This is a genomic window from Teichococcus globiformis (genome assembly GCF_042646265.1).
GTDB classification, from domain to species: domain Bacteria; phylum Pseudomonadota; class Alphaproteobacteria; order Acetobacterales; family Acetobacteraceae; genus Pseudoroseomonas; species Pseudoroseomonas globiformis.
On sequence record NZ_JBHRTN010000009.1, the window covers coordinates 114,093 to 169,749 of the forward strand.

Annotated in this window: 55 protein-coding genes (2 of these 55 only partly in view); 29 read left to right on the forward strand and 26 right to left on the reverse strand. The window is 61.9% G+C overall.

What is annotated here, in order from left to right; translation table 11 throughout:
• On the forward strand, nt 1-92 hold the final stretch of the coding sequence (locus ACFOD4_RS10545) for a Bug family tripartite tricarboxylate transporter substrate binding protein (protein ID WP_379596238.1). Its footprint begins 898 nt before the window's first position; 92 of the gene's 990 nt are visible here — the last part of the coding sequence; the start codon falls outside the window, past its left edge; it ends in the stop codon at nt 90-92.
• A 161-nt stretch (nt 93-253) separates the two neighbouring features.
• Here ACFOD4_RS10545 and ACFOD4_RS10550 read toward each other — a convergent pair whose 3' ends face one another.
• The 5 genes from ACFOD4_RS10550 to ACFOD4_RS10570 are packed head-to-tail and all read right to left on the reverse strand — an operon-like array spanning nt 254 to nt 4,583.
• The gene (locus tag ACFOD4_RS10550; RefSeq protein ID WP_379596240.1) at nt 254-1,255 is read right to left on the reverse strand and encodes a DUF6282 family protein; all 1,002 of its coding nucleotides are present in this window, start codon (nt 1,253-1,255) and stop codon (nt 254-256) included.
• The gene (locus ACFOD4_RS10555) at nt 1,248-2,045 is read right to left on the reverse strand and encodes an ABC transporter permease (RefSeq protein ID WP_379596241.1); all 798 of its coding nucleotides are present in this window, start codon (nt 2,043-2,045) and stop codon (nt 1,248-1,250) included. Before ACFOD4_RS10555 ends, ACFOD4_RS10550 begins: the two co-directional genes overlap by 8 nt.
• Nucleotides 2,042-2,854, reverse strand: a complete 813-nt coding sequence (locus ACFOD4_RS10560; RefSeq protein ID WP_379596243.1) for an ABC transporter ATP-binding protein — start codon at nt 2,852-2,854, stop codon at nt 2,042-2,044. The genes ACFOD4_RS10555 and ACFOD4_RS10560 overlap by 4 nt, the downstream gene beginning before the upstream one ends.
• Nucleotides 2,851-3,615, reverse strand: a complete 765-nt coding sequence (locus ACFOD4_RS10565; RefSeq protein WP_379596245.1) for an ABC transporter permease — start codon at nt 3,613-3,615, stop codon at nt 2,851-2,853. The genes ACFOD4_RS10560 and ACFOD4_RS10565 overlap by 4 nt, the downstream gene beginning before the upstream one ends.
• Nucleotides 3,615-4,583, reverse strand: a complete 969-nt coding sequence (locus ACFOD4_RS10570) for an ABC transporter substrate-binding protein (RefSeq protein ID WP_379596247.1) — start codon at nt 4,581-4,583, stop codon at nt 3,615-3,617. The genes ACFOD4_RS10565 and ACFOD4_RS10570 overlap by 1 nt, the downstream gene beginning before the upstream one ends.
• Nucleotides 4,584-4,899: 316 nt before the next feature.
• On the opposite strand from ACFOD4_RS10570, the gene ACFOD4_RS10575 reads away from it, so the two are divergent.
• Nucleotides 4,900-5,907 carry a LacI family DNA-binding transcriptional regulator gene (locus ACFOD4_RS10575; protein WP_379596248.1) on the forward strand — a complete coding sequence of 336 codons (1,008 nt, stop codon included), beginning with the start codon at nt 4,900-4,902 and terminating at the stop codon, nt 5,905-5,907.
• A gap of 684 nt (nt 5,908-6,591) precedes the next feature.
• Nucleotides 6,592-8,187 carry an ABC transporter substrate-binding protein gene (locus ACFOD4_RS10580; RefSeq protein ID WP_379596250.1) on the forward strand — a complete coding sequence of 532 codons (1,596 nt, stop codon included), beginning with the start codon at nt 6,592-6,594 and terminating at the stop codon, nt 8,185-8,187.
• 15 nt (nt 8,188-8,202) lie between these two features.
• Here the strand turns inward: ACFOD4_RS10580 and ACFOD4_RS10585 are convergent, their stop codons facing one another.
• Both ACFOD4_RS10585 and ACFOD4_RS10590 read right to left on the reverse strand, forming a co-directional pair.
• Nucleotides 8,203-8,433, reverse strand: a complete 231-nt coding sequence (locus tag ACFOD4_RS10585; protein WP_379596252.1) for a hypothetical protein — start codon at nt 8,431-8,433, stop codon at nt 8,203-8,205.
• Between the two features lie 434 nt (nt 8,434-8,867).
• A complete protein-coding gene (locus ACFOD4_RS10590) occupies nt 8,868-10,169 on the reverse strand; it encodes a cation:proton antiporter (RefSeq protein ID WP_379596254.1) in 1,302 nt (433 codons plus the stop codon).
• A gap of 166 nt (nt 10,170-10,335) precedes the next feature.
• Between ACFOD4_RS10590 and ACFOD4_RS10595 the strand changes: the two genes are divergently transcribed.
• A complete protein-coding gene (locus ACFOD4_RS10595; RefSeq protein WP_379596255.1) occupies nt 10,336-10,644 on the forward strand; it encodes a hypothetical protein in 309 nt (102 codons plus the stop codon).
• A 1,316-nt stretch (nt 10,645-11,960) separates the two neighbouring features.
• Here the strand turns inward: ACFOD4_RS10595 and ACFOD4_RS10600 are convergent.
• The 4 genes from ACFOD4_RS10600 to ACFOD4_RS10615 form a co-directional block, all read right to left on the reverse strand.
• Nucleotides 11,961-12,260 (reverse strand): hypothetical protein, encoded by a 300-nt coding sequence (locus ACFOD4_RS10600; RefSeq protein WP_379596256.1) that lies wholly within the window; start codon nt 12,258-12,260, stop codon nt 11,961-11,963.
• Nucleotides 12,253-12,864 carry a nucleotide-binding protein gene (locus ACFOD4_RS10605; RefSeq protein WP_379596258.1) on the reverse strand — a complete coding sequence of 204 codons (612 nt, stop codon included), beginning with the start codon at nt 12,862-12,864 and terminating at the stop codon, nt 12,253-12,255. Before ACFOD4_RS10605 ends, ACFOD4_RS10600 begins: the two co-directional genes overlap by 8 nt.
• A 1,527-nt stretch (nt 12,865-14,391) precedes the next feature.
• The gene (locus ACFOD4_RS10610; protein ID WP_379596360.1) at nt 14,392-15,312 is read right to left on the reverse strand and encodes a replication protein RepA; all 921 of its coding nucleotides are present in this window, start codon (nt 15,310-15,312) and stop codon (nt 14,392-14,394) included.
• 1,919 nt (nt 15,313-17,231) lie between these two features.
• Nucleotides 17,232-18,194 (reverse strand): NAD(P)/FAD-dependent oxidoreductase, encoded by a 963-nt coding sequence (locus tag ACFOD4_RS10615; protein WP_379596260.1) that lies wholly within the window; start codon nt 18,192-18,194, stop codon nt 17,232-17,234.
• Between the two features lie 918 nt (nt 18,195-19,112).
• Between ACFOD4_RS10615 and ACFOD4_RS10620 the strand changes: the two genes are divergently transcribed.
• Nucleotides 19,113-19,823: an NUDIX hydrolase gene (locus tag ACFOD4_RS10620; RefSeq protein WP_379596261.1), complete on the forward strand. Its 711-nt coding sequence runs from the start codon at nt 19,113-19,115 to the stop codon at nt 19,821-19,823.
• A 203-nt stretch (nt 19,824-20,026) separates the two neighbouring features.
• Here the strand turns inward: ACFOD4_RS10620 and ACFOD4_RS10625 are convergent, their stop codons facing one another.
• The 4 genes from ACFOD4_RS10625 to ACFOD4_RS10640 form a co-directional block, all read right to left on the reverse strand.
• Complete coding sequence (locus tag ACFOD4_RS10625; protein ID WP_379596263.1) at nt 20,027-21,571, reverse strand: putative bifunctional diguanylate cyclase/phosphodiesterase; 1,545 nt, start codon at nt 21,569-21,571, stop codon at nt 20,027-20,029.
• A complete protein-coding gene (locus tag ACFOD4_RS10630; RefSeq protein WP_379596265.1) occupies nt 21,568-22,128 on the reverse strand; it encodes a heme NO-binding domain-containing protein in 561 nt (186 codons plus the stop codon). The genes ACFOD4_RS10625 and ACFOD4_RS10630 overlap by 4 nt, the downstream gene beginning before the upstream one ends.
• Before the next feature lie 466 nt (nt 22,129-22,594).
• A complete protein-coding gene (locus tag ACFOD4_RS10635; RefSeq protein WP_379596266.1) occupies nt 22,595-22,921 on the reverse strand; it encodes an FCD domain-containing protein in 327 nt (108 codons plus the stop codon).
• The gene (locus tag ACFOD4_RS10640; protein WP_379596267.1) at nt 22,918-23,274 is read right to left on the reverse strand and encodes a GntR family transcriptional regulator; all 357 of its coding nucleotides are present in this window, start codon (nt 23,272-23,274) and stop codon (nt 22,918-22,920) included. The genes ACFOD4_RS10635 and ACFOD4_RS10640 overlap by 4 nt, the downstream gene beginning before the upstream one ends.
• A 51-nt stretch (nt 23,275-23,325) precedes the next feature.
• Between ACFOD4_RS10640 and ACFOD4_RS10645 the strand changes: the two genes are divergently transcribed.
• From ACFOD4_RS10645 to ACFOD4_RS10665, 5 genes are all read left to right on the forward strand, one after another.
• Nucleotides 23,326-24,252 (forward strand): fumarylacetoacetate hydrolase family protein, encoded by a 927-nt coding sequence (locus ACFOD4_RS10645; RefSeq protein ID WP_379596269.1) that lies wholly within the window; start codon nt 23,326-23,328, stop codon nt 24,250-24,252.
• 26 nt (nt 24,253-24,278) lie between these two features.
• Nucleotides 24,279-24,500 carry a polysaccharide deacetylase family protein gene (locus ACFOD4_RS10650; RefSeq protein WP_379596270.1) on the forward strand — a complete coding sequence of 74 codons (222 nt, stop codon included), beginning with the start codon at nt 24,279-24,281 and terminating at the stop codon, nt 24,498-24,500.
• Nucleotides 24,501-24,659: 159 nt separating this feature from the next.
• A complete protein-coding gene (locus tag ACFOD4_RS10655) occupies nt 24,660-24,977 on the forward strand; it encodes a hypothetical protein (protein ID WP_379596271.1) in 318 nt (105 codons plus the stop codon).
• Entirely contained in the window at nt 24,974-25,330 is a 357-nt protein-coding gene (locus ACFOD4_RS10660; protein WP_379596273.1) for a Bug family tripartite tricarboxylate transporter substrate binding protein, read from the forward strand. The genes ACFOD4_RS10655 and ACFOD4_RS10660 overlap by 4 nt, the downstream gene beginning before the upstream one ends.
• A 47-nt stretch (nt 25,331-25,377) precedes the next feature.
• Entirely contained in the window at nt 25,378-25,842 is a 465-nt protein-coding gene (locus tag ACFOD4_RS10665) for a tripartite tricarboxylate transporter substrate-binding protein (protein ID WP_379596275.1), read from the forward strand.
• 290 nt (nt 25,843-26,132) lie between these two features.
• On the opposite strand, the gene ACFOD4_RS10670 is transcribed toward ACFOD4_RS10665, so the two are convergent.
• Complete coding sequence (locus ACFOD4_RS10670) at nt 26,133-26,948, reverse strand: IclR family transcriptional regulator (protein WP_379596277.1); 816 nt, start codon at nt 26,946-26,948, stop codon at nt 26,133-26,135.
• Nucleotides 26,949-26,965: 17 nt separating this feature from the next.
• Between ACFOD4_RS10670 and ACFOD4_RS10675 the strand changes: the two genes are divergently transcribed.
• The 7 genes from ACFOD4_RS10675 to ACFOD4_RS10705 all read left to right on the forward strand — a co-directional run bounded on the left by ACFOD4_RS10675 (nt 26,966) and on the right by ACFOD4_RS10705 (nt 33,775).
• Nucleotides 26,966-27,421, forward strand: coding sequence for a hypothetical protein (locus tag ACFOD4_RS10675; protein ID WP_379596279.1), 456 nt, complete (start codon nt 26,966-26,968; stop codon nt 27,419-27,421).
• 11 nt (nt 27,422-27,432) lie between these two features.
• Nucleotides 27,433-29,082: an AMP-binding protein gene (locus tag ACFOD4_RS10680; RefSeq protein WP_379596281.1), complete on the forward strand. Its 1,650-nt coding sequence runs from the start codon at nt 27,433-27,435 to the stop codon at nt 29,080-29,082.
• A 98-nt stretch (nt 29,083-29,180) separates the two neighbouring features.
• Nucleotides 29,181-30,371: an acyl-CoA dehydrogenase family protein gene (locus tag ACFOD4_RS10685; protein WP_379596283.1), complete on the forward strand. Its 1,191-nt coding sequence runs from the start codon at nt 29,181-29,183 to the stop codon at nt 30,369-30,371.
• 12 nt (nt 30,372-30,383) lie between these two features.
• Nucleotides 30,384-31,538: an acyl-CoA dehydrogenase family protein gene (locus ACFOD4_RS10690; RefSeq protein WP_379596285.1), complete on the forward strand. Its 1,155-nt coding sequence runs from the start codon at nt 30,384-30,386 to the stop codon at nt 31,536-31,538.
• A gap of 45 nt (nt 31,539-31,583) precedes the next feature.
• Entirely contained in the window at nt 31,584-32,564 is a 981-nt protein-coding gene (locus tag ACFOD4_RS10695; protein WP_379596287.1) for a tripartite tricarboxylate transporter substrate binding protein, read from the forward strand.
• Between the two features lie 579 nt (nt 32,565-33,143).
• Complete coding sequence (locus ACFOD4_RS10700) at nt 33,144-33,386, forward strand: type II toxin-antitoxin system Phd/YefM family antitoxin (protein ID WP_379596289.1); 243 nt, start codon at nt 33,144-33,146, stop codon at nt 33,384-33,386.
• Nucleotides 33,386-33,775 carry a type II toxin-antitoxin system VapC family toxin gene (locus ACFOD4_RS10705; RefSeq protein ID WP_379596291.1) on the forward strand — a complete coding sequence of 130 codons (390 nt, stop codon included), beginning with the start codon at nt 33,386-33,388 and terminating at the stop codon, nt 33,773-33,775. Before ACFOD4_RS10700 ends, ACFOD4_RS10705 begins: the two co-directional genes overlap by 1 nt.
• Before the next feature lie 466 nt (nt 33,776-34,241).
• Here ACFOD4_RS10705 and ACFOD4_RS10710 read toward each other — a convergent pair whose 3' ends face one another.
• Together ACFOD4_RS10710 and ACFOD4_RS10715 are read right to left on the reverse strand one after the other, a co-directional pair.
• Nucleotides 34,242-34,922 carry an anti-sigma factor family protein gene (locus tag ACFOD4_RS10710; protein WP_379596293.1) on the reverse strand — a complete coding sequence of 227 codons (681 nt, stop codon included), beginning with the start codon at nt 34,920-34,922 and terminating at the stop codon, nt 34,242-34,244.
• The gene (locus ACFOD4_RS10715; protein WP_379596295.1) at nt 34,919-35,431 is read right to left on the reverse strand and encodes an RNA polymerase sigma factor; all 513 of its coding nucleotides are present in this window, start codon (nt 35,429-35,431) and stop codon (nt 34,919-34,921) included. The genes ACFOD4_RS10710 and ACFOD4_RS10715 overlap by 4 nt, the downstream gene beginning before the upstream one ends.
• A gap of 101 nt (nt 35,432-35,532) precedes the next feature.
• Between ACFOD4_RS10715 and ACFOD4_RS10720 the strand changes: the two genes are divergently transcribed.
• The 3 genes from ACFOD4_RS10720 (at nt 35,533) to ACFOD4_RS10730 (ending at nt 38,833) form a co-directional block, all read left to right on the forward strand.
• Entirely contained in the window at nt 35,533-36,834 is a 1,302-nt protein-coding gene (locus tag ACFOD4_RS10720) for a sulfite oxidase (protein ID WP_379596297.1), read from the forward strand.
• Between the two features lie 8 nt (nt 36,835-36,842).
• Nucleotides 36,843-37,319, forward strand: coding sequence for a hypothetical protein (locus ACFOD4_RS10725; protein ID WP_379596299.1), 477 nt, complete (start codon nt 36,843-36,845; stop codon nt 37,317-37,319).
• Nucleotides 37,320-37,726: 407 nt separating this feature from the next.
• The gene (locus tag ACFOD4_RS10730; RefSeq protein ID WP_379596301.1) at nt 37,727-38,833 is read left to right on the forward strand and encodes an alpha/beta hydrolase; all 1,107 of its coding nucleotides are present in this window, start codon (nt 37,727-37,729) and stop codon (nt 38,831-38,833) included.
• An 89-nt stretch (nt 38,834-38,922) separates the two neighbouring features.
• Here ACFOD4_RS10730 and asd read toward each other — a convergent pair whose 3' ends face one another.
• Complete coding sequence (gene asd, locus ACFOD4_RS10735) at nt 38,923-39,774, reverse strand: archaetidylserine decarboxylase (RefSeq protein ID WP_379596303.1); 852 nt, start codon at nt 39,772-39,774, stop codon at nt 38,923-38,925.
• Between the two features lie 562 nt (nt 39,775-40,336).
• On the opposite strand from asd, the gene ACFOD4_RS10740 reads away from it, so the two are divergent.
• Entirely contained in the window at nt 40,337-40,810 is a 474-nt protein-coding gene (locus ACFOD4_RS10740; RefSeq protein WP_379596305.1) for a hypothetical protein, read from the forward strand.
• Nucleotides 40,811-41,061: 251 nt separating this feature from the next.
• On the opposite strand, the gene ACFOD4_RS10745 is transcribed toward ACFOD4_RS10740, so the two are convergent.
• Both ACFOD4_RS10745 and ACFOD4_RS10750 read right to left on the reverse strand, forming a co-directional pair.
• The gene (locus tag ACFOD4_RS10745) at nt 41,062-42,813 is read right to left on the reverse strand and encodes a monovalent cation:proton antiporter-2 (CPA2) family protein (protein WP_379596307.1); all 1,752 of its coding nucleotides are present in this window, start codon (nt 42,811-42,813) and stop codon (nt 41,062-41,064) included.
• Between the two features lie 190 nt (nt 42,814-43,003).
• A complete protein-coding gene (locus ACFOD4_RS10750; RefSeq protein ID WP_379596309.1) occupies nt 43,004-43,897 on the reverse strand; it encodes a LysR family transcriptional regulator in 894 nt (297 codons plus the stop codon).
• Nucleotides 43,898-44,041: 144 nt separating this feature from the next.
• Here ACFOD4_RS10750 and ACFOD4_RS10755 point away from each other — a divergent pair, with 144 nt between their 5' ends.
• Nucleotides 44,042-44,689: a hydrolase gene (locus ACFOD4_RS10755; protein WP_379596311.1), complete on the forward strand. Its 648-nt coding sequence runs from the start codon at nt 44,042-44,044 to the stop codon at nt 44,687-44,689.
• Between the two features lie 242 nt (nt 44,690-44,931).
• Here the strand turns inward: ACFOD4_RS10755 and ACFOD4_RS10760 are convergent, their stop codons facing one another.
• Nucleotides 44,932-45,447: a hypothetical protein gene (locus ACFOD4_RS10760; RefSeq protein WP_379596313.1), complete on the reverse strand. Its 516-nt coding sequence runs from the start codon at nt 45,445-45,447 to the stop codon at nt 44,932-44,934.
• Here ACFOD4_RS10760 and ACFOD4_RS10765 point away from each other — a divergent pair.
• From ACFOD4_RS10765 to ACFOD4_RS10775, 3 genes are all read left to right on the forward strand, one after another.
• A complete protein-coding gene (locus tag ACFOD4_RS10765; protein ID WP_379596315.1) occupies nt 45,431-46,324 on the forward strand; it encodes a pirin family protein in 894 nt (297 codons plus the stop codon). The genes ACFOD4_RS10760 and ACFOD4_RS10765 overlap by 17 nt on opposite strands.
• Nucleotides 46,325-46,950: 626 nt before the next feature.
• Nucleotides 46,951-47,787 (forward strand): tripartite tricarboxylate transporter substrate binding protein, encoded by an 837-nt coding sequence (locus ACFOD4_RS10770; RefSeq protein ID WP_379596317.1) that lies wholly within the window; start codon nt 46,951-46,953, stop codon nt 47,785-47,787.
• Nucleotides 47,788-47,848: 61 nt separating this feature from the next.
• Nucleotides 47,849-48,688 (forward strand): isocitrate lyase/PEP mutase family protein, encoded by an 840-nt coding sequence (locus ACFOD4_RS10775; protein ID WP_379596361.1) that lies wholly within the window; start codon nt 47,849-47,851, stop codon nt 48,686-48,688.
• A 291-nt stretch (nt 48,689-48,979) separates the two neighbouring features.
• On the opposite strand, the gene ACFOD4_RS10780 is transcribed toward ACFOD4_RS10775, so the two are convergent.
• A complete protein-coding gene (locus tag ACFOD4_RS10780) occupies nt 48,980-49,207 on the reverse strand; it encodes a hypothetical protein (RefSeq protein WP_379596319.1) in 228 nt (75 codons plus the stop codon).
• A gap of 413 nt (nt 49,208-49,620) precedes the next feature.
• On the opposite strand from ACFOD4_RS10780, the gene ACFOD4_RS10785 reads away from it, so the two are divergent.
• The gene (locus tag ACFOD4_RS10785) at nt 49,621-49,773 is read left to right on the forward strand and encodes a hypothetical protein (RefSeq protein WP_379596321.1); all 153 of its coding nucleotides are present in this window, start codon (nt 49,621-49,623) and stop codon (nt 49,771-49,773) included.
• Nucleotides 49,774-49,958: 185 nt separating this feature from the next.
• Here ACFOD4_RS10785 and ACFOD4_RS10790 read toward each other — a convergent pair whose 3' ends face one another.
• A complete protein-coding gene (locus ACFOD4_RS10790; protein WP_379596323.1) occupies nt 49,959-52,148 on the reverse strand; it encodes a glycosyl hydrolase in 2,190 nt (729 codons plus the stop codon).
• Between the two features lie 1,046 nt (nt 52,149-53,194).
• Between ACFOD4_RS10790 and ACFOD4_RS10795 the strand changes: the two genes are divergently transcribed.
• The gene (locus tag ACFOD4_RS10795) at nt 53,195-53,698 is read left to right on the forward strand and encodes a YciE/YciF ferroxidase family protein (RefSeq protein WP_379596325.1); all 504 of its coding nucleotides are present in this window, start codon (nt 53,195-53,197) and stop codon (nt 53,696-53,698) included.
• 347 nt (nt 53,699-54,045) lie between these two features.
• On the opposite strand, the gene ACFOD4_RS10800 is transcribed toward ACFOD4_RS10795, so the two are convergent.
• Together ACFOD4_RS10800 and ACFOD4_RS10805 are read right to left on the reverse strand one after the other, a co-directional pair.
• Nucleotides 54,046-54,420: a LysR substrate-binding domain-containing protein gene (locus ACFOD4_RS10800; protein WP_379596327.1), complete on the reverse strand. Its 375-nt coding sequence runs from the start codon at nt 54,418-54,420 to the stop codon at nt 54,046-54,048.
• Between the two features lie 74 nt (nt 54,421-54,494).
• Nucleotides 54,495-54,767 (reverse strand): LysR family transcriptional regulator, encoded by a 273-nt coding sequence (locus ACFOD4_RS10805; protein ID WP_379596329.1) that lies wholly within the window; start codon nt 54,765-54,767, stop codon nt 54,495-54,497.
• On the opposite strand from ACFOD4_RS10805, the gene ACFOD4_RS10810 reads away from it, so the two are divergent.
• Both ACFOD4_RS10810 and ACFOD4_RS10815 read left to right on the forward strand, forming a co-directional pair.
• Nucleotides 54,738-54,914, forward strand: a complete 177-nt coding sequence (locus ACFOD4_RS10810) for a hypothetical protein (RefSeq protein WP_379596363.1) — start codon at nt 54,738-54,740, stop codon at nt 54,912-54,914. The genes ACFOD4_RS10805 and ACFOD4_RS10810 overlap by 30 nt on opposite strands.
• A 14-nt stretch (nt 54,915-54,928) precedes the next feature.
• Nucleotides 54,929-55,657, forward strand: partial view of a hydantoinase/carbamoylase family amidase gene (locus tag ACFOD4_RS10815; protein WP_379596331.1) — the 5' portion only. Its footprint extends 543 nt past the window's final position; the window shows 729 of its 1,272 coding nt (coding positions 1-729); it begins with the start codon at nt 54,929-54,931; the stop codon falls past the right edge of the window.

Below are 55,657 nucleotides of genomic sequence, written 5' to 3' on the forward strand. Positions count from 1 at the left end.
TAGGCCCGAGCGAGTTCGCCACCTTCTTGCAAGAAGATGACCAGCGCTGGGCCCAGGCCGCGAAGGAAGGCCTCGTCTCCGTTTCGAACTAACCCTTGGTCAGGGTCGTCGCGGGAGGCCGCAGGCGGCGGCCCTGAAGCAGCTCGGGCGTCAGCGCCCAATCACCGCGCGAGGCATGGCATGAACGCCTTGCAGATCAGCCGGCCGATTGCATGGCAGCGCTGATCTTCAGTGCAGCGTGTAATTCGTGATCTTACTTCTGGGACGGTTCCGCAAGCGCATCAGCATCTGCGAACCACTCCGGCAAGCCAAGGAGCCGACGCGGGTTGTCTCGCACCAGCCTGGCTGCATCCACATCCGAGAGACCATGATGCAGCATGCTGCCCAGGGTCATCCGCAGCAATTCGGGCGCCGGCGGCATCCACCCGAAAAAGCAATCCGTCGTCAGCACCACGCGCTCGGCGCCGATCTCGCGGATGATGTCGAGGCACTCCGGCATTGGCAGGCGCTGAAAAGCAGGAGTGAATCCGATGGCGCAGAACTCGATCGTGCCGCCGGCCTCGGCGATCTGGCGGATGTCATCCCGTGTGGCGCCGATGGAGCGGCTGTCAGGATGCTGGAACATCACCTCTCGCACTCCAAGGCGCTTCGCCTCGGTCACCACAGCCAGGCTTTCGTGTGGTGAGATATGGCCCGTGGCCACCATCATGTCGAATTCGGCGGCGATGGCCAGGCATTCGGTTACTTCCGGCCGAACCCGTCCGGAGGCGTCGGTGGCAGTCAGACCGCGCTCCGGGTCAAGGCCACGTGCCTGTTCCAGGAACTCGGTCAGGTGATGGCTGAAGCCGCCGCGTCGCTGGTCGGCGGCGGCACCCCAGGTCGGCATGAACAGCGCGCGTGCTCCCTGCCTCGCTGCTGCCTCGACGGCGATGGGCAGGAAGCCGCCAGCGCAGGGGTTCATCGTGATCGAAGCGAAGGCCTGCGCCCGCAGCCCGAGGCGGTTCAGCCGCCAGCACATCGCCGTGGTTGGAAAGAAATGTGACTTCATGACAATGCCGGCCATACCGGCGGCATCAGCCATGCGCAGTTCCTCTGCATCATCATGCCGCGTCGGATGCGCAAAGGTGAATTCCGGAAAGCCGTGATGGTGCAGATCGACAGCGCCCTGCAGCAGCTCATCCAGCCTTGGCAGAGACGGTCCCTCTATTGGCGATAGCGCGCGATACGGCGGAACGGGGTCGAGACAGTCAGTCATGGTGATTGTCCTGCTGCGGCCGCCAGCGCGACGCATGGCGCTCAAGGCGGCTGATAAGTGTGTCCAGCGTGCCGGCCATGACCAGAACCAGCATGATGCCGAAATAGACCTGCGGTGTCTGGAACATGGTCCGGTACTGGGTAATGAGGAAGCCGATGCCGTCGGTCGCCGCCAGCATCTCGGCCACTACGACGCCAACGGTGACCAGCGCGCCCCCGACCCGCAGACCGGAGACAACGGCCGGGAGGGCGGCCGGGATGATGACCTCGGTCATCATCGGCCAGAAGCGCGCCCCCTGGGCCCGGGCCATTGTGATCAACCTGCGGTCCACAAGCTGCACGCCGGCGGCAGTGGAGAGGATCACCGGGAAGATGCCGTACAGGCTGGCGAACCAGATTTTGCTGGCCGGACCAATGCCGAACCAGGCTGTCATCACCGGATAGATGACGATCAGCGGAAGTGCGTAGACGGAGGAGATCAGCGGCAGCGCGGCGCGTCGGCCGAAGGGCGACAAGCCGATGGCAAGCCCCGCCAATCCGCCGAGGCCATAGGCGAAGCCAAGTGCTACAAGGATCTCCAGCAGCGTGAATCCGAGCGCGCTGGCGAAGAACTCCCATTCCGCAACGCCCGCCGTCAGGGCTGCGCTGGGTGTCGCAAGGATAACCTGGGGCACCCAGCCGGCGCGCGGCGCCACTTCCCACAACGCCAGTAGAATGACGAGGCAGAGCCAGCGCAGCGCAACGGGTGAAAGACGCCACCCCGCACCCGGCGAAGCAGTGCTGGCGCTCACGACTGCCTCCGGATCAGGCTCCAGATCTGCTCACGCAGCCTGCCGAAATGCTCGGTCGCCATCATTTCCCAGGTGCGCGGGCGCGGCAGGTCGATCTCGATGCGGGCCAGCACCTCCCCTGGGCGGCCGCTCAGCACGATGACCTCGTCGCAAAGATACACCGCCTCGGTCAGCCCATGCGTGACGAACACCACTGTCTTACGGTGCTGCTCCCAGATGCGCAGCAGCTCGTCGCCGAGCGTCATGCGCGTCTGCTCGTCGAGGGCGGCGAAAGGCTCGTCCATCAGCAGCACCGGTGGATCCTGGCAGAAGCCACGCGCAATGGCCACGCGCTGCTTCATGCCGCCGGACAGCTCGTGCGGATGTCGTTTCTCGAACCCCTTGAGGCCTACGAGATGCAGCAGCTCCTCTGCCTTCGCCTCGCGTTCGGCGCGCTTCACGCCGCGTAGCTTCAGCGGAAAGGCAACATTCTCCTGCGCCGTTCGCCAAGGAAGCAGGCTTGCCTCCTGGAACACTACGCCGATACGGTCCGGTGCCGGCCCGTTGATCGGCGAACCGCGCACGGTGATGTTTCCTTCGCTCGGCTTGACGAGGCCCGCCATCATCATCAGCAGCGATGATTTGCCACAGCCAGAAGGCCCTACCAGCCCCACGAAGCGGCCAGGCGCGATCGAAAGGTTGATGTTGCGCAGTGCCAGCACCTCACCCCGACCGGTCTGGTAGCGGTGAGTAATGCCGCTCACCTCGATCTCGGATGGCTGCGAGGTCATGGCTTCGGCACGGCGCGGTGCGGCGAGGTCAAGGCTCATGAGCTCCTCCAGGCGCCGGCACGGCGTTCCAGCACGCGCAGCGTCTCGTTCACGATGATGCTGAGGCCGGCTGCGATCAGAACGCCAGCGAAAAGCTCGGGCATGCGAAAGCTTTCGCCCCAGGTGCTGAAGCGTTGGCCGAGGCCGGCGCGGGAGACATACATTTCGGCAAAGATCACGCCGGCGATGTTGAAGATCATGCCCAGCCTGAGGCCTTCGAGGATCAGCGGCAGCATGGCGTTCCAGTGGATCTCCAGCCATATCTGCCGCCGTGTCGCGCCATTGGCCCGCGCCAACCGCAGCAACTCCTCCGGCACAGCGGCTACGGCGGCGGAGGTTGCGATCACCAGGACGAACAGCGCCTGGAAAACGCCGAACGCCACCTTCTGCCCGAAGCCGATGCCGAACAGCAGAATGAAGACCGGAAGAAACACCGATTTCGGCACCGCTGCGACGAAATGAAAAAACGGCTTAAAGGCGCGGCCGAGATAAGCGCTCTCCGCCAGAACCAGCCCTATGCCGATCCCAAGCGGTGCCGCAATGATGCCGGCGAGCAACAATTCTTGGATGGTAACCCAGAGGTGGCGGCGGAACTCACCCTCCGAGAGCAGTTCCACCACCTTAGGGAGCACGATGCTGGGCGGCGGAAGCAGACGCGGATCGGCGAGGCCGCTGCGGCTGGCCACTTCCCAGATCAGGAAGAAGCCGAGCACTGCTGCCGCCTGCGCCAGCATGACTCCGCGGTCGGCACGCATACTCATCAGGCCGCGTCCGGCTTGATCGGCAGGAAGCGCGTTGAAACCAGGTCCTTGGCCGTAGGAAGGTCACGCAGCCCGGCCAGGCGAGCGAGCCCGAGAGAATTTTCTACCCAGCCCTCCTCTATGGCGCCGTCATCCGAGAGGTTCTTGATCGTGTTCTCGTATTCCAGCTTCGCCACAGCGGGCGGAAAGCGGCTGTGCTCCTCGATGAAGCGGGTCGTCCAGTCGGGATTCTGCTTCATATGGCGAATGGCAGAGTAGATGGCTACCAACGCCTTCTGGATGTCCTCGGCGCGCGATTGCAGCAGCTTGTCGGGCGCGACCCAGACATCGGGCAGATTCGGTTCCATCGCTGTACCGAGATCGACCACGACCTTGCCATCGCCCGAAGTTTCCAGCTGATAAGATAACGGCGGATAGGCGACGATGGCATCGACGTTGCCCGCCAGCAGGCCAGGGATCATACCGCCGCCGCCGAGCGGGATCCGTGACACCAGGCCGCCCGCCTGCTGCCCAGCCCAGAGAGCGAAGAAGTCGGTCGTCGAGCCATTGGAGCTGACGCCGATCTTCTTACGCGCCAGATCCTTGATGCTGGTCAGCGGGCTGTCCTTCTTCGCCATGATCTTCCAGCCCCGCGGCGTCAGCGTGCCGGCAGCGATGATGGTGGCGGCAACGCCGCGTTGCTTGGCAAGCGCCACACCGGGTGGAAAGTAGTTTACCAAGTCCGCTTCGCCGGCCGCGATGGCTTCCATAGCGGCCGAACCGCCCGCAAAACCGGTGAACTCCACGGTCAAGCCCTGCTTCTTGAACAGCCCGAGCGCATTGGCTGCATGGACCGGCAAGACGGGCCCGTAGTTCGGCGTACCGCCCACGCGCAACTTCGCGCCCTGAGCAAAGGCGGGGCGGGCCAAGCCGGTGGATGCAAGAAAACCAGCGCCGGCGCCAACAATGGCGGTGCGGCGCGTCAGCATAACGCGCATGAACGTCTCTCCCCGTTACCCGGTCGAATACCGCCGGCATTGGCACGGAAACTAGCGACTCCGATGCGGTAGTGTCTATCCAAATGTGCGCACGTGTGCGCAACATTTTAGATGGTCAGGAATCCAGTACGCTGTGATCAGTCCGGTCTGACATCACACAAGCAGAGGCAAAGAGGATCATCTTGGGCATTGTCGCGCATCCGTTTGCGCAGTCTTCTCAGGCCGTGGCCTCTTTCATAATGTTATGGCCATGCCACCATCTCACATGACGCCATCGCGCCCGTCAGACCCAGGATTGGTCGAGCGTGTGACGGTGGTTACCCTTGCCCGCCTGGCTGGCGTATCGCATTCGACCGTTTCGCGGGCGCTGAACGGCGATCCCAGGATTTCCTCTGCTACCAGGGAAAGGATCACTGCGATCGCCATTGACCAGGGCTACATGCCGGATGCCTTGGCACGAACCCTCTCAGGCGGCCGCAGTGGACTGATCGGGCTGGTGCTGGGGCCGGTCGAGAACCCCTTCTACATCTCCATGCTACAGGAGGTGGTGGCGCAGGCGGCGGTGCGTGGGTTGCGCCCCCTGATTCTGCATCTCGGCGCCGGCTCGGCCGAGGAGGATACATTACGGGCGCTGCACCAGTATCGCGTCGATGGCTGTCTCGTAACCTCGGCTCAACTGTCGTCGGACATTGCGGATCTATGCGGCCGTCGAGGCGTGCCTGTAGTGATGCTTAATCGTGTCACTCGGCTCCATGCCTCATCTGTGTCCAGCGACAACATCGCCGGTGCCGAACAGATGGCTCATTTCCTGCTATCAGAAGGTCACCGTAGTTTTGCTTTCGTTGGTACGGATACGGCCAGCTCGACTGCGCAGGAGCGTGAGGAAGGATTCTGCCGCGCTCTCTCCACCGCCGGCTTTGGCGTGACGCGGTTTAGCGGCCAAAGCTCAAGTTGGCTTGGCGGCTTTGCAGCGGGAGAGGAAATTGCTTCGCTGCCACAGGACGCACGTCCGCATGCCATCTTCGCTGTAAGCGACATCATGGCGCTCGGTGTCATAGATGCGCTGCGGCGCCACGGTCTCCGTGTTCCAGAGGATGTCTCCGTGGCAGGCTTCGATGACATTGCTGAAGCTTCACGACCAACCTACAATCTCTCAACCATCGCGCAACCCCTGGTTACCATGGTGCAGCGTGGGATGGATCTTCTGCTAGCGCGGATCCGGAACCCCGACTTGCCACACGAGACGGTGCTACTTCGTGGACGACTTGTCGCGCGCGGCACAACGCGACCCCGCATGATTCAGGACAAGCTCTAGAAGCAGCGGCCTAACAAGGCTGAAGGCGCTACGGCTTGCGTTCAGCCATGACTGGAGACGACATCTTTAGCCGTTCAAGGGTTATGCGACCGGGTCACTGACCAGGGTTCCGGACCTCCGCCACTCGCAGTCCCAAGGGTTCTGACCAAGCTCTTGTGGGGAGCGGCACCTTATCGCTGGTACGGCAAGGTCAGTGACGGACGGCAAAGACGGCGCAAGACTCCATAAGCCAAGACGCTGTAGCCCTGCCACGAGGCGGTACGGCTGGAGGCACAGCGTGGCTGGCGATGTGACCCGCGGCCGGTGGCTTTGGCCTTTCGCCTCAATCCCGGCCTTGGCGGGGATCTGGAGGCCGGATGTCTGGCCTTGCTTGGATGCAAGGTGGTGGCCGCCAGCTTCGGCCCTGTCAGCCGCTCTGCCGGACAGCGACTGCAGCCCGACCCGTAGATCTGCTGGAGTGCCAATACAGCGCCACAGCTGCGGGTCTGCTTCGCGGCCGGTCAGCCTAAATGCGGTGCTGCTGAGTGTCGTCCCCCAAGTTGGCTTCACCAGCTTGGCGGAGGCGCCATACACAAGCTCTGCGTCCTGTGGCAATCGGGGTCAAAGGCGCCGAAACACATGCCAGTGCAGCTTGTCACGCCACTGCAATCAACTACAGTTTCCTGCATTCGGGGGAATGGTTTGATGCCGCTGACACGTCGTACAATGCTGACACTCTGCGCCAGCCCATTGGCTTTACCCGGGGGTCGGCCAAGTTTGGCGCAGGCGCCGGCCGGCGTCCTGGTTGTCGCCAAGCAGATCAGCGATCTCACCAGCGTGGATCCTGGCGAGAGCTTCGAGTGGAGCGGCGCTGAGATCTGCGGCAATGTCTATCAGAAACTGGTGACTTCGCCGAACAATGATCCCGCCAAGCTGACCGGTGAACTGGCTGAACGCTGGGACATGTCGGCCGACGGGCGCACCGTGACTTTCCGCATCAAGGAAGGCCCCCGCTTTGCCTCCGGCCATCCGGTGACGGCGGAGGATGCCGCCTGGTCTCTATGCCGCGCCGTGATCCTCAACAAATCACCCGCCTTCATCATCAATCAATTTGGCTTCACCCGCGATAACGTGGCGGAACGCATCCGCGCCACTGATCCGCGGACACTGGTGATGCATCTGGCCGAGCCGACTGCCCCGAGCTTCCTTCTGTTCTGCCTTTCTGCCGTGGTGGGCAGCGTCGTTGAAAAGGCTACAGCCATGGCGAACGCACAGGGCGATGACCTGGGCAATGCGTGGCTGAAAGCCAACACCGCTGGCTCCGGTCCCTTCATGCTGCGTGCCTGGCGAGCCAATGAGAGCATCATGATGGATGCCAACCCGCACGCAGCCGAACCGCCCGCGATGCGCCGCATCGTCATCCGGCATGTGGCCGATCCCTCGGTTCAGCTTCTAGGATTGCGGCGCGGTGACGTAGACATCGCTCGAAACCTGGGTCCAGAGCAAATCCAGCAAGTTGCCGAGGATGTTCGGTTCAAGGTGCACGCGCAGCGGCGGGCCAGTGTGATGTACCTGTCGTTGAACCAGAAGCTGCCGCAACTGGCTTTGCCGGAGGTTCGCCAAGCGATCAAGCTTGCCGTGGACTACGAGGGTATCCAGCGGAACGTCGTTCCCACCACGTACGCCATCAACCAGAGCATCCTGCCGCAGGGACTTCCTGGCGCGCTGACCGATACGCCCTTCCGTCAAGATTTGGGGGCAGCAAAGGCATTGATGGCCAAGGCCGGACTGACTGAGGGTTTCGAGGCAAGCTTCGACTACACCGCAGAGGCGCCATTTGCCGACATTGCTCAGGCTGTTCAAGCGAATCTGGCGCAAATCGGGATCCGCCTGCGCATGAATCCCGGCGACAGCCGGCAGGTGGTCAGCCGCACACGCGGCCGTCAGCATGACATTGCGCTGATTCAGTGGGGCAGCGACTACTTCGACCCGAATACCAATGCTGAGGCCTTCCTGATCAACACTGACAACAGCGACAATGCACGCAACAAGACCTTGGCCTGGCGCGCCAACTGGTTGATCCCGGAACTCAGTGCTCGAACGCTCGCTGCACGGCAGGAGACCGATGCGGCTCGGCGTAGGGGGATATACGAGGAGCTGCAACGCGACGGACAGCGCGAGAGCCCGTTTGTCATGCTGTTCCAGCTGATTGAAAACTCGGTCACGCCAGCCACGGTGAGAGGTCTGGATACCGGACCGATGAGCGACCGTTATCGCTACCGCGACATCAGGAAGGGGTAAGCCAATGGGCAGCCCTTATCGTCTTGCCAGATGATGTGGTGCCGCCGGCCAGAACCTCGGGCAGGCCGAGGTGCCGGCGGTATCTGAGGGCATCGCCATGGCCTGGATGTCGTTCACCTCGGCGTCGCCGCATGTCAGCGCCACCGGCCTGGCATGACGGATCAGTGCCGCGATGCAAGCCTCAAGACCGAAGGTGGTGGTCAGCAACAAGGGCGATTTCAACTGCGCCGGTTTACCTGCACGCATCCGCCCCACGTTCCTGCCGAATCCTTCGAGCACCGGTGGCGGCTGCGACCTTCAGGTAAAACATCCCCTGCCATGTAGCAGAATAGCGGTAACGAAGATGCTCCGTGCCTTGCCGCGTCATCCAGGAACCTAGGACCTGACATGCTGGCCTCTTCGATACTTGGGCAAGCTGCCGAAAGTAGAGCATCTGCAACAGCTTAGTTACCCCACTCGCTCAGACCCTGGATGAGCGGCGAACTTGCATCGCGATCGATCTGCCTTCAATCAATAGCCAGACCTATCCATGTTCGAGCTGGGTGAAGGATGTTTGCCGCTGCAAAGTATCTGCATGGAAGGCGACGCTTGTCACAAGCTACGTTCTGCCCACGATCTTAGACGTGCAGTATCCAAGAGGCCGCACCGCTTCTCGGCCCGCCAAATACAGCGTTTGTCCTCTAAGCCGCTGGCCCCTTCAGGCCGGGCGGTGGGGTGGCATCATCGGCATCTGGGTCACGTCCAAGCCGCCGGTCAATGAAACGCATAATGGGAGTGACTGTCAGTCCGTGCAGAAGGATAGAGAATAGCACCACCAAGCCAACGAAACCCCAGAGACGTTGGGCCTCTGCCACTTCCATGCGATTCAGGCCATAAGCCAGGTAGTAGAGTGAGCCAACGCCCCGGATGCCGAAAAAAGCCAGTGTTAGTTTCTCACTAGGGTCAGCTTGAAGTCCGACCAAGCCCAGCCATCCCGTTACCGGACGAACCACCAGCAGGACCAGCAGTGCCACCACCACCTCGGCCAATGAGACTGAGGCAAGTAGACCGCTGACCAGCGCGCCGCCGAACAGCAGCAGCAGCACCATCATCGCCAGACGCTCGATCTGCTCGGTGACCTCGTGCATCTGCGTGTGGAAGTCATGTTCGCGGTGCGCCCGGCGAAAGCTCAGCGCGGTGACGAACACGGCCAGGAAACCGTAGCAGTGGATGATCTCTGTTAACCCGTACGAGACTAGCGTAGCGGCCAAGCCAATGAGCCCGTCCCGCGTCCGTGCCAGTCGCGTCTCGGCCGGCACATGAAAGGTGAGCCAGCCGAAGGCGCGGCCTATCAGCCAGCCGGCGCCGATCCCGGCGCCGATTTCCCACAGCACCCGATAGCCAAGCCACCCGGCGAGCCACGGCTCATTCGTGCTGGCCACAGCAGCCAGGGTGATGGCCAGATGCACAAACGGGAAAGCCAATCCGTCATTCAGCCCAGCCTCCGAGGTGAGGCCGAAGCGGACCTCATCCTCCTCACCAGTCTTCGGTGGCCCGACCTGGACGTCGGCAGCCAAGACCGGATCAGTCGGTGCGAGGCTGGCGCCGAGCAGCAGCGCAGAAGCGCAGGACAGTCCAAGCCCCCATGCGGTCAGCCCGGTTATGGCCAGTATGCCAAGCGGCATAGTGATTCCGAGCAGGCGCCACGTCACCACCCATCGCCGCCAGTCGAAGGCGCGGTCAAGCCGTAGCCCCGTGCCCATCAGGGCAATGATCACGACCAACTCGGTGAACCGTTCAGTGACCTTCGGAAAATCCATCGGCAAAGGTCGCAAGACGAGGCCGGGCAGTGAAAATAGGAGCGCGCCCAGCGCAATGCAGACGATCGGTAGGGACAGCGGAAGTCGCCGCAGCGCCAGCGGCAGCCAGGCTACCAGGGCGATCAGCACCCCACAGCCGGTGAGGACGAGGATATATGGGTCAGGCAGCCAGTTATCAGGCATTCCCTACATAACGGACCGGAAGCGCTAACGTTCATCACCGCGCAAAGACGGACGACGTTTGGCCTAAGTCAGGGCCGATGAATGGTGAGCATCCATACTTTCGTGCTGGCGATCGGGCATCCAATGCCACTCTCCTGCGCTAGGAGATGTGTCAAGGAGATCAAACATGCCCAACACCATCACAGGCTATTTCGAGACGCGCCGGAACGCCGAGATGGCGGTCGAACATCTGGTGCAGGATCATGGACTGGACCGCAAATGCGTACGGGCTGCGGCAGAGGGTGAGAACAACACGTCCGGCAGCGTGGTATCGGGTGCAGACGCCGCCGATGCTGCGGCCGGCGAAACGCCGGGGGGCGTCCGCGGCGGCCGGATCATGGTGACGGCCGAGGTCAGTGACAATCAGCTTGAGGCGGCGCTCGCCAGCTTTCACGAGTGCGGCGCAACGGACGTTGAAACAGCTCAGGCCACATAGAGCCTTTATCGTGCTGGTAGAGGGCCATGATCCATGACTCGCCTATGCCCCCGCTCCTGCAGAGGCACTGCAGGCAACGATCCGGCGGATTCTCAATCGTCCAACGAGTCGTGATGGCCCTCCCCGTGCTTCGACGATGATTAATGCCCGAAGTGTAATTTGATACGATAATCCCCCCTTATCGGATAACATGATCTGCGCGCCATCATGCCGGCTTCTTGTTCTCCCGCTACGATAGCGTTACGGCGGGACTGAATGCGAGGCAGGCTCAACCAGCCTCCGTCAGCAAGTTATTCGTTGGAACCTGTCTCTCGACCTCTATTCCAGAAGGGCTGCAGCCGCCGGTCGCTACCAGGCTGAATAGTACTTTGCGACGTCCTTTGGTCGTCATCGGTACAGGAACTTACGACCCTTGTGGCAGTAATGAGGTTCTGCAGGGCGTCCATCCGGCCCGCCCTAAGGATTTGGGAACCTCCTTCGGCTTAAATCCATGCGGTCGCTGTCTTGAGCGGCTTCCACCCGCTGCCAGAGAGACGCTGGAAGCGCGGAGTACCAGGACCTTCTTTGGGGACCATACGGCGATCCCGGAGCCCCCTCCCCTCTTCAGACCTGTGGAGCGTGTGTAGAAGACGGTGCTGTCGGACGTCCGGCTCCTTTAACTGTTCTCTTGGCCGAACCTAGGCAACGTGCCGGTCGCGAGGGTACGTCGTACTGCGGGATCAGGTGCGCCTGCATTGGCGCTCCGCGACTTGCTCAAGGCGGCCCGTCGAGCAGGACACGGAGGGCGAACACCACCTCCAGCCAGCCGGTAAGGCGGAGGAACCCAAAAGCATGTGCCGCACGCCCCGCCTGGATCGCCGTTCCCTTCAACTGGTTGGTCCAGGATCGTTGACGCTCCAGGTGTCTCTGGCATCGGGCCTACGGCTTTGAGCCGAGACGTCCATAGAGCGGCAGCTCGGCAACTACGTTGTGCTTCCGCTCCGGATCGACGCTACAGCTGTCGGTCCAATTTCATGCTCATGGAGCGACAACTCGGGTGATGTGGAGTCATGCAGGACAGTCCCGGCGCAGCCAAACGTTCGGCGGTTCCTAGACGGTGGTCGGCACCTTATCAGCGGTTCCTTCCGTGATGGAACAGCTAGTCTGGTGGCGTCGACCGCCGCACCACACTGGATGCCTTCTCAACGGTGGGGACGTGTGATCCCCATGCGGGCTATGATTATTGGTATGGGGAAGAGCTACTCGTCAAACTCAGAGTATATATATGTGTGTATATATCTATGGATATCCAAGTAGATAGGGAAGTTTGTGCGAGGCTATTTGATGAGGTGCGCGTTGCGCTCCAGCCACTGCATTAGCGCTTCCGCAACAATGTCCTGCTTCCGTCGGCCTGTCTTGAATTGGTGCTGATGCAGACCAGCGGCGGCTGTCGGCGATAGCTTGAAGTTCATGGCCGTCGGCAAGGTCAGCGGCGTCAGCACTGCAGGAGAGTTAGCTTCAGGCGCTGCTTTCGTAGGCGGGATGGCAGCCGTTTCCTTCTCTACCCGCTCCGGCACAGGGCCATCCTGTTCCTCAAGTGGTTTGGCAAAAATATCGGCAAACTTGCTTTTAGCCATTGACCAATTCCTTCCCCACAGCCTCGTAGGCACCCCATGCGCGCTTGGCCCGGGCATCCCCCTCGACGGCACGAACCGAAATTCCACCTTCCGCCGCTTTTTCGAATGCCTTCAGGCGCGGGATGTCTGTGGCAAATACGGGGATCCCCTGCCCTTCCAGCACCTCCCGCAGTTGCGCACCATCTGTTTCAGGTGGCGGCGGCACGCGTACCAGCAGGACCTTGTACTTGTCGGCCGCCAGCTTTCGCGCAGTGTGCAACGTTAGAACCAAGACGTCGGTGTCGAGGGATGCAGGAACTGTGGGGATCACCAGCAGGTCGCATCCCGTAGCTAGAGCTTCGAAGTCAGCACTCCCAGGCCGCGCCTCGGTATCAACCACCACATGCTGGTACTTACGGGCGGAATAAGCTCCAGCTTTCTCGTCCACCACGTCAAACGCAAAGCCACCACGCTTGGCCCAACCAGTTGCTGAGCGGTTTGGATCTCCGTCAATGAGGAGGGTAGGGCCAAGGCTCTGGAGATAGTCCGCCAAATGAACGGCGGTGGTCGTTTTCCCAACTCCACCCTTGTAGCTCGCAACGGTTACGAACATATGCATGCCCATCTGTATATCTGTATATCCATCTATCCACGGGCCACCGAGACAGTCAATCCGTGCTTGTCGCCTAGGTATGTAGACAGATCTGCCGGAGCATACATACGTATCTACAGATGGACATATATCTAAGGCCCCATCCGTATGTACATATGTATATATGTAGATATACCCATACTGCTGCGCTGGGACGGCGGTGTGTTCCGACATCGCCGCATGTCAGCATGACATGTATGTATATATGTATCTATAGTCCGCAGGGCCTGAGAAGCCTGACCAGTTGTTCGGCATACCAGACTAAAGGCTGGATCCCGCTGGGTGCATCTTCTCTCCCGCATGTTGCTCTCGGCAGTGCTTCATTCCCCAAGCATGTGGTGTGCCTAGTTCTTGTCGCTGGTGGCGTCATAGAGGCTTGGATCAGCGTCTAGTCGCCGCGAGCTATAACTTGCGCGTAGAGGAATGCGGTGGGCGGTGTTCGACCTGATGTTGGTACCAGATCGGTGTCAGCTGATTGCTGCCTGAGGCTGCATAGGGTGGCCTATTTGAGCCTGATGCAGGTGGAGGCAAGGAGGGCCGTTCGGCAAAGTTCGGAGTACTGCGGTCATACTCCTTCAGGCGCTGGACCCTCAGCTCCTTCGCACCAGCACGAAGCCACATTTGCTTCGGCTGGCTTGCCGACTTTCAGGCTGATGCCGTGTGCCTGGGCAACGTAGCCGCTTTGCCGCTGGTTTAGCTCTGATCGACCTAGGCAGGATCGACACCGCTTCCCGTCGAAGCCTGGACCACATGTGCAAGATGCCTGACTTCAGCCCGATCATCCGCCGGGGCAGGTGTGAAGCTCAGAGCCAGCACAGGTCCCAGCGTGTCGACCACCAAGTGCGGCTTGGTGCGATAATATAGCCCGCTGTGCGGTTTTGGCGTGGACCGTACAGGGCTGTCGACGAGGGCAGCGCGGGCATGGGCTTCGCAGCCGACCGTCAACCGCAGAACCCTTCGCAGACCTTCGACCAATGCCTCAAAGCATCCTACCGCAGGCAGCGCTGAGTCTGGTGGCAGACCGCCGGCTAAAGCGACAGATCGTCTGGCCTGCATCGCCACAGGGTAGCGGTCTTGACGACATCACACGGGCCGTTGAACACCCACATCCGGCGAGTGTTCCCGTTGCCCAACTTCTTCCAGCAACCGTGTTGGATGAGGAGGGACCAACGGCCATCCTTCACCGGCAACGTCGAAAGAATATGGCTTGCGAGCACTCATGCCCCACAGGCAGTTCATTATCGGGCCACAGCTCCATGAGTGCCGTTAGGGCCAGGATAAGTCTTGCAACTGCGTTTACGAGAGCATTGCTGCCGTTTTCCCACAGAGGGGGAGGGGAAGGCTTGGGCTAAAACAAGCGACGACCAAGCAGGCAAGGGGGTCTTTCCTCATATCCCGCCCTTATCGCATGGCTAGGGATTCCACCCAAACGCTGGAACTGAGAACTTTGGCGGGAGCATTCAGCCGGATAAACGGACGTGAGGACTTTGACGGGGAGGCCTAGCGGGCGACGGACACGAAAGTTTTTCGAGCGCCGACAGGTGGTGCTGACGGGTTGAGTACCAAGCCTTGAGGCTTCACTTCGATACTCGCCGCTGGATAAACTGCAGTGGCCAATTGCAGCTGCTCCTGAAATGTCGCGCGGAAGTGGTCGAGTCGCTGAATCCCAGTTCCGAATTGACTATGCAAGGCGCGCCAGGAGATCGGGGTAGGGGCCGCCAGAACATGCAGCCGGTACGCCAGCCAGCAATAGAGGTCGAGGGCCATTGAATGCCGGTTAATATGCCGGATTGCGGCTTCCTCAATGGGGACTGGATGGCGCCGGAGCTGCTCGAAAAACGTTTCCGAAAGCTTGGTCCGCTCCAGGAAATGGCTCCCGCCAGAGTCCTCAGTTTCTTCGAACAGTGCTTTGTCAACAATGAGCTGCTGGACCAAGGCCGACCGCCCCGCCTGCTGGACCTCAAAGGTCAGACGACAGCGGGTTATGCGCTCGGCCTGCTCCCGGACGTCTGAGATCGACTTCCCGCCAGGAGCAATTCCCATCTTCTTAAGCCACGCCCGTAGGCTCTTCCCAAGCTCGACCTCGCGGCTTTGAGTTCGCAGCGCCTCAGACTGGAGATACAGCATGATAAGGCGGGCTCGACTTCCGTATGGCACGCCGATCCAGCGCAAGCTGCCATCTGGCAGCGTCTTACGACCAGGTTCTACCAGCAGGCTGACCTTGTCCGTGCGAACCTGCCATGGCTGGTCATCGTCTAGCCTTTTGTGGGGAAGGGCGGCTTGAGCCCACCCCGAATAAATGAAACCGATGCTGCCATCCTCATCGCTGAGGTAGTCAGCCGCGGCATCCACGACACGCCGTTCGGCCACATCCAGCTTCAGGACAGTTTGCTTACCCTGAGCCTCCAGCAGATCATGCACTTTGGCCAACCGGCCTCTCCTTCGAGCTGGACTCAGTCCCATAAGCTTTCCGGATTGTGGCTCAGATGCCGACCACTGTCGCTGAGGACTTCGGCGGGAGCGTCTACTAGCAGAAATATTAGTAACTTCTATTAGTATGTCCCGGCGTAATCCTCGGGATAACCTCGTAAGTCACTGTTTTTGCCGAGTGGCTTCTCCACGGCTTCCCGTGAAAGTCCTCACTCATCCCGTCATGGTCCTCAGGACAAGGCGCCCTGCTGTGGGTAGTTGTGCCGTCGCCGGATCGTGACTCTGCTGTGAGGCTGCGAATCGGACGCTGACTGCACCGTTGAGGTGCCGCCTAATTACCAAATTCATGCGCTGGCGCTGCAGGTCAGGCCCAGACTAGACCAACCGATAAACCCGGCTTCTCCGAAGAGCAGCGGAGCCTTTTGCATCTAACTGAGCCGCTGCAGCAACAGCTGTTCGGGGGTCAAATGGCGGAGCCAGCATCAGCCTCAGTTCTCGTCAGTGACAGAAGTGAGGCATGCAACAACATCTAGGACAAGCATTTGTATATATATACATACAAATGTCTTACTACTGCTCATCGAATTGGCCATATCTGACATTGCGTGTAGCACGTGCGGAGTTCAGGAATGAGCAGGCGGGCCGAAAACCATCCAGACTTGGCTACAAGCGAACATGCCCAGCCTGACCTGATCTAGTAGCAGCTACGCAACCTAGTGCTGGCCACGGTGAGTAAAGGAAGCTGCTGGAAGAGCGTCTGCCGCAGCCATGACCTGCAACGATTAAGGAGGTCGGCAGCAGCCACTCCACACAAAGCGGGGAAGCAGCTTGTCCTGGATCAAAGCCCTCTCCCGTGCATCATGAAACTGCATTCCGAGAACCCAACGGGAACCCGCTGGGGCCAGCGGGCGAGCTTTATCAGGGAGAAACGTCATGTCGCGCGACATCCAACAGGCTAGGGCGTTCTCTGCCGCTTGTGATACAGGGCAGGGCCGGATGCCAGCCGTTCATTCTGGGCGCCAGAGGCGACGTTCTCCGCGCAAATGGACGTAGTGGCCGGGACCTCGACGGTGCAGTAATATGCCGAGTGGATGCGCGACCTCCTCAAGACTCTCACCAGTGGCAGCTATCGGCTGCATTCTTGCGCAGCTGACGAGGCACACGCCAATGTCCGCGCCTACCGACCTTCTCCGGTACGCATCTGGCGGGCGGCCAGGTGCTGCCGACCGGCAGGAGCACAAAGACCGACCACGTGTACATCATGCGGTTCAACGACGGCAGGATCGTGCATCTCATAAACGCCTGGAATTCTGGGCATGCTCTGAAGGAACTGGGCTGGGCATGATAGGGGCGCGTTGGTTCAGACGTGGACCCTGGCAGATGCCGCCCGTCGTAGAGGAGCAAAGCGGTGGCCGCAGGTACAATCTGGGCGTTCAGTGTTCGAGGATAGCGGCATAGTCAGCAGCCAACATCAAAAAGTCTCGGAGGGAGGGCGCAGGGTTGTTCACCGGTTCTGCATACTTCCTCTTCCTGGCTCAACACCCGCTACTCCGTGCGGCCATCGCCTCCCTCCTTCGCCAAGAAGACACCTGTGGCAGGACGCAGCAACAGCACGTCATGCCGCCTAGCAGCCATGCAATATACCGCCTTCACGTTGAGCTTCTCTGGTGCTGCCTCGGTCACCATCCTGGCGTATTGAAATCAGATAGCAGTATCGATGGGTTGGGTTCGGCACCCAGACCATGACGCCAATAACTTGCCGCTGGCCAGAACCCAATGCGGAGCGACTTTGTGCTGGCTGGTCGTTTTGCACAGGTCAGCACGAGTTAGGCAGGACCGAGGAGGCTGCACACGGCATGATTGGGGCGGCTTGAAAGCTGCCTCGAGCTAGATCAGCTTGCCGCCAATCGCTAATGATCTGTCTTTGGTGCCGTTCCGCTGCCTGAACCGGCCTGTTTTCCTGATTCACCGGCTTCTTCCTCTGTCGGAAGTTCGCAGCGGTTGTGAATATGAGTGGATGCAATGGCAGCGTGCCCCATGGCCACCACAATCTGATCGAGACCCCGCACGATGGCTCCGGCCGCATAAAGTCCAGCAACACTGGTCTGATTGTGCTCATCGACCATCAACGCTCCGGCGTCATCATGCTTGGCGCCGAGCTTCACGGCGAGGTCACTGCGAAGCCTGAGACCGAGTGCCGAATAGAGGATGTCGAATTGCATCATTGATCCGTCGATGCGCACCGCCTCAATGCGGCCGTTTCGGACATCCATTGCATCAACTGGGCTCTCAACAACCTTGATCCCGTGCTGAGCTGCACGGCTCCGTTGCTCCTGGCTGATTTCCATCTGCTTGCCGAGGGTCAGTAGAGTGACGTCGTCAGCATAGGTGCGAGCAACAAAGATTGCCTCACCTAGGCCGCGCATGCCGTGCCCGATAACGGCGATCCTTTGATCGCGTGCTTCAAATCCGTCGCAGATAGGGCAGTAGCGTACAAGACCGCGTTGCACGGCATCCCTGAGGCCTGGAAGACTGGGTTCATTATCCTCAGCGCCGGTGGCAAGGAGAACCCTTCGTGCTCTGATTTGTGGCTGGTGGGTCCGGCTCAATTGCAGAGTGGCTGCAAAGCTCCCGGCGCTTTTCTGGAGGTCAATGACAATGCCCCTTAGAATCCGGGCACCGTAGCGTTCGGCATGCTCTTTCTGGCGCTTCAGAAGAGCGGGACCTGAGATGCCTTCTGCAAAGAACGGAATATTGTGGCTGGTCGGGATCCAGCTTGCGCGCGGGTCGCCAGCGTCCACCACCAGAAACTTGCGCTTGAAGCGGCTCAGATACAAAGCGGCCGTAAGCCCTGCCGGGCCGGCACCGATCACGAGACAATCCAGAATGTCCTCGCTGTGGGGTATCATTAGTGGCGCCTCCGTTAGCGAGATTTCAAAGCTTCGAGGCCAGAGCCGCGCGCGGCAGCACATTGTCTGTGGGTCGACTGGCTGGAGGTGTTAACCGGTGGAGCGTCAACGACGCGCACCGATCTTGGCATCAACGGTTTCAGCTTCGATGCTGGAGACCGGTGAAGCCATAAGAGACAAAAGTGCTTCTTCTCTCTTGCTGACGTCCGGATCTAGTGAAGCTTGTACTTGAACCCGTTCCTGTAGAACGCCTGCATCTGAGTGGTGCGGCAGGACCTCATCCAGACCCCTGCTACCAGATCCGACGGCGGGAGGTTCGGCCAGGCAATTGGCGCAGACCATTAATCCTCTTAGCGCTTTCTCATGGCAATTGAGCCAGCACCAACCTCCCCATTCACAGGACTTATGTGCAACTTCGAGGAAGGGGAGCTTTCGGTGCGACCTAACAAAGATCCTTGGAAGCCCTTGCAAGCCTGCTTGAGCTGTATCTCATTACCACAACGCAGTTCTCGGCACATAGTTCCGCCTTGTGTGAGGCTCCTCTTGATGGCGATCTTTCGGTCGCGTTGCAGGAGCCTCAAGGCCATGAGAGTGAGCTGCTGGTATGGCGCCGCACGGTGAAGAGCTGCCACGCCCAGCGTAGCTGACCTCTGGCCGAACACGTCTCCACCAGGTCAGATTTCTGCCATAGTCATCTTCGCCCTGACAGTAGGTGGGGACCGAGGCCGACAGGTGCCGGCTCCTGGACGCCACGTGGAAGCAGGCGGCCACAGTGACGCTGCACCCCTTGGTCAAGGAACCGCTGCATGAGCAAGTCCGCAGACCGCAGTCGTGGTTGCAGTGCCGAGACCGTCCGGAGCGCCGTGCAGAAGGCCATGTGCCTTGAACAAGGACCGCAGCTTTGCAATTCTTAGAGTGCGTGACGCGTTTCATGATCGAGGTCGCGCAAAGGAAATCGCAATGACAGACATCAAGGATCAAGCCATCACGGAAGCGGAGCTGGAAACTCTCACGCGGCTGCTCGCTAAACTGAGCGGGCAGGGTGCTGACCTGCCAGCACCCGTCTTCCGCTTCGTCACCGAAGTGTCTGCCACCGCCAATGTGGACCTGTTGGTGCGCGACAGTGACAAACGCATCCTGCTGGCCTGGCGCGAGGACGGCTTCGGTCGCGGTTGGCATGTTCCCGGAAGCATTATCCGGCATCGCGAGGATATAGGCCACCGTATCGCGGCTTGTGCCAGGGATGAATTCGGCTGCGCCATCGAGGCCGCCGAATCGCCTGTCGCCGTGCTGCAGATCTTTGATGACCGGGGTCACACGGTTTCGCTCTGCTTCCAAGCCAAGCTGGGTGGCCAACCCAGGCGGCGCCTCTTGGAGGAAGGTCTCCATCCGGAACCCGGCGATCTCTGCTGGTTCAGGGCCCTGCCATCAGAGCTTTATCCAAGCCACCAGGTTTACCGCGACCTTCTGGCGACGCTGGACCAGGGCGGACTGGGCCAAGGAGCCCAGCTGTTTACGCAGCACGTAGGTGGTCGCGATCAGGGTCAAGCCTTGCCCGCGGGCTTGATCAGTGTCGACAAGCCATTGGCTTAAGTATCAGGCCCGATGGCGGACCCGGATGATCCATTGCCTCGTCTGCTGACACCGAGCTCCTGACCATCCGGCATCAACACTACTTGGTCAGTCACCATCCTGGGCCATGACCCCAGATTCCGTACCGCCCGACCAGACCATGCACACTCGTGCCGGCACTGCGCCGCCAGCGTGACAACCGGGGTGACACGGTGGCAGCTGCTTCAGGGTGACGTTCCCCGCAAAGTTCGCGCTTCGCTGCGCTTCGTCGCAATCGCGATGGTGCGCCAGGCCTCCGCCAGAGGAGCGGGCTTGCTGAACAGGTATCCTTGCACCTCATCACAGCCTTCAGCCCGAAGTGCAGCGAGTTGATCAGCCGTTTCGACGCCTTCCGCGAGAACCTTCATGCTGAGTGCGCGGCCGAGTCCGACAACAGCCCGGACGATCTCCAGACTGCCTTTTCCGTCGCCCAGGGATCGGACAAAGGTCTGGTCGATCTTGATCTTGTCGAACGGGAACTTGCGAAGATAGCTGAGCGAAGAGTAGCCAGTGCCGAAGTCATCCATCGAGATCTGCACGCCAATAGCCCGCAACTGGTTCAGCACCTGCAGTGTTTCGTCACTGTTCTGCAGCATAACCGACTCCGTGATCTCAAGCTCCAGACGATCGGGCGCAAGGCCGGATGTACTAAGGGCATGCTCCACCTCCTCAACAAGGTTGCCTTTGACGAACTGCACCGGTGACAGGTTGATGGCGATCTTGAGATGAGCAGGCCACTTGGCTGCATCCCGGCAGGCTCGCTCGAGCACCCAGGCCCCGAGCGGCTTGATCAGCCTCGTCTCTTCCGCAAGGGGGATGAATTCGGCCGGTGATACGCTGCCACGTTCAGGATGATTCCATCGCAGAAGTGCCTCGAAGCCCGCGAGGTCACCGGTAGTGACCTGCATAAGGGGCTGGTAGAAGACCTCGAACTGCCTTTCGGCCAAGGCAGTATGGAGCTCGATCTCCAGGCGCCGGCGCGCCTGCATCTGTTGGTCCATCTCAGGCTTGAAGGCGCGCCAAGTGCCGCGCCCTTCGGCTTTAGCGACGTAGAGGGCGATATCAGCATCCCGCAGCAGCGAGTCAGCGTCGGCGGCTGCGGCAGTTGATCCGGCCATGCCAATGCTGGTTCCAATCAGGATCTGATGAGACTGAATGGAGAAGGGGGTCTGGATGGCACGGATCAGCCGTTCGGCCAGGGCGATCGCTGTTGCGGGCTGCGGCACGCCCAGCTGAACGATTACAAACTCGTCCCCGCCGATCCGCGCAATCAGATCGTTCTCGCGGACGCTCCCCTGCAAACGAGCGGCAACCGCACGAAGCAGTTCATCCCCGATGGGATGACCAAGGGTGTCGTTAACGGTCTTGAAGCCATCCAGGTCAAGATAGAGCAGAGCGACACTGTGCTCTGCGCCAGCGCAGCATGCCGCCTGCCGCATATGTCTGCGGAACATGAGCCGGTTCGACAGGCCGGTGAGTGGATCCCGAAGTGCCTGCTCTTCCGCACGTCGCCGCTCCTTCTCAAGGTCTTGCGTGCGCTCCTCGACCCGCTGTTCAAGGCAGGCATTCAGCTGGATCAGGTTGCGGTTAAGGGCAAACAACTCCAAACTTTTTTGTTCAAGAAGGCGTTCCGCTTCCTTGCGCGCATTGGTCTCGCGGGCAAGGCGACGTTCGAGGCGTAGGATCCGGTCGAGTGCAGCCGTGTTCGCCGAGATGCCATCGGTGCTCATACAGGTAGCGCGAGCTCCACGCGAATTCGGTTGTAGGGTCCACGTGGCCCTATCGCCGGTTCGAAGCTGAGCGCCACCGGCTGGCCGAGATGTTGGGCCGCACCGCGGATCACGCCGAGTGCGAGCGGCGCCAGTGGCTTGCAGCTATGGTATCCGAGTAGCAGCACCGTCTCGCTACGCGCCTCGGGTACAAAGGACGGGAGTTCAGCATCGGGGTAGAGTTTGCGGACTTCAACTTCATGGAACTCGTCGATACCCTCCAGAATGTCGAACAGGCTTCGATCCCGCGAGAAGAATTGCGGAGCGTAGCTGACCCAACTTTCGAAGCAGTGAGTGCCGAATGCTTCCAGCACAGAGGACAGTTCTTGCCTGGTTGCAGCCGTCAGGGCCGAGATCAGGGCGACCATCTCCTGAAAGGGATAGCTCCCGGTACTAGTGTAGCTGCCATCATGCGACAGATTCGCATCGGCAATGATGTCGTCTACCATGTCAGCGCCATACTTCTGCTCAACATGGGCGAATAGCTCGGTAAAGACACGCCCCTTCATCTCGATCATCCTTCCTGCCTGCGCAGAGTGGACCCTTGTTGTGAATTGACGATTAAGCGCTGGAGCCTGGAAAGCCTGAAGCACCAGTCGGCAGAGGCCGGACAGGCGCTATGTCGCTGGCTCGTATTGCGCAATGCAGCAGGCGGCCGATCGTCAAGAAAGGGGTGGAGCCATTCCAGGATTGGAATGCCGAAGCCCTTTCGCCTGGTGTACATCCTTGCTGGGAGCCCTCGTCGGCAGATCCAGTTACGATGCGATCTTAGAGGCGTTGTCCTGGAGTGATCACGGGATGAAGCCGGGCCAAGCGAGGTGGCATCTCAAAGGGACCATGCAGGCGCTCACTCCACTTCCACGCAGGGGCGCAAGCCTCCAACATCAAGTACGCGGTCTAGCGAGGGAGGATCCGAACCGATGCGGGCGGCATGTAGGCAACCCGACGTGTTGGCGGAATTGAGAACCGATGATCTGCACCAGATCAAAGCCCGCGATCCATCTCCGCGCCAAGAAGCCTAACAGTACGTTCATAATGTTGCGAGTGCAGTCCTCGGGTCCTTTCAGCATCTCGGGCGATAGGGGCACGGGCGATTTCGGCATGTTCCAGGGCGACGTCGCGGTCAGAGTAAGCCCTGGTGCTCGCCAGGGCCCGGTAGCGTCCCGCCTCGTCTCGCAGCTTATCGCAGAAGGCCAGCAACTCCGGCGCGCCACAGGCTGCAAGGATGGCCTGATGGAGATGGAGGTGGCAGGCTTTCCAATTCGGGTTGGACAGGAAGTGGTGAGGGTCCAGGGAACTTGCCAACCTCACCCATCAATGTCCCGCCAAACGACTTCTTCTTCCCAGCGTACGTCGCCATGGCGGATGGCGTCCCGCAGCGCAGCGCCCGCCGCCAGCAACCGGCTGCGGATGAGGCCCGCCAACTGGCTGGGCTTCGCCTCGGCCTCCCGAAAACCCCGATGCTCGAAGCGCTCGACAAGGCCTCTCTCCGCCAGTCTGGAGAGCGCCTCGCGCATAGGGGACGCTCCTGTGGCGTAGCGGTCGGCAAAGTCTCGCGGCTTCAGCTTCAATCCCGGCAGGAGCCGCCCCGTGAGGATGTCCTGGCGTAAGCGGCGGTGAACCGAAGTAGCTAGGGCCAGCCCGCTCTCCGCGGCGTCGACCATGTCGGGTGGCACCGATCTGCACCTTAATCCGTACACAATCGGCTATCGATCATGTTGCTTGACGGCAACAAAATTTCGATAAACGGTCGAGACATATCATGGGATGATTGCTGCATGAGGCTGATCGCATTTGCCCAGGATGGGCACGCAAGGCTGGGCGCCAGGCTCGGAGCCGACGTGGTGGCACTTCACGAGGTCATACCGGCACTACCCCCAGATTGGAATTTGGCCTTAGGGGCGCTCGGATTGCCTGGTTCGGCGGCGTCTCTGCAAGCCAGGCTTGCGGAGGCACCGAAACGGCCACTGGCTTCGGTCAAGCTGCTGCCGGCGGTGCCGCGTCCGGGCAAGATCATCTGCATTGGCCTCAACTATGTCGAGCACGCCAAAGAGGGCAACAACCCGATCCCCGACTATCCGGCTGTGTTCTTCCGTGGCGGCACCTCGTTGGCCGCGCCAGGGGAGGCATTGTTGCGGCCGAGGGTTTCGGAGAAATTCGACTATGAGGCGGAGCTGGTCATCGTTATCGGGCAGCAGGCGCGCCATCTAACGGAGGATAACGCCCTCGGCTGTGTCGCCGGCTACACCTGCATGAACGAAGGCTCAATCCGTGACTACCAGCGTAAATCGACGCAATGGGGCATGGGGAAGAACTTCGACCGGACTGGAGGGCTGGGTCCGGAGATTGTTACGCCGGACGAGATTCCGCAGGGGCCGAACGCGCTTCGCATCACCTCCCGCATCAACGGGCAGACGCTGCAGGACAGCAACACGTCGGACATGATTTTCTCCGTACCGCGCATCCTGACCATCCTCTCTGAAGCGATGACGCTGGAGCCGGGCGACATCATCGCGACCGGGACGCCGAGTGGCGTTGGTTATCCTCGCAAGCCCCCCGTCTTCATGAAGGCTGGTGATGTGGCGGAGATCGAGATCGAAGGCATCGGCATCCTGTCCAATCCCGTCGAGGACGAGGCCTGAGGGCAAGCGGCAGGGACAGGGCATCCGTGCTGTCCGCCGCGGAGGAGACTGGCGCCCACAACACGGACATCGTCACCCTGTCCTTCGACAATGGGCCGGAACCGGAGGTGACGCCGGCGGTGCTGGATGTGCTGCGCGCGCGGGACGTGCCGGCGACGTTCTTCCTGCTGGGGCAGAAGCTGGCAGCGCATCGCGCGATCGCGGAACGGGCAAAGGCAGAGGGACACTGGATCGGCAACCACACCTAGTCGCATGCTGTGCCTTTGGGGCTAGTAACAGACAGGGTCGCCGAAGATGAAATCGGCCGTACCCAGGCTCTGATCGGTGATCTCTCCCATCCGGATCGGCTGTTCCGGCCCCAGGGCGGCGGAGGCGCCCTGGGGCCGCATCTACTGAATCGTGGCGCCTTGCGACACTTGAAGCGGGAACGCCACACCTGCGTGGTATGGAACGCCGTGCCCGGCGATTTCCGGGATCCGGATGGCTGGGTGGACCGCGCCTTGACGATGTGCCGTGGCCCCGTCCTCCTTGTGCTGCATGACAATCCCAATGGCGCCATGCGTCACCTGGATCGCTTTCTCGGCTTGTTGGCCGACCGGGGCACTCGGTTCAGGCAGGACTTCCCCGAGGAGTGCATCCTGCTGCGTCGTGGCGAGCCCACGCGGCCAATGGATGGCTATGTCACGGAACCTTGCATCTCCGGTACGGAAGGAGCTCGCCCATGACACATTGGTCCCGTCGCACTTTGCTAACGAGTGCCATGGCAATTGCCGCGGGGCCGGCAGCACTGGGCCAAGCGCCCGGCCGGACGACGCCCTGGCCGAGCCGGCCGCTCCGGCTCGTGGTACCCTTCGCCGCCGGCACGACCACGGATATCCTTGGCCGCATCCTGGCCGATGCGCTGGCCCGCGAAGCCGGTCAGGCGGGGGTGGTGGACAACCTCGCCGGCACGGGCGGCAATGTCGGCTCGCAGGCCGTAGCGCAGGCACCCGGCGATGGGTACACGCTGTTGCTGGCAACAAACGGCACGCATGGCATCAATGCGAGCTGCTGGCACTCGGGCGCCGCCGGTCGCTGACCTTCGCGTCTGCCGGTAACGGCACCACTGGGCACCTGTCTCAGGCCTTGCTGAACCTGCGCACCGGGTTGAGGACCGAGCACGTGCCCTACCGCAATGCCGGCCAGGGCATTTCAGATCTTCTGGCAGGACGTGTCGATGCCATGTTCTACCATCCGCTTGGGTTGAAGCCGTATCTGGAGGCCAGAACCCTGAAGGCCCTCGCGGCCACCTCGGCACGCCGCGTCAACAGCCTGCCGGATGTGCCGACGATCCAGGAAGCCGGCATTCAAGATTTCATAGTCGAAGGCATGTGGAACCTGTTCGGCCCTGCGGGAGTTCCGCTAGATATCGTTCTGCGCCTGAACCGCACCACCAATGCCCTGCTGGCGGATCCTGTCTCGCTTGCCAACCTGCATGCGCAGGGTGTCGAAGCTATTGGCGGTTTCCCGGAGAAACTTGCGGAGATGACCCGGGGTGAGATCGCCAAGTGGCAGCCGATCATCGCTGCGGCCGGCATCAAACCTGATTAGCGGCGTCGCATCGTGCGGCCCGGTGAGACCTCCAAGAGGGGGCTGCGGTTCTGCCGGAGCGCAGACGGCTATTGCTAGCGACAGGAACTCTGCATTCCGCGCTGCGCTGCGGTATGGGATCGTCTGGACTGAGGATCGAGGCACTTCCTCCAAGCTGCCTGGGACTGGGTCGTATGAGGTCTTTCGAGTGTGTCGTTGAGATGGGCGCGAGTTGCTGGTGTGATGAATGGGGGCATCTGCCGGTGCAGAAAGGCAAGTTCTTCGTGGCGGCCTCTTCTAAGCTTCAATGGTCAGCGTGCCAGCCCAGCCAGTGTCTCGATGCGGCGCACCACGGCGGCCAGGCGTGGCCCGATTTCCTGCAGAATGCGGTCGCCATTCACGAGAAAGGCTGGCGCGCCGCAATTCATTGCCACAACGCCGCTTCCATTGGGCAGGGCGAAGGCGGCGCCAGCCGCGTGCACGGTGCGGTTCCATTCGCCGATCGAAGTTGTGAACCCGAGGGCCGCGTGCATCTCCACCGCTTCCCGCAAGCCGTCCCGGATGGTCGGCCATCGCGCCGGGTCACTCGCCGCTAACCGCGCGTCCAGCTCGGAGCGCTCCATGTCCGAGGCAACGGCATAGTAGGCGCGGCCCATGGCCGTCAGTCCGAGCGGCACACGCGAACCGATGTCGAGTTGCAATGCAACGGCGGTGCGCGGCGAAACATGCTCGATGTAAAGCATGCACAGCCCGTCACGCCCGCCCAGCGATACGGAGGCCTGGGTTTCTTCGCCCAGGTGCCGCATCAACGGTGCTGCCACATGGCGGATGGTCATGTTGGCCAGGGCGAGTTGCCCCAGCGGGACCAGCCCGATCGCCAGCTGATACTTGGCGAAGCGCGGCAAGTAGCTGAGACAGCCGAGCTGCATGAGCGTATGGGTCAGGCGCGATACAGTAGCCTTGGGCAGGCCTGTGCGCTCCGCCAGCTCCTGATTGCCGAGCACGCTATGTTCCGCTGTGAAAGCCCGCAGCAGGTCCATGGCGCGGGCGATCGCGGCGACGAACTGCCGGTCGTTCCGGGTCTCGTCCTCGGCTGTGTCTGGTGACCGACGCTTGCGAATGGCCATGTCTCCGGAAGGGGTCGGTGCTTGACGACCGGTGCGCCGCGAAGATACGTCTTGTGCAAAGCGCAGAACTATTTTCCGCAGTGCGGAATAAAAAGCAAGCTGAACTCGGGAAGGGAAGATGCGTGGTGCCAAATGCGATGGAGGCCGCCGTTTCACCCTGCGCGTACCGGCGGCACAGGGGAAAGCTCCCAGCGGGTGTGTTTTCCACGATCAACAAGAGCTTGGGCCTCTGGCGGAAGGGCACCGCTGCCCCGCCGGGCACGCCAGAGTTTTCATCACTGCGCGCCCTCAATCCGTCCGCTTGGTGCGCCAGAGTGATGATCCGGGAGCGGAAGACCGGAGCACAGCATCTGGCGCAGGTGCTGGGGCGGCGTGCTGAACACCTGGCCTATGCCTTGCCACCGCCCTCCAATGGCTTGGTGCGGCTGGCCCGTGAAGGCCAGGGCTTCAATTTGCTGATTGGTGCCACTTAGTGACGGGACGCATGCTGCACCGCTGGGAAGCGGCCTATCCGGCCACTTGCCGCTGGGATGCGCCTATCCGCCCTGGCACGCTGTCCGAACTTTTTTCCGGCTGCATCACGCGCTGGGCGGGTCGTCCTGCCCTGGAATACCGGGGCGAGCGCATCTCCTACGCCGCGCTGGGCGAGGCGGTAGAGCAAGCAGCGGCAGCCTTTCGCCGGCTTGGCGTCGCGCCCGGTGAAACCGTTGGATTGTTCCTGCCGAACACACCCTGGCACCCGGTTTGCTTCTTTGCCCTGGCGCGGCTGGGCGCGATCGTCGTGCATCTCTCGGCTCTCGATGCGCGGCGGGAGTTGGCGCACAAGCTGTCCGACAGCGGCGCCCGGTTGGTGGTCACCACCGACCTGCCCGGCCTAGTGCCGCAAGCAGCCTGGCTGCTGGAAACCGGCGCGGCGGAGCGCGTGGTGGTTGGCGAGGATGCGCGATGGGGCGGCGAGGCCCCCGGACCCCTACCGACCGGCTGCCTGCCTATCTCGCCGCTGATGGCGGAAGCGCCGCCGGTACAGTCCTGGCCTGCCATCGCGCCGGAGGATGTGGCGCTTCTGCAATACACCGGCGGCACCACAGGGCTGCCGAAGGGCGCGATGCTGACGCATGGCAACCTCACCGCGGCGGTCGGCATCTACCAGAGCTGGGATGATGGCGAGCGCATGGTGCCCGGGGAGCAACGCGTGCTGGGCGTGCTGCCGCTGTTTCATATCTATGCCCTGACCACGGTCCTGCTGCGCCACCTCGCCGATGGAAACGAGATCCTGCTGCGACCGCGCTTCGAGGCGGGCGGGGTGCTGCGCGATATCGCTGCTCACCGCGTGACCCTGTTCCCAGGCGTGCCCACCATGTGGATCGGGCTGCTGAACCATCCGGATGCGCCACGGGCGGATTTCTCCTCGCTTCACGCATGCATCTCCGGCGGCGCGCCATTGCCCTTCGACGTGGCGGAGCGGGTGGAGCGACTGCTGCGGCAGCGCCTGCGGATCGGTTGGGGCATGACGGAAACGGCGCCCGCCGGCACGCGCGTGCCGGTTGGTGCCACGCCCAGGCCAGGGCTGATCGGCGTGCCGCTGCCGGGGGTCGAGCTGCGCGTCGTGGGGTTGGACGATCCCGGCCGGGAACTGCCGGCCGGTGAGGCCGGGGAGATCGCCATCAGGGGTCCCAACCTGTTCCGCGGCTATTGGAACAAGCCGGCGGAAACGGCGATGGCCTTTCACCAGGGCTGGTTCCTGACCGGCGATCTCGGGCGAATGGAGCCGGACGGGTTGTTCACTTTGCTGGACCGCCGCAAGAACATGATCATCTCCGGTGGCTTCAACGTTTATCCGGCGGCGATCGAGGCCGCACTGTACGAGCATCCCGACATCCACGAGGCGATCGTGATCGGCATCCCAGACGAATACCGTGGACAGTCGGCCAAGGCCTTTGTCGCCTTGCGCGATGGTGCCCCGGCGCTGACGCTGGAGGCACTCCGCAGCTTCCTGAGCGACCGGCTGGGCCGCCATGAAATGCCGGCGGCGCTGGAGATCCGCGACAGCCTGCCGCGCAGCCCGGCTGGTAAGCTTCTCGCCAGTGCCCTTACCAACCGGGAAACGGAAAAGAATGACGGAGTTCGGCGGTGAGCGGGGCCGGCGACACGCCAAGTAGCCCTGCCGCGGCGATGCAATGCGAGCCGGGCGCCCATCGCCCCGCCGAACGGGCGTAAAGGGAGGATCACAGCATGGACCTGCGCTTCACGATGGAGGAGATCGCGTTCCGCGACGAGCTCCGCCGCTTCTTCCGCAGCGAGATTCCGGCCGAGATCCGCCGCAAGCAGGGCGAAGGACGGCACCTGTCGAAGGAAGACATCGTTACCTCGCAGCGCATCCTGCACGCGCATGGCTTGGCGACGCCCAACTGGCCGGTGGAGTGGGGCGGCAAGGATTGGACGCCCGTACAGCGTTACATCTTCACCGAGGAGATGCAGCGCGCCGCCGTGCCGCTGCCGTTGCAGTTCAACACCTTCATGGTCGGCCCCGTGATCGCCGCCTTCGGCAGCGAAGAGCAGAAGAAGCGCTTTCTGCCGCCCACCGCCAGCCTGGACATCTGGTGGTGCCAGGGTTTTTCCGAGCCCGGCGCCGGCTCCGACCTTGCCTCGCTCAAGACCCGCGCCGAAAAGCGCGATGGCAAGTACGTCGTTTCCGGCCAGAAGGCCTGGACCACGCTCGGCCAGCATGCCGACTGGATCTTCTGCCTGGTGCGCACCGACCGTGAGGCCAAGAAGCAGCGGGGCATCTCATTCCTGCTGATTGACATGAAGTCGCCCGGCATCACCGTGCGCCCGGTGCTCACCATCGACGGCGCGCATGAAGTGAACGAGGTGTTCTTTGACGAGGTCGAGGTGCCGGTGGAGAACCTGGTCGGCGAGGAGAACAAGGGCTGGGACTACGCCAAGTTTCTGTTGTCCAACGAGCGCACCGGCATTGCGCGCATCGGCATGTCGAAGCAGCGTATCGCCCGCGCCAAGCGGCTGGCGCGGGAAACCGAGGCGGGTGGCCGCAGCCTGTGGGAGGATGCCGATCTCCGTCGCCGCGTTGCTGCCATCGAGGTGGAGCTGAAGGCACTGGAGATCACGCAGATGCGTGTGGTGGCGGCACAACGGCACCGCGACGCCGACAAGCCCGATCCGGCCTCGTCGATCCTGAAGATCAAGGGCTCGGAGCTGCAACAGGCGACAACCGAGTTGCTGCTCGACATCGCCGGCCCCTACGCGCAGCCGGCACCGGACCATCCGGCCGGGCACAACGCGCCCGAAAGCGACGGCATGGACGCGATCGCGCCGCTCTACTTCAACGCGCGCAAGGTTTCGATCTACGGCGGCTCCAACGAGATCCAGCGCAACATCATCGCCAAAGCCTTTCTGGGCCTTTGAGGAACGCTCCCCATGGATTTCGACCTGACGGATGAACAGCGGCTTCTCAAGGACAGCGTCGATCGCATGATCGACGACGCCTACGGGGATTTCGAGAAGCGCCGCCGGCATCAATCCGGCCCCGGCGGCTATAGCGCGGAGCTATGGTCTGGCTTTGCCGAACTTGGCCTCCTGACCCTGCCCTTCGGCGAGGAGGAAGGCGGCATCGGTGGCGGCCCAGTGGAAACCATGCTGGTGATGGAGGCGTTCGGCCGCGGCCTTGTGGTGGAGCCGTATCTTTCCACGGTCGTGCTGGGCGGCGGCTTCCTGCGCCACGGCGCTACGGCGGCGCAGCGAGCCGAGCTGATCCCGCTGCTGGCTGCGGGTAAGCTGACCCTGGCTTTGGCGCAGCTGGAGCCAAGCTCGCGTTACTGCCTGCATGACGTGGCCACCACTGCACGGCGCGATGGCGAAGGCTTCGTGCTCGACGGGCGCAAGGTCGCGGTGCTCCATGGCGACAGCGCCGGCCGGCTGGTAATCAGTGCCCGCACCGCGGGGACGCGGACGGAGCGGCACGGCATCACGCTGTTTCTGGTGGATGCGACGGCACCGGGTGTCACCCGCACCGGCATGGCCACGCAGGACGGGTTGCGGGCCGCCGATATCCTGCTGGAGGGCGTTCGCCTGGGCGCTGAGGATGTGCTCGGCGAGGTGGATGCCGGCCTGACGCTGCTGGAGCAGGTGGTGGATGTGGCGATCGCGGCCCTTTGTGCCGAGGCTGTCGGCATCATGGAGGATTTGCAACGCGGCACGGTGGAGTACCTGAAGACACGGCAGCAATTCGGTGTGGCGATCGGTTCCTTCCAGGCGCTGCAGCATCGCGCCGCCGACATGCTGGTGGCGGTGGAACAGGCGCGCTCCATGGCGCTGTATGCGGCGATGATGGCAGACGAGGCCGATCCCGCCCTTCGGCGTCCGGCGATTTCGGCCGCCAAGGTGCAGATCAACAACTCCGCCCGCAAGGTGGGTCAGGAGGCCATACAGTTGCAGGGCGGTATCGCCATGACGTTGGAATACAAAGCGGGGCACGCCTTCAAGCGGCTGGCGATGATCGAGAAGTCCCTTGGCGACACTGACCACCATCTGCGGGCGGTGAGCGAGGCGGATGGGCTGGTGGAGGCGGAGTAGGCGATACCGCACCCGGAACACCGGGGCGGCCAGGGAGGATGCCGGATGACGAAGTTGACGCAGGGACGTCGAGGTTTTCTTGGTGCGGCCGGAGGATTGGCCGGCGGGCTGGCCATGCCGGCTCTGGCGCAGGAGCGCTTTCCCAGCAAGGCGTTCCGTGTGCTGGTGCCCTGGGCGCCGGGCGGTGCGACCGATGTGCTGATGCGCGCGCTCTGCGAGGCTGCCTCGCAGCGGCTGCGGCAGCCGGTGGTGGTCGAGAACAAGTCCGGCGCCGGAGGCATCCTGGGCGCGCAGGCGCTGGTGAGCTCTCGCCCCGACGGCTACACGCTGTCGCAGATGCCGGTTTCGGTGTTCCGCTATCCGCAGATGGTTGAAAAGCCGCCCTTTGACCCGCTGGCGGATTTTACCTGGATCCTGCAGCTGACGGGGTACCTGTTCGGCACAGTGGTGCGGGCTGATGCGCCGTGGCAGACCTTTGGCGAGTTCCTGGCCCATGCCAAGGCCAATCCAGGCAAGGTGACCTATGGATCGCCAGGTGCCGGCACCTCGCTGCACATCACCATGGAGCAGATCGGCCGAGGGCAGGGCATTGAGTGGACGCATGTGCCGTTCCGCGGCGCGGCGGAGAACCTCCAGGCACTGCTGGCCGGCCAGATCACCTCGTCGTCGGATTCCAGTACCTGGGCGGAACTGGTGAAGGACGGGCGGCTGCGCCTACTCTGCACCTGGGGGCCGACCCGCGCCAAGCGCTTTCCAGAGGTGCCGACGCTGCGCGAGGCAGGCATCAACATTGTTTCCGACTCGCCCTACGGCCTGGCCGGTCCGGCCGGTTTGGACCCACAGGTGGTAAAGGTGCTGCACGATGCCTTTCACGAGGCGCTGCTGGACCCGTTGCATCGCGGGGTTCTCGATCGCTACGACATGTCGGTGGCCTACTTGAACAGCGAGGACTACGCTGCGGCCGCCCGCCGGCAATACCGTGACGATGGCGAGATGATACGGCGCCTGGGTCTGCGCGCTGGCTGAGAGCAGGGAAGCACCTCTGCGCGTTGTCCTGAGATCGGTGGGATGCTGACGAGATTGCGGGCCTGCTCCACAAAGGCTGGCTCAGGCGGGTGCACGGCAAGTCGCTCTCTGCCGAGCGGTCCATGCGTCGATCGATACGCTGTGAGTGCGCGACTGGCTGAGGAACGCCGACCCTAGCGAGGCAGACCTTGCGTGGGCGCTTTGAAGTCCGGGCGCGCGAACTGGCTGAAGGCGGAACCGGGCCGCAGTTCAAGGGGGTTCGGTTGTACGCTTCCAACCTTTGCGGCTCATCGGCAATCACCGGGAGACATCCGCCTTGTTGAACACCGTCAGCGTCCGCTGCGGCCTAAAGCTGCCGTTCCACGTCGTTGCAGGTGGCAGTGTCGTACAATGATCGGTGGGAAGGGTGATGAAGGCACACCCTCAAGGCGGTCTGAAGGATGGGTTATTGATTCATTGTGGGAGACTCCCTCCTCGCCAGTAACAGTGGAGAGGGGAAACCTTGACGAGATAGCGAAACTAGCTAAGTTGAACTAGACTAGAAGGTTGGACCTTATGGTCAAGTGTCGGGAGCTTCATGTGCAGACCGTCAATATTCACGCTGCCAAAACTCACCTTTCTCGCCTGGTTGATGCGGCCGCCGCCGGGGAAGAGATCCTCATCGCTCGTGCCGGGCGCCCGATCGCGCGCCTTGTACCGCTGCAGGAAGTGGCAGAAAAACCACGGCGCCGCCTGGGCCGGTTGTCTGAGCAGGTTCGTATCCCGGAAGACTTCGACGCGCCCCTTGCGGACGATGTACTGGCTGCGTTCGAGCAAGGCTGATGCGGCTGTTGCTGGATACGCATCTGCTTCTCTGGGCGTTGGCAAGCCCTGAACGGCTGGATGCCGTGACGCGTGCGGCGTTGGAAGATCCGGATAACGAAGTTCTCTTCAGCGCAGCCAGCTTATGGGAGATCGCCATCAAGGCCGGGCTCGGGCGCCCAGACTTTGCCTGCGAGCCGCAGGAGGTCCTGAAAGCCGCGCTTGAAACCGGCTTTGTTGAACTCCCGGTACGGGCCGCCGCGGCGATCCTGGTTTCTGAGCTGCCGCCGCATCACCGTGATCCCTTTGATCGGCTCCTGGTGGCACAGGCTATGAGTGAACCCGTACGCTTTTACACCGCCGATGCCCGTCTGCCAGTTTACTCTGAGCTCGTGACATTCGTTCGATGACCTTCAGTTCCGGTGGTGACGGCATGCGGAGCGCCAACGGCACGGCCTGTCGGATGGTTGGAACCATTGTCGGATCCGCTAGAGCCTGTGCTGTTCTCAGCTGGCACAGGGTGGAGCCTGCACCGGCAAGTGCCCCAAAGACCGGAAGGCCGTAGGTCGTCGCATCGGCAGCCAGCCTAGCCGAGCCGGGACGGAAGGGGGCTTAGACGTGCCAGAACACGGCCATTGCCAGGTCAACGCTGATCGGGTTCGTGCCTCACGCACCCGCTCGAGCATCGATCAGGCTCTTGCTTTACGGAAGCACGGCATAGAGCTCTTGTGCGGCATCGGCCGAATCAGCACTGGAACTGCACCTGCCTTCCAGTCCGGCCGCCAAGCCTTCACAGAGAAGCCAAGCATCGCCTGAGGCGACAATGCGGCTTACAGGGCCGCGTAGAGGTTGAGGTGTCCCCTCGATCTTCCTCCGTCAGGACAAGCAGGCGGAACGGGCGGAGGCGCTTGCCAGCAGCGTCGCGCCGGCCGCCGGGCCGGAGCGGAGGGCCTCAGCCAGGGCTGCGAAGCGGTCGGCATCCATGGCAAGCGTGGCCACGATCCACAGTACCATGCCGTCCGCGCGTTCCATGGTCTCGCTACGCCAATCCCGGCTAGCGTCCGGGGGTAGGCCATCCCGGGGACCGAGCCAGACGCCGAGACGGCACCCTCGTGGCCCGACATAGCCGGCATAGGTTCCGCCACCGGCTGGCTCAATTCGGGCCAGCCGCAAGCCCGCAGCGGAAAGGTCAGGAAGGCCGGCCGTGGCACCCGCCGCGTCCGCAGCGGTGAACAGAAAATGGCGATGGGCGGCGAGGGGCGGCGGCTCCTGCGCCGGCTGGGAGATGAGGAGCGTCGCAACAACCGAAAGGGCGATCAGGCCCGCTCCAGCCAGCATCATTGGCCATGGGACAAACCGCCGGGTCGGCGCTTCGGGGATCGGGGGCATCGTCATGTTGGCGTCGATGGTCGCGGTGTTGGCCCTCAGCCTCGCCAGATCCGCGAACCTTGTGGCAAGCGAAGGATCGTCGCGCAGCACAGAGGCCGTCTCCGCGGCCTCGGCCGGTGATAACTCACCGTCCAGCAGGCCGTTCAACCTCTCATCCATGCCGCTCACACCGATTTCCTTTGCAATGGGACGACGACGCTGCTCCCGCTCAATTCTGCCAGCATCGCTGCACGACCCCGGGCCAGCCGGCTCATCACCGTGCCCCTGGGCAAGCCGAGCGTGTCGGCGACCTCCAGATAGGTGAAGCCGGCAAGGTCCACCAGCGCCACCACTTCGCGCTGCGGATCCGGTAGCCGGGCAAGGGCCTGGGCAACCGCGACCTGTGCCAGTGCGGGCTCGCTCCGGCGCCATTCCTGCCCCGCCAATGCCTCCTCCGCCGCCCGGTGTTCACGCGCCACGCGGGCATGCCTGGTCGCGTCCAGGAAGGCGTTGCGCAGGATGCGAAACAGCCACACCCGTGCTTCCGCCTCTGTGCCGCGGGGTGGACGCGCCGCCAGAGCACGCGCTGCAGCTTCCTGCCACAGGTCGCGGGCGAGGTCGGGGTCACCCGCCAGCGCCCTGGCGTAGCGGTGCAACGTCGCACCGTGGCGTGCGAGCAGGTCGCGTTGTCTAGACACCGCCGCAGGATAAGTGTGGCGGCCAGGGAATAAAACAGCCGCCCCGTCCGTCTCTAGAACAATGGGCCGTCGCTCCAGGCGGCCGGGGAGGACATGCGAGCATGAAGACTGAGCGCATCCTGGCGGAGCTCTTCGCCGATGATCCGGAGCGTTTCGAGCCGCCGACTTGGAGCCGGCGCGGCGCCTTGAAGGGCGCATCCCTCGCCGCGATCGGTGCGGCGTTTGGTGCGGCCATGCCTTTCTCCAGCCGGATGCCGCGTGGGCTGCTGCCTGCTGCGCTGGCGCAGGCCTCAGGCGACGTGCCGGTGCTGCGGATGGACGGCAAGGCGCCGCTGATCCTGCTCGGTGAGCGTCCACTGGTGGCCGAGACGCCGGAGACCATGCTTGACGATGACGTGACGCCCGCAGACAAGATGTTCGTCCGCAACAATGGGCAGATCCCCGAGCGCTTCGCCGCCGATCCGAAGACCTGGCGCTTCAGGCTCGACGGCGAGGTGAACATGCCACTCGACCTAACACTGGGTGAGCTCGAATCCCGCTTCGAGCTGGTTACGTTGCGGCTACAGATGGAGTGCGGAGGCAATGGCCGGTCCGCCTTCGTACCGGAAACTCGCGGCAACCAGTGGAATAACGGCGCGATCAGCAATTGCGAGTGGACGGGGGTGCGGCTGCGCGACGTGATCCGTGCCGCAGGACCGAAGGAGGGTGCGCGCTTCACCGGTCACTTCGGCGCCGATCCGCACCTATCGGGGGCCACGGACCGTGCCGCCATCTCGCGCGGGATGCCGGCCGTGAAGGCGATGGAGGAGCACACGCTTATCGCCACCCGCATGAACGGGCAGCCGATCCCGCAGCTGCACGGCTACCCGCTGAGACTGGTGGTGCCAGGCTGGCCTGGTTCGCTGTCGCAGAAATGGCTGACGCGGATCACTCTGCTGGCCGAGCCGCACCGGGGCCAGGGCATGGGCGGCACCTCCTATCGCCTGCCGGTTCGTCCGATCGTGCCCGGTTCGCAGAACGATGGCGCCACCTTCGCCGACATGGCCTCGATGCCGGTGCGATCGGTGCTCACCAACCTCGCGCATGGGACGCGGGTGCCGGCCAATACCCGGCGCATCGACCTGCGCGGCCACGCTTGGGCCGGCGACGAGGAAGTGCGCGCGGTGCACGTCTCGTTGGATTTTGGCGCCACCTGGCACGAGATGGCGGTGTCGCCGCCACCCAACCGCTACAGCTGGCAACGATGGTCCGGCGCGGTGGATCTGCCGTCGGACGGATACTTCGAGCTTTGGCACAGAGCCACTGACGCCAAGGGAAGAATGCAGCCGCATGCAGCAGCCAATTGGAACCCCCAAGGCTACGGCGCCAATGCCATTGGCCGCGCTGCGATCCTGGTCGGGTAAGCCTCGCTGTGACATTGAGCCGAATGGTAGCCGGGTTGCTGGTGCTGGTGACGATTACACTGGGTGGGCAGAAGGCGGGCTGGTGGGCTCAGCCGGAACCTCGCGAACCTCATCCGCCTACGCCGGCGGCGCTGGCCTTCGCCGAGGCACAACGAGCCGAGCAGGCCCGCGTCGCCGCAGCGAGAGCGGAGAACGAAAGGCTGGCGGCCGTGCAGGCCCCTGCGGAGACCGAGGATATCTTACCGGCCGGCGACGGTCGGGAGGAGACTTTCACCAATTGCACCGCCTGTCATTCTACCGCGATCATCCGCCGCTCGGGGTTAACGCGGGAGCGGTGGGACGCCCTGATTGACTGGATGGTGGAAAAGCAGAACATGGCGCCGCTTCAACCAGAAACGCGGGTGTTGATCGTCGACTACCTCGCGGGCGCCTTTCCAGGCCGGAGTACCAGTCCCAGGGCGCGGAACCCCTTTCTGACCGATTAGCGAAGTTGCGGGCGACCATCGCACCAGATCGACGTTCCTGCCTATTTGGGCGGCCGCACTGGTGCACCGCGGCACAGCAGCCCTTGCCTTGCCAAAGGCGCTCACAAAGCACCCGGCGGCGAGGCAAGGGCCGCATCAGTCGCCTAAGACCCTCACAATGGTCCAGGTTCAAAGCGGCCTGCCTGCGCCGCCGAGTCAGAGAAGGGCTGCTTTCATCCAGGGGAAGGCGGCGTGCAGGTCCAATGATGGATCGGCCTGACCTGACCTTTCTCCATGGGCTGGATTGGGTATGCTCCCGAGGCCAATGGCTTCGTCCGGGAGAGGGAGAGGTTGCATGAGCGCGCAGTGGTGCCTGGTGGTGGCAGAATCGCGAGGAGGCCCGATCTTGGGAAAGGAGATGATGCAGCGTGACGCCGTTTGATCCTGCCTCGCTCCCCGCCGGCATCCGCAGCCGCATCCTTCCTGGGGTAAACGGCCTTTCCGTTCATCTGTTGGAAGCTGGGCAGACCGGGGAGCCTGCCATTTTGCTGCTGCACGGCTTCCCCGAACTCGCCTTCTCATGGCGCAAGGTGATGCCAGCCTTGGCCGGCGCCGGCTTCCATGTCATTGCGCCGGATCTCCGCGGATACGGACGCACGACGGGCTGGACGGCAGGCTATGACGAGCCGCTCTCGCCGTTCCAGATGCTCAACATGGTGCGCGATCAACTCGCCCTGGTAGAAGCGCTGGGACTGCAGGAGATCCATACGCTGGTCGGGCATGACTACGGCTCTCCGGTCGCGGCCTGGTCTGCCTTGATCCGTCCAGATGTTTTCCGACGACTGGCGCTCATGAGTGCGCCTTTCGCGGGACCTCCGCGATTTGGAGGATCTTCGGGGCAAGACATAGGCGCCGACCTTGCGCGGCTGGATGTGCCGCGCAAGCACTACCAGTGGTATTATGCCGAGCGCCGTGCAGCAGGAGATATGGATCACCCAGAGCAGGGGCTCCACGCCTTTCTACGCGCGTACTACCACCACAAGAGTGCCGATTGGCCTGGCAACAAACCTTTCCCGCTAAGTGCCTGGACCGCGAAAGAGCTGGCGAAGCTACCGGACTACTACGTCATGCCGCTGCATGCGACGATGCCCGAGGCGGTGTCCCGATACATGCCAGCCACTGAGGCATCCTGGCTCACGGATGCCGAGCTGAACGTCTACGTCGCAGAATACTCCCGCACCGGCTTCGCAGGTGGGTTGCAATCCTATCGCTGCGCCACGGGTGGGGCAAATGCCACTGATCTTACCCTGTTCAGCGGCAGGCGGATCGAGGTTCCAACCATCTTCATTGCTGGCGCCAGCGACTGGGGCATCCACCAGAGTCCCTTTGCCCTGACACGCATGCAGGAAGAAGCGTGCGCCGATTTCCGCGGTCTACACCTCATCCCTGGCGCGGGGCATTGGGTGCAGCAGGAGCAGCCAAATGCCGTAGCGCAGCGGCTGATTGAGCTGGCATCCACTGCCACGAACCTTTGAGCCTATGGGGTAGGAGCGAGCTGCCGGGTAACGCTGGTGATCTCAGTCAAGGAACAATGATTGGCTCTGCGTGGCGGACCGGAAGATGCTCATGTAGGGCAATCGCCCATCCGCTCGCGCAGGCGCACAGACCGTTCCGGTGCCCAATCTCTGTTGAAGATAATGACGTTCTGCTTAAACAGCATCACGATCGTTGAGCCGAGAAGAAAACGGCCCATCTCATCCCCTTTCCTCAGCACAATATCCTGGTCGGCATAGCTCCACTCGGAGACCTTGTTGGTGCGTATCGGGTTGACCACACCGTGCCACACCGTGGCCATGCTGCCGACGATGGTCGCGCCGACAAGCACCATCACGAACACCCCGTGCTGCGACGATTCAAAGATGCACACCACGCGCTCGTTGCGCGCGAACAGCCCTGGAAGGCCGCGTGCGGTCGCCGGGTTCACCGAGAACAACGCGCCGGGCACGTAGATCATGCGTTGAAGTTTGCCATCGCAAGGCATGTGCAGGCGGTGGTAATCCTTGGGAGACAGATACAGGTTGGCGAAGCTGCCATGGCGGAACTGGGCTGCCAATGCGGCGTCTCCGCCAACAAGTTCGGTTGTGGTGAATCGGTGACCCTTGGCCTGCAGGATGTGGTGGTCGTCGATCGCGCCTAACTGGCTGATCGCGCCGTCAACCGGGCAGACGAACTCGGCCGCCGCCAGCGGACGCACGCCCGCCTTGAGCGAGCGGGTGAAGAAGTCATTGAAGCTTCCGTAGCTGGCAATGTCCGGATCCTCGGCCTCGCTCATGTCGACGCCGTACTTGCGCACAAACCACCGGACCAGGTGAGGCGTCAGCGAGCTGCCTTGCACTCCGGCAACGCGGCCGGCAAGAGTGGTCAAGCGTTGCTTTGGCAGCAAGTGCTGGAGCATCAGGCTCAGACGATCGGACATGATAATGCTCGGATAAAGACGTAGCTCTTATAGCGACATGCACCTCCATGAAAGTAGTTTGGCTCGCTGAAGCTCACTGCCGGACAAGCCCTACCTCTCGTCACGCTGGACAGCCCGGCCGTCTTCAGTACGGTTGCGGCCTTTCCGTCCGAAAGGCAATCAAGGTCTTTCGGCCGCCATCGCACTTCACGGCAGAGGCGCAGGGCAAGCGTCTGATTGCCAGCACGATCCTTTGCCGCAGGACATCCCCGGTCGTCCACTCCAAGTCACAACTTTCTCCCATTGCATCGCCTATGGGTGTTAGCCTGCCTGCATGGCTGATCGAGCATCGCGCTGCAGAAGCGAGTAAAGTCTGGTGTATTCCTGCTGTCGGAGACATGTCATGCCCGTTCTGTTCCGCCGATCCCTAGTAGGGGCCGCCGCCTTAGCGGGCCTTTCGGCCATGATGCCACGCTGGCTCCTCGCACAGACAACAGCACCGGACTCGCCACCAGCTCCGGCTCCCACCCCGTTGCGGATCCGTGGCCGCATCATCGGCCACGACGGCAAGGTGCTTCGCGTCATGGCACGGGACGGCACTGCTATCAGTGTGACGCTGGCGGACAACCTGACCGTCTCTGCGTTGCGGCGGGTAGCCCTCGTGGACATCACCAAAGGTAACTCGGTCGGGGCCGTAGCCGAGCCAGGGCCAGACGGCGTACTGAAGGCCATTGCGATCACCGTTCTGCCGCCGGGCATGCGGATTGCCGAACGGCAGGTGGCTTGGGACCTTGCGCCGGGTACTTCCATGAATGATGGGCCGGTTGAGGCGCTTGTGGAAAGTGGTGGGAGTAGTGAACTGACGCTGAGCATCAATGGTCAGAGTGTGCCACTGCGGGTGCCGCCGGAAACACCGCTGCTGATGCCTGTGCCTGCCGATCGTGCGGATCTTGTGCCAGGCGCCGCCGTCTTCATGAACGCTTCACGTCAGCCTGATGGGCAGATCACTGCTGTGCGCCTGACCGTCGGCAAGAACGGTGTTGATCCGGCGATCTGAGCGGGCGCGGAAGGGGCGGCGGGCCGGGTCGAGGATGACGTTGCATTTCGATGAAGCTGCGCCTTGCAGGACGAGAGGCCCGGCCGAGCTGCTTCACCAGGGCAAGTCCAGGTAGAGGCACTCAGAAGCAGGATATTCCAGGATGGGTCACGCCGTGCAGAAGGATACAAGCAACAGCTAACCTGAAGCTGCACAGGCTGGAGCTGCCGATGGAGACCGCCATGGCCGCCATGCTCGTTCGAACGCAACAATCAGTGTGGAATGAGCGGTTCTGGAGCAGGATGCAGCAGCAGCCGATCTCGCCCTGACATGGCGTCCCCCTGGACCTGCTCCGACAAGCGCTCTTCATCGCGGCGACGGATGTCCGCACTGATCTCCTGGACCTCAGCGGCAGTGTAACCCAAAGCTCGCAGGCCTTCCGCGCCCATTTGATAGGCGGACTCAACCGTCTCGCGGATCTGAAAATCGACGCCGGCACGGATTAAATCCACTGCATGCCGGCGATCATAGCTGCGCACCATGAGCCGGGCTTGCGGAAACTCGTGCTGAGCTAGCTCTACGATCTGCAAGGCAGCCTTAGGATCGTCGATGCAGATCATGATCGCGTCGGCACTGCCGGCCCCGGAGTGGCGCAGCGTGTCAAGCCGGAGACCATCACCGAAGAAAACTTTGAAGCCGTAACGCCCAGCATCGCGGATGCGGTCAGGATTGTTGTCGATGACGCTGAGATCGATGCGCTTCGCCAGCAGGGCCTGTGAAGCAATCTGTCCGAAGCGACCGAAACCGATGATCAGGACCCGCCCCTTGAGGGCGCGAGCCACATCGACGTCGCGCATCGATGCCTGAGTACGCAATAACCGGTCCGCGGCAATTGTGAATAGCGGCGTAATGCCCATCGAAAGAATGACAACGGTGGCAAACAGTGCATTCTCGCGCGCGTCAATCACGCCGCCCTTTGCTGCCGCTGTATAGAGCACAAAGGCGAACTCGCCACCTTGGATGAACATCGAGGTGCGATGTAGCGCCTGATAACTGGAATTCCGGAACAAGCGCGCGACTGCATATACAACTATGCCTTTGGCGATCGTGAACGCAGCCAACATCGACATGAGAAACGGCCATTCAACTGCGACGACCGACAGATCCAGTGACATGCCGACCGCAAGGAAGAACAGGCCCATCAGCAGTCCGCGAAATGGCTCCACGTCGCTTTCGATCTGGTAGCGATAGCTTGAGCTCGACAGCATCACTCCGGCGAGGAAGGCGCCCATTGCCATCGAAAGGCCGACGAGGTCCATCAGCAAGGCCGCACCCAGGACAACGAGCAGCGCTCCGGCCGTCAGCACCTCACGCGTCCGCGCACGGGCAAGAAGGGCGAAGAAGGGGTTCAGACCCCAGCGCGCCACGCCTAGCAAGAGCAAGAGCGCAGCGAGCGCCAGAAAACCATCCATCAGGCCAGCTTGTTCATGCGACGATGGGGACAGGAAAGCGACCACCGCCAGGAGCGGCACGATCATCAGGTCCTCGAACAGCAGGATCGCTACCGACTTCTGGCCCTCCTCGCTGGAAATGTCGCCTCGATCCTGAAGCACTGACATGATGACCGCGGTCGAAGACAGGACGAATCCCGCTCCGGCGACAAAGGCAGCTGAGGGCGACATGCCAAACAGCAGCATGGCCGTCAGCGCAAGGGCGCCGATGGCCAGCGCGACTTGCACGAGACCAAGGCCAAAGATCTGGCTCCGCAAAGCCCATAGCTTTTGCGGACGCAGCTCCAACCCGATCACAAATAGAAACATCACGACGCCCAGCTCGGAGAAGTGCAGGATCGACTGGGTATCGGTGAACAGGCCAAGCATCGATGGACCGACCATTACACCCGCCGCGAAGTAGCCTAACACCGATCCAAGACCGAGCCGGCGAAACAAAGGGACAGCGATGACGGCAGCGCTCATCAGCGCAACTGCGGGCCCAATCGTTTGTCCAAGACCTGCCTCAGCCATCTCGCCTTTCCTTCGCTCCAAACGTTCTGCGACCAGGATCGGCCATGAAACGCGCAACATCGTTAGCGATCAGGCGCTAACTGTGCCCAGCCACGCGATGCTCCCAGCAAGTTCTGCCCGTCTGCCATGCGCTTTGGTAGTACGATTTCCAGGTGTGCTGTGTCGCAGGGGGCGGAACACCGGGCCGGATTCACTGTTTGCCAGACCGCTTCTGGTACGTCTGCCCGAAGCATTCGATCAGCATTTCGGTCAGCACGCGTATCTTGCGCGTCGGATTCTGATCCGGCGGTCGCACCACATAGATGCCGACCTCCTGCGGCGGATAGCGCGTCATGATCGGAACAAGTGCGCCGGACTCCAGATGATCCCGGATAAGATCTGTAGGGAAACCGGCAATGCCGAGTCCGGCCAACGCGGCGGACACCAGAGCAACCGCGTTGTCGGCTGTAAAACGACCTTGTGGCTTTAGTGTGACGACCCTGTCGCCGTCCACCACGCGCCAACTTTCTGTTCCTTGCATCACAACTTGATGCGTCACGAACTCCTCGGGAGTTTCGGGCGCACCATGCTTCCGAATATACTCCGGCGTTGCAACGTATGTTGCGTAAATCAGTCCGACCCGTCTTGCAACCATGTTGGAGTCGGGAAGATGGCCGATGCGAATTGCGCAATCGAAGCCCTCTCCGATCAGATCGACAAACCGATCAGTGTAGCTTGCATGAACTTGAAGCTTCGGATGACGCTTTGCCAGCTCAGCGAGCACCGGGGCAAAGTGAGTCGGTCCGAAGGTCAGCGGCGCGGACACGCGCAAACGGCCACGTAGATCACCTGCAGGCAGGATCGTCTCCTTGGCGATGTCGATCTCGGCACAGACTCTTGCAGCATAATCGCGGAAGGTTTGCCCGGCTTCGGTCAACGCCGCACCGCGGGTCGTGCGCGCCAGCAGTCGAATGCCCAGATCCTCTTCAAGCCGCGCAAGCCTCCGGCTGACAATGGATTTGGACACTCCGAGCCGGCGCGCGGCGAATGAAACGCCACCTGCATCGGCGACTTCCACGAATGTACGCAGTTCTTCGATTTCCATCGGCGTTCCCCGCTGTGCAACACAGCACATCACCAAGCGGTGCTACCGCATCAGCGAAGCCAGTGGCAACAATCCTCAGGGTGATGCGCAACCGATTGGCGTCCTGGACAGACCAATCAGTGCAACCGCAGCAAAGGATATGTCATGAGCTTCCGAAATGGCCTCGATTCACTTCTTCGTCCTGAAGATTCAGTTCTTGTTCTGATCGATCATCAGGCCTTTCAGCTTACAAACGTGAACAGCCATGATCCTCAGGCCGTCGTCAACAATGTGACCGCGCTTGCGAAGCTCGCAAAGGCCTTCAGGGTTCCAACTATCCTTACCAGTGTTCTCGCGGCTCGTGGGGGGCTTCTGTTCAAGCAGATCACCGATGTCTTCCCGGATCAGGAAGTGATTGACCGGACCTGGGTGAACACCTGGCAGGACGAGAAGGTGGTGGACGTCGTCAGGGCGACCGGCCGCAAGCAACTGATTATCGCAGGGCTGTGGACTGAGGTCTGCGTTGCCATGCCTGTCATCCAGGCTATTGGTGAAGGCTGGGACGTGACCGTCATCACCGATGCGTCGGGCGGGGTCTCAATGGAGTCACACCAGGTCGCAATTCAGCGAATGATTGCGGCTGGTGCGAATGTGATGACCTGGATGGCTCTCGCAGGCGAATGGCAGCGGGATTGGGCTCGCACCGAGCATGTTGATGAGTTGACCGACGTGCTCGTCTCGCACCTCGGCGGCACCGGCATTGCTTACTTGTGGGAGCAGCAGCTCCTCAAGACGCCGGTCGAGAGCAACTAGGACTAGTTGTACGCGGGTGACGAGGTCAACCGAGTGTGTTGCTCCATAGCAGATGAAGGTGCCGGCTGGTCGATTTGACGAAGGTCTTGGTGCGAGACAATCAATCCCGGCACCGCTCAGCTTGCTGTCGGAAGCGCGTTAAAGATGCGAAGCAGAGTTGTAATGACCCTTCGCTCCTAAACACTTTGGCGGTCGGTTGCGGCCGCCAAGGTTTCGAACTTCAAGAGCCAGTCCGTTGACTATCACGCACCTAAAGCTGTGCTCTCACCGATGGCGATTTCCGGGGATTGCGGGTTGATGAGGCGTCCAGTCCACTCGATGGTTCTGGAGTATACGGCTTGATCAACAGAGTCGGCATTCAGAGTGACACCGGGTCTTGTCGGAATGGTTCTGCGCGTCGTGATGGCCTGGACGCTCCAGATTGGACGTGTTCTGGGCATGCTACTGTGCCACGCATTCCTGCCGGCGCGGCACAACTTGCGTGCCGGGCCGAGCAGATAGCAGTGGACAACGCTGGTTTCGGTGCTGTGTGAGCGGTCCCGGGTGGCCAGGCGAACAATGTTCGTTAAGTGCTCGTCTGTTGACTGCGCTGAGGTGCAGCCTTTCGGTGGCGAGGCGACGACGGCCTTGATAGGCAGAATGACGATCGTCGCACGAACCAAGAAGGCCGTCGGAGCGACAGAAATGCCGGCGGCATTGTCGCCAGGATGTTTGACGTTGTTGAAGGCTGGGAGTGAACTCATGATTGAGATGGTCATTGATCAACGTCGTCACGACCTAGGTGGCGGATTTGAAGTCGGCCGAGTGCTGCCATTTTCCAAGCGTCGCATGATCGGGCCTTTCATCTTCTTCGACCACATGGGTCCGACGCAGATCCCTGCAGGAGTGGATCATGGCGTCGACGTTCGCCCGCATCCCCATGTCGGCCTGTCAACTGTAAGCTACCTGTTTTCTGGCGAGATCATGCACCGGGATAGTTTGGGATACGAGCAGGCGATCCGGCCCCAGGAGGTCAATTGGATGGTTGCCGGTCGCGGCATCACCCACAGTGAACGGCTGGAGCGCGCTCGTCTGCAGGGTGATCGCATCCATGGCATCCAGGCCTGGGTTGCCCTACCGAAGGAGCTGGAAGAGACGGCCCCCTCGTTCTCTCATTACTCCGGCGTCGATCTACCGCAATGGGACGAGGCAGGTGTAAGAGGCCATCTCATCGCCGGCAGCGCTTATGGCCTGACTGCCGCAACCAAGACACACTCGCCGCTCTTCTACGCACATCTCGACATGGCTGCAGGCGCGAGCGCTGAAATTCCTGCAGGTTATCAGGAGCGCGCTCTCTACATCGCGACCGGTGAGGTGGAGATGGATGGCCGACGCTATGGGTCGGGCAAGCTGTTGGTCGTTGGCAGTACCGGTTCGCGGGTCAGGGCCTTCAAGGAATCCACTGTGATGGTTCTCGGCGGCGAACCGGTCGGCGAACGTTTCATCTACTGGAACTTCGTGTCGTCCTCGAAGGATCGCCTCCGCCAGGCTGCGTCAGAATGGAGGGCTGGTGGCATGAAGCTACCTGATGCTGATGACGTTGAGTTTATCCCTCTTCCGGACGATACAGCACCCTCTGTACGGGCGATCTCTTGAGGGCGCGGTAAGGGGCGGCGGCTGCGCCATCACAGCTCACAAGCGTACTCAGACCCCGGAATGCCGTGCCTGCGCAAACCAGTGATCCCGCGCCTTGCGTAGGCAGGATCTTTCCTCCGCTTGCGCGACACAGCCTCTCCGGATCTATGCGAGAGAGCCGGGTATCCTTGTTCAGCTAGGGCTGGCATCGCGAAGGCACCCCGTTGACATGCCTGGAAGGCACATGGGCGAGGCAGCAACGAGCAGGGCGCCCCTTCGCCCTATTTGCCGGGGCGGATCCGGCTTTGGAAGTGCTGGATCAGCTTTCTCCACCTTGGACGCCACGCCACCGGGTGCAGGGTCCGTCGCCTCAAATACGTCTCCCGGATGTTCGCCTGCTGAGATGAGTCGGTCGCCAAATTTGCTGGGCGCCAACCAATTCGCTGCTATCGTGAGTTCCTGGTGACGAGCACCATCCGATCAGCACCCGGGGCTCGACCGGCCGTGAAGGAGGAGCGGGTATGCCACTGCGCCGGAGACACGTCCTGCTTACGCTGATGGCGAGTCTAGCAGCTCCCCGGCTTGTTCACGCCGCTTGGCCGGAGCGACCCATCCAGATCATTTGTCCCGGTCCCGCCGGCGGGGGCATGGATGCTTATGCACGTGCTATCATTCCCTTCGTCGCGCCTCGCCTAGGCAACGCCAGCATGGTGGTGATCAATCGTCCCAATGCCTCTGGCCAGCTGGCCTTCGAGAGCGTTGCCGCGGCGGAACCCGATGGCTACACCATCGGCGTGGCGCAGACGCCGAACCTAATCACTCTGCCGATCGAGCGGCAGGTCCGGTATCGCGTGCAGGACCTGACCTATCTGGCCAACGTGGTGGAGGATCCCGGCGGCATCTTTGTGCGCGCCGACTCCCCGTTGCAGAGCATGAAGGATCTGGTGGAGGCTGCCCGCGAACGGCCGGAACGCATTTCGATCGGGAGCGCCGGCATTGGCACGGACGACCACCTCCTTATCCTTGCCCTGCAGGAAGCCACCAGGGCCCGCTTCTCCCACGTGCCCTATGCTGGCACACCGCCGATCATCCAGGGCGTTCTGGCGCAGGACATCGCCGCCGGGTCACTGAACGTGAGCGAGGGCATCGCGCTGGTTCGGCAGGGCTCGTTACGGCTGCTTGGTCAGGGCGGGCCAGCGCGGTGGCAGGAAGCTGCTGAGGTGCCGACCTTCCGCGAGCAAGGGATAGACATGGTGGCGGGCTCGGTTCGCGGGGTGATCGGACCGCCTGGCATGCAGTCCGCGCTGCGCGACCGCTTCCGGACCGCCTTCGCGGAGGCGCTTTCCGATCCCGCATGGATCCGGGAAGCTGCGCGCCTTTCTCTGCCTTTGCGGGTGATGACCGGCGAGGAGCAGCGCAGTTTGTACCTGGAGGACGACGCCAGGCTGCGAGCATTATGGCAACGGCAGCCATGGCGGGAATAGCCGCTGGCTCCTCGATCCTGTTTCCAACCGGAGTGAACCGGATATGACTGCACCTGAGCGCATGCGTGCCTTGCTCACTGAACCCGGCTTCATTGTCATGCCCGCTGTGTGGGACGGGCTCAGCGCCCGTTTAACGGCTCAGGCAGGCTTCAAGACCGCATTTCTATCCGGCTCCTGCGTGGCCGCTGCGCGTCTGGGCGGGCCGGACCTCGATCTCGTGTCGTTTGCGGAGATGTACGACTCCTTCAACATGGTGCGCGGCGCCGCGCCTGAGCTTCTGGTGTTGGCGGATGCCGATCACGGCTATGGTAATGCGATGAACGTGCAGCGCACGGTTCGGGCCTATGGACGTGCAGGCGCAGCAGCCATCCTGATCGAGGATAAGATCACGCCACGCCCGCTCAGCGGTGGTGGGAAGCCGTGCCTGCCCCGCGATGAAGCGCGCATGAAGGTCCGCGCCGCCGTGGAGGCCGCAAAGGATTCCGGTATCCTGGTGATGGCCCGGACCGATTGCCGGCCTACGCAGGGTTTTGACGAAGCCTTGGCACGCATTGAGGCCTTCGTAGAGGAAGGTGCTGACATCCTGTTTTTTGATTCACCGGCCGACGAAGAGGAGGTGCGGCGCTCTGTCGCCGCAGCGGCCGGCCGGCCGACTTTCGCGGTTCTATCGCCTGGCGCTCCCCGCGAAACACCGTCTCAGCAACGGGCGGCGGAACTCGGACTGAAGATCGGTGCCTATCCGACCGGGCTGCTGTCTCCGGTAGCGGCGGGGATCAAGGCGGGTCTTGCCGCCTTGGTGGCAGGAGAAGCTCAAGCGCAAGCGGCACTGCCGCCGTCTGAACTCACCACTTTATTGGGCTACGCTGACTACGATCAGCAGGCGGCACGGTTCCGGCTGTAAGAACTGCTTTTCCTGTGGCCGTGGAGACAGCTCCTTGCTTAGAGCTTCCGGGCCACCGCCCCGGTGAAGACGTTGTTAACGACGCCAGCCGTCGGCCCCTAGGGTAGGGCCGACGGCTCCTGCTCCGACTGGATGGTTCAAGCGCTGATGGTCTTGAGGTGGTCGGATTGTTGAAGCGGTAAGAAGCTCAGGATGTCACCTGCTTGCTTCGTGTCTAGCTTGGCTCGCAGGCAGGCGAGGTTCTTACATGTATCTCGTCACGACTGAGGCCGCTGAGCTGCTTTTTCGGGGCTAGACGCTCCAGCGGGTGGGCCGGTGTTGTTCGTCCGACAGCCTGGATTTGACATCTGCAAGTCGGCGGGCCTGCTCCATGGCGTGCAAGGCATGGCGCATCAAAGCGGCCGCACTGTTGGTGCTGTGGCTTACCGATAGGGATTGAGCGGTGCTGCACAGGCGGCCGAATTCGCCCGTTACTTCGGCGAGGTTGTCGAGGTTCAGCACGGCCTCCTGCTTGAGCATGCCATGATAACGGCGCTTATGCAAAAATCGTCTTGCGCGACCTGACCAATCGCATGTGCCGTACACGGATCAGTGCATCAGGGTTCTGCTCCAGATTGTGGGGCAAACTGATCAGGTGAGCCGCAGCTTGGCCAAGCTGAGCGCCTCCGCAACCAGACCCCGCACAAACAATTCTGGCTTTCCGGCTTAAGGCAGCCCCTGATCTTTCTGAGGGACGTTTCCAGCAACATGGTCCGTGCCATAAGGAACCAAATAACAAAAACCGATAAGTAGAAACAATATATTACTATCTTCACCCTGCCGCGCATGCGTCACCTGCAGAGAGCGAGGCCTGCAGCGTAGTAACGGAAGGGTGATTTCCAATAAGTTGGGCTTGCGCCAGAATACTACCTGGGATTGTAGTGGAGGAAAGAATGCTCCTGACCCAGTGTGCGTCGCTGTCGCCTAAGGATCTAAGCCCGGAAAGCATCGCCGAATGGCTTGCACAGGCTGAACAGATCATGGAGCAGTTTTCGCCCCAAAAATCGGCTCCTGTGCCGGATCCAGCTGCTGCCAAGAAAGGTTGAGCGACTCAGCGCCCTGGTCGATGGGTTCCGCTGGCTATGTTCTTCACCGGCTTGGAAGCTGGCGGCAATCCCGATCCGCCCGATCCTCCTTGCGTCGGCTATAGCGCGACCTTCGTCCATCAAGAAACCGGAGCACGATGAGTGCGCAAGAGCATGATCGTAGGCCCTGAGCCTCGCTGGGGCGCTTACCCCCAGACATAGTCGTGAGCAGCGAGGCTGGTGACGTTGTCGATGGTGAGGCGGGTAACACTGCCATCAGCCGCATGGACCGACCATTCGTCGCCTTGGTGACTGAGGTTGGCGCCATGGCCAAAGCCCTTCAGGAGCAGCGTGTCCCCGCCGGCCCGACCGGCGCCTTCAAAGTCAGTGATGGTGTCATGGCCGAGGCCCTTCGTAATCACGAAGGTGTCGCTGCCGCCTCCACCGGTCAGCACATCGTTCCCGCCGCGTCCGTCCAAGACATTGGGTGCACCGTTGCCCGTGATCCTGTTGGCAAGCGCGTTTCCGAAAGCCGTGGTCCAGGAACCACCGGTGATCGTGAGGTTCTCGACTTGATCAGGCAGGGTGTAGCTGGACAGCCAGGTTTGCACCGTGTCGATCCCTTGGCCCGCGTACTCGATCACCTTGTCGGTTGCCGAGTAGATCACATAGGTATCGTCGCCGACGCCGCCCTTCAGGGTGTCACCGCCACCATTGCCCTTGAACCCGTCATGGCCGCCGCCTCCGGTCAACGTTTCAGACTTGATTGTGCCGTACAACCACTTCGCCGGTGCGGCCCCGTTGGGCAGCATGGTCGGTTCCTCGGCGACAGGGGGGCGCGCCGGCGCTGCGACGATGGGAGCTTTGATATTGACCAGGGCAAAGTCGTCGGACGCAAGGCTGCCTACCTTGACGCCGCGCAGGGTCAGGCTCTGCCCATCCCCGAGGTTGATGACCGTGTCCGCACCCGATTGCCGCGCGGCCGCCTTGATCGCGGCGAAGTCCTTGAAAGCCAGGCCATCAAGCTTGATGACATCGGTCAGGCCAGAGCCGGCCCTGAAATCGGTGATAATGTCGCTGCCTTCACCCTTGGTGATAACAAAGGTGTCGTTGCCGCCCCCACCAGTCAGGATGTCGTTGCCGCCCTTCCCGTTCAGCAGGTTGGGGCTGTCATTCCCGATGATGATGTTGGCCAACCCGTTCCCAGTCCCATTTGACCAGCCGGCCCCGGTCAACGTCAGGTTCTCGACATGCTCGGGCAGGGTGTAATTGCCGATCCAGGTCAGCACAGTGTCAACGCCCTGGCCAGCGGCTTCGATGACCTTGTCGCCGACGGCGGACACCACGTAAGTGTCGTCGCCCTTGCCACCTCGCATGGTGTCTCCGCCGCCGCTGGATTGGTGCCAGTCATTGCTGCTGCTGCCAATCCACGCCTTGCCACCCCAAGACTGAAATTCCCAGGCGCCGCTTGGCTGGGCTACCAGACCATTGTCGGTCGGAAGGGAGGGCTCCGGCACCACAGGAGGCTTGGCACCGCCTCCATCGGGTAGTTCAACGGTGCTGGGGCCGGCGAAGAACTTCTTGTAGGCGGCGCCGGTGGTGGGATCGCTGTTATCGGACAATTTGCCCGGATAGTCAGAATTCGAGTCCCAGTAAGATTGCAGAACCACATCGTGGCTGTCGAACCAGGCCTTCGCGAGCTTCACGAACTCTGCCGAGTAATCGCCTTGAACACCCCATTCGGAATAGGAGGTGGGCTTGCCGTGCTGCTTGGCGAAATTTTCCAGCCATTGCAGGCCGTAGACATCGTCCCGGATGTAGGCAAAGCCCTTGGTGGCATCGTAGCCGTGAAATTCAGGCTTGTAGTAAAAGTCCATGCCGATGATGTCGACCACGTCGTCACCGGGATAGATCTTCGCCGGATCGAGGCCGCCGCTGGTTTGTGATACGTTCCACTCGAAGATGAAGCGGTCAGACACTTCGCGGAAGGTTTCGACAAACTCGCGGAAGGCGCCCTTGAAGGCTTCTTCCTTACCGATGGCGTTCCAGAAGAACCAGGTGCCATTCGCCTCCCAGCCGGTCCGGATGTAGATCTTGTCCGTGCCCGGCGTTCCATTGAGGATCGTCAGGGCAACTTGCTCGTAATACTTGTTGTAGTCACCCTTGGCGGCGTTCCACAGATTACCGTCCTTGGAAATGATGGGCACCGACCAGTGGAGGTCACGCCCCAGATCTTTCCACAGGCTGTTCACGCTCCACTTGGCGCTGTTCAGATAATCGGTCCAGTTTTGGAAGCCGACCACCGCATGAACGAAATCCACTTCGCGGCCGAGCCACTTCTCGAAGCTGTAGACGTGGCTCTTGCTGTTATCGATGTAGACGCCGAGAGCGGTCATGGGGCTCACTTTCGCGATCGAGGACCCGCCGGGGCCGATCACTCAAAAGTGAGTGATAAAGTTTAAGATTGAGTTAAGTCCGGGAAGGTCCTTTCGCAGCCATCTGCAGGGCAGGCATGAGCTTAAAGTTAACAATTTCCGTTGGGGGGATGTTCATCGAGCCGTGTGAGGACCTTCAGCAAGCTCCAACCGTATCCGTGAATGATGCTGCTTCAGCCATGAAGCCGGACCGACGTCAGGGCTTAACCGTGCCGTGCGGCCAGTACCGTAGGGTCTTTGGAAGGGCGTGATACCGAGCCTCAAGGCGGCCGAACCTAATGCCTCTTAATGAACAACGGCCACTAGCTATCTTGACGGGATCTGAAGCCACGCAGTGCCAGGGCAGGCACCAGCTCTGTGGCATACGTGTCACCTCGGCGAAGAGGGTGATCTGCACAATCGCTTAATGGCCATGCCAGGGCTGCTGATCTCCGACACGGAGATGCAGGTCATGGCCCAGGGAGGAGCGGCAGGATTGATGGGAAGCACTGTCGAATAGTGACCAGCCATCCGGCGAGGCCATGTTGAGACGCCCGATCATCTCTGGCACCAAGATGAATCGGTGTTCGGGGATTCCTGAGTCGCAGAAGAGTGCTGAACGCCGCCAATCTCATGATGATCCACAGCCTGTACGGAATGCCGATCGGCATCGCGAGCTCCAGAAAATGGCACAGTTGCCGCACCGGTGGTTCATGGCCTGACTGCTGGTTCGTGGCGCGTGCATCCGGCAATCGGCACGGAGTGCGTTGCTCTGCTTTCTGCGGACTTCATCCTCTTGCAGCATTGGTGTGCACTGGCAACGGAGGACGAGACGCTCCTTGAAGTCGCTTGAGACGCAGGCTTCACAATCCGCGAAACCGTTCCTCTGACGAGCGGCGGCAACGACAGGAAGGCCCGGTCGTTCATAAGCCAGTGGCGCTTGCGCAGTCCTACGCTGCATCGCATGTTTGTTCCCGGTCAGCGAAGCCACGGGTCAGCACGCCATTCCGCGACAGAGGAAGCGAAACATGGGCCTGTTTTCCAAACCGATCAAAACGCTGGACGATCTGTTCGTTCACACGCTGCAGGATATCTACTATGCCGAGCAGCAGATCACGAAGAATCTGCCTACCATGATCGAGAAGGCGTCCGATCCTCAACTCAAGAGTGCTTTCGAGCAGCATCTGGCCGAGACAAAGAACCAGGTACAACGGCTAGAGAAGGTGTTCAAAATGCATGGCCAGCCGGTGAAGGGTGTCACCTGCGCCGCCATGGATGGTATCCTGGCCGAGGCCAAGGAAGTCATCGGTGATTGCGACGACCCGCAGGTGCTCGACGCCGCCATGCTGGCATCCGCTCAGGCCGTTGAGCATTACGAGATGACGCGCTACGGAACCCTTGTGGCGCTGGCCAGGCAGCTTGGCCGCCAGGACTGCGCAAGTGTCCTGCAGGAGACCCTGGAGGAAGAGAAAGCCACAGATGCGAAGCTAACCGGCATCGCAGAGAGTCACGTCAACAAGCAGGCAGCCTGAGCCTGTGCGAAGGGGGAGCGATACGCCTCCCCTTCTTCCGCATACGCGCTCTGCAACTGGCTCACGGAACAGACTAGGGACCGCTCAACAGGGCGCGTGAGCGGCGCACATCTTCCGGGAGTGCCAGCGATGATTCTCGTCCAGCAATGGTGTCCCGCGTGATCCCGGCACCCGTTCCTCCCGGCGGGTTTTCAGCGTCTTGTCAGCCAGTCTGGTCCTGTGCGATCTCAGAAGGCCAAGATCACTGCTGACCCTTGATCCGACGTGTAGCGGTCTCTTGGCAATGAAGTTGCCGGGCGAAGGCGGCAGCCGCCGCAGGCGGCGCCGTCCGGCGCGCGCAGGCAGGCCTAGCCCGCTTCGAACCAACCCATGGCCTTGGCGTAGAGGCACATGCACAAGCCGCTCTCTTTCAATTCAGCTTCCACTCCTACCCGCGTTATGAAGGCAAGGCCAAGGCCGCGCAGTGCTATGACCTTCATCAGCTCCATGGACCCGGCTTCATGCCGTAGACCGCCTCCAACGCCCGGTAGCTCGTCGATTTGAAGGCGGTTCGCGAAGTTGGCACGTGGCGGAATCAGCGGCGAGCCAGCGCAGTCCGCCACCATGATCGTAGCGTGTCTTGCCAGATCATGATCCAGAAGCATCACTGCCCCGAGGTGCAGCGTCCATACAGGCCAGCCGCTGCAATCCCTGCCTCCGCCGCACCTCGAGGGCGAGGCCAAGATGGGCGTCGCCGGCCAGAAGCGCCTCCGGAATGACGGCGCTGTTCTGGATCGTGGTGCTTATCGTCACGCGCTTACGATGCGTTTTGTGTTCGTTCCGTGTCCCGCAACACTGTGTCGGCATGCTCCGCCAGAACCCCGCCTGCCGCTGTCAGCCTCAACCCCGCGGGCAGACGCTCGAACAAGTTCGCGCTGAGCTCCGCCTCCAACGTCAGGACTTGCCGGTTCACGGCGGAGGAGGCGACGCTAAGCCGTCGTGCGGCTTCCCGGATTGAACCGGCACGAAGAACGGCGTCGAAGTACGGAACAGCCGGGGCATGGATGTGGAACCTGATAGGCGTTGCCATTTCGACATCATCCTGCACAAAGATCTCTTCTCTCGCGAGTGGCTTCGCCTAAGCTCTGATGCCGAATGGATTGCGGAGACAGCTTTGCGGCTGGTCGGTTGGCCAACGCTGTCGAGCAAGGAAAGAGCCGAAGCGGATCTCGGATGAACAAGAGCTGTGCCGTGAACAAGACCCTCGATCCAGGGCCGCATTGCGGCCTGGCGGAGCGCCTTTTCCATCGCTTGCGCGACGACGGCTTTGACGGTACCGGCATTAGCCGGGAAAGCTATGGCCCTGGTGAGTCTCGGGCGCTGGACATCGTTGAAGCGGAGGCCCGTGCACTCGGTCTGGACACGGCGCGGGATGCGGGGGCGAACCTCGTAGTCACCTTCCCGGGCAACGACCCGTCCCTTCCGGTCGCTGCCTGCGGCTCGCATCTCGACTCGGTTCCTCAGGGCGGCAACTATGACGGCGCTGCAGGGGTTGTCGCCGGCCTGATGGCGCTGGCGCGGTTCCGATCGGAAGGCTTTCGGCCCACCCGCACGATCCGCCTCCTGGCCCTCCGTGGCGAGGAAAGCGCTTGGTTCGGTCGCGCTTACATGGGCTCGGCGGCCCTCTTCGGCGGTCTCTCGCCGGACGATCTGGCTATGCCGCACGTCATCACAGGGCGTCCGTTGCTGGCACACATGCAGGATGCCGGCGTCGCGACCGAACGCGTGGCGCGGGGAGAGCCGCTGCTGGATCCGGCGACCCTCGCCTGTTGGTTGGAGCTTCACATTGAGCAAGGGCCGGTTCTTGTTGCGCGCAACCTACCGGTGGCCGTTGTCACCGGCATCCGGGGCAACATTCGCCACCGTGCGGTGGAGTGCGTAGGGGAGGCGGGACATTCCGGCGCCGTTCCTCGTTGGCTG

Bases quoted from the DNA above. Each gene is read 5' to 3' on its own strand.
- ACFOD4_RS10550 (WP_379596240.1), bottom strand. From the start codon at position 1,255: ATGACTGACTGTCTCGACCCCGTTCCGCCGTATCGCGCGCTATCGCCA.
- ACFOD4_RS10560 (WP_379596243.1), bottom strand. From the start codon at position 2,854: ATGAGCCTTGACCTCGCCGCACCGCGCCGTGCCGAAGCCATGACCTCG.
- ACFOD4_RS10565 (WP_379596245.1), bottom strand. From the start codon at position 3,615: ATGAGTATGCGTGCCGACCGCGGAGTCATGCTGGCGCAGGCGGCAGCA.
- ACFOD4_RS10570 (WP_379596247.1), bottom strand. From the start codon at position 4,583: ATGCTGACGCGCCGCACCGCCATTGTTGGCGCCGGCGCTGGTTTTCTT.
- ACFOD4_RS10580 (WP_379596250.1), top strand. From the start codon at position 6,592: ATGCCGCTGACACGTCGTACAATGCTGACACTCTGCGCCAGCCCATTG.
- ACFOD4_RS10585 (WP_379596252.1), bottom strand. From the start codon at position 8,433: ATGCGTGCAGGTAAACCGGCGCAGTTGAAATCGCCCTTGTTGCTGACC.
- ACFOD4_RS10590 (WP_379596254.1), bottom strand. From the start codon at position 10,169: ATGCCTGATAACTGGCTGCCTGACCCATATATCCTCGTCCTCACCGGC.
- ACFOD4_RS10595 (WP_379596255.1), top strand. From the start codon at position 10,336: ATGCCCAACACCATCACAGGCTATTTCGAGACGCGCCGGAACGCCGAG.
- ACFOD4_RS10600 (WP_379596256.1), bottom strand. From the start codon at position 12,260: ATGGCTAAAAGCAAGTTTGCCGATATTTTTGCCAAACCACTTGAGGAA.
- ACFOD4_RS10605 (WP_379596258.1), bottom strand. From the start codon at position 12,864: ATGGGCATGCATATGTTCGTAACCGTTGCGAGCTACAAGGGTGGAGTT.
- ACFOD4_RS10625 (WP_379596263.1), bottom strand. From the start codon at position 21,571: ATGAGCACCGATGGCATCTCGGCGAACACGGCTGCACTCGACCGGATC.
- ACFOD4_RS10630 (WP_379596265.1), bottom strand. From the start codon at position 22,128: ATGATCGAGATGAAGGGGCGTGTCTTTACCGAGCTATTCGCCCATGTT.
- ACFOD4_RS10640 (WP_379596267.1), bottom strand. From the start codon at position 23,274: ATGGTCGACGCCGCGGAGAGCGGGCTGGCCCTAGCTACTTCGGTTCAC.
- ACFOD4_RS10645 (WP_379596269.1), top strand. From the start codon at position 23,326: ATGTTGCTTGACGGCAACAAAATTTCGATAAACGGTCGAGACATATCA.
- ACFOD4_RS10660 (WP_379596273.1), top strand. From the start codon at position 24,974: ATGACACATTGGTCCCGTCGCACTTTGCTAACGAGTGCCATGGCAATT.
- ACFOD4_RS10670 (WP_379596277.1), bottom strand. From the start codon at position 26,948: ATGGCCATTCGCAAGCGTCGGTCACCAGACACAGCCGAGGACGAGACC.
- ACFOD4_RS10680 (WP_379596281.1), top strand. From the start codon at position 27,433: ATGCTGCACCGCTGGGAAGCGGCCTATCCGGCCACTTGCCGCTGGGAT.
- ACFOD4_RS10685 (WP_379596283.1), top strand. From the start codon at position 29,181: ATGGACCTGCGCTTCACGATGGAGGAGATCGCGTTCCGCGACGAGCTC.
- ACFOD4_RS10690 (WP_379596285.1), top strand. From the start codon at position 30,384: ATGGATTTCGACCTGACGGATGAACAGCGGCTTCTCAAGGACAGCGTC.
- ACFOD4_RS10695 (WP_379596287.1), top strand. From the start codon at position 31,584: ATGACGAAGTTGACGCAGGGACGTCGAGGTTTTCTTGGTGCGGCCGGA.
- ACFOD4_RS10705 (WP_379596291.1), top strand. From the start codon at position 33,386: ATGCGGCTGTTGCTGGATACGCATCTGCTTCTCTGGGCGTTGGCAAGC.
- ACFOD4_RS10720 (WP_379596297.1), top strand. From the start codon at position 35,533: ATGAAGACTGAGCGCATCCTGGCGGAGCTCTTCGCCGATGATCCGGAG.
- asd (WP_379596303.1), bottom strand. From the start codon at position 39,774: ATGTCCGATCGTCTGAGCCTGATGCTCCAGCACTTGCTGCCAAAGCAA.
- ACFOD4_RS10740 (WP_379596305.1), top strand. From the start codon at position 40,337: ATGGCACGGGACGGCACTGCTATCAGTGTGACGCTGGCGGACAACCTG.
- ACFOD4_RS10745 (WP_379596307.1), bottom strand. From the start codon at position 42,813: ATGGCTGAGGCAGGTCTTGGACAAACGATTGGGCCCGCAGTTGCGCTG.
- ACFOD4_RS10750 (WP_379596309.1), bottom strand. From the start codon at position 43,897: ATGGAAATCGAAGAACTGCGTACATTCGTGGAAGTCGCCGATGCAGGT.
- ACFOD4_RS10755 (WP_379596311.1), top strand. From the start codon at position 44,042: ATGAGCTTCCGAAATGGCCTCGATTCACTTCTTCGTCCTGAAGATTCA.
- ACFOD4_RS10765 (WP_379596315.1), top strand. From the start codon at position 45,431: ATGATTGAGATGGTCATTGATCAACGTCGTCACGACCTAGGTGGCGGA.
- ACFOD4_RS10760 (WP_379596313.1), bottom strand. From the start codon at position 45,447: ATGACCATCTCAATCATGAGTTCACTCCCAGCCTTCAACAACGTCAAA.
- ACFOD4_RS10770 (WP_379596317.1), top strand. From the start codon at position 46,951: ATGGATGCTTATGCACGTGCTATCATTCCCTTCGTCGCGCCTCGCCTA.
- ACFOD4_RS10775 (WP_379596361.1), top strand. From the start codon at position 47,849: ATGCGTGCCTTGCTCACTGAACCCGGCTTCATTGTCATGCCCGCTGTG.
- ACFOD4_RS10780 (WP_379596319.1), bottom strand. From the start codon at position 49,207: ATGCTCAAGCAGGAGGCCGTGCTGAACCTCGACAACCTCGCCGAAGTA.
- ACFOD4_RS10785 (WP_379596321.1), top strand. From the start codon at position 49,621: ATGCTCCTGACCCAGTGTGCGTCGCTGTCGCCTAAGGATCTAAGCCCG.
- ACFOD4_RS10790 (WP_379596323.1), bottom strand. From the start codon at position 52,148: ATGACCGCTCTCGGCGTCTACATCGATAACAGCAAGAGCCACGTCTAC.
- ACFOD4_RS10795 (WP_379596325.1), top strand. From the start codon at position 53,195: ATGGGCCTGTTTTCCAAACCGATCAAAACGCTGGACGATCTGTTCGTT.
- ACFOD4_RS10810 (WP_379596363.1), top strand. From the start codon at position 54,738: ATGGATGTGGAACCTGATAGGCGTTGCCATTTCGACATCATCCTGCAC.
- ACFOD4_RS10805 (WP_379596329.1), bottom strand. From the start codon at position 54,767: ATGGCAACGCCTATCAGGTTCCACATCCATGCCCCGGCTGTTCCGTAC.